We start from the raw sequence: 57,671 nt of genomic DNA, 5'->3' as shown, positions 1-57,671 counted from the left end.
GCAAGATTGTCCCGGAGCGGGTAACCGACGCGGTGTGGGGCTTTTTCGCGGTCTATCTCCTGTCGTTTATCATCATCACCATCGTGGTGATGGCGACCGGCGAGGATTTCGTCACCTCCATTTCCACCGTGGCCTCCTGCCTGAGTAATATCGGCCCAGCGCTCGGCGACGCCGCGGCCAACTATGGCTCGATCAACGAGGTGGCCAAGTGGTTCCTGATCCTGGCCATGCTGATGGGGCGCCTGGAAATATTTACCCTGTTGGTGCTGCTGACGCCGGCGTTCTGGCGTCACTGAGGGTGCGGCCGGCAAGGTGCGGCCGGCCAGGTGCGGCCACCCTATTCGAAGGTGTCGTGCTTGCCGCGGATAATCTGCCAGTAGCGCGGCAGGAAGGTGAGCAGGACGTAGATTTCCAGCAGGCAACCGAGCAGGCTGATCGCGCCGATGGTTGTGTGCAGCGGGCTGCCGGAAAAATAATAGTCGTCGGATACCTCGACCAGGACATTCTGCAGGAACCCGAGCCCGAGCACGATGAAGGCCACGGCGGTGGCCAGTTTGGGTAAAAAGCGCGGGGCCACCTTGAAGGGCCGCCGCAGCCAGCCCATCAGCACCGGGAACACAGTGAGCTGGATACCGTAGCGGATGATCACCAGAACCGCGAAAACGGCCACTACCGGCCCGAAATTCCACATCAGCGGAAGCAGGCACAGTACGAACAGCTTGTCGGCCACCGGGTCCAGCAGTGCACCCATCTGCGAGTGCCAGCGGTAACGCCTGGCGAGCTGGCCGTCGAGCAGGTCGGTGAGGGCCCCGAGGCTGAATGCCAGCAGGGCGGGTACCGCCCAGTTGTCCTGCGCCAGCCAGATGATCACCGGGATCAACAGGATGCGCAGGATCGACAGGCAGTTGGGTATGTAGCGCAATACGGAATGTTGGCTGCTTTCCATTATCGATAATTACAGCGCCCGGGGCGCATTGGATCTCCTGTTTATGTGGCAAGCCCTGCTGGGAATTCTGGTCTTTACCGCCATCCCCGTCGTCCTGAGCGAGAACCGCCGCGCCATCTCGCCGCGACTGGTGCTCGCCTGCCTGGCACTGCAGTTCGCCATAGCCTGGCTGATGCTGCGCATCACCTGGGTGCAGGACCTGCTGCTGGGGCTCAACAGTGCGGTCAAGGTGCTCGAGCAGGCGGCGCTGGCCGGCAGCAGTTACATGTTCGGTTACCTCGGCGGGGCCGAACTGCCGTTCGAGGCGGACGGACCGGGCACACCCTTCATCATAGCCTTCCAGGTGCTGCCCATCGTACTGGTGATGAGCGCCCTCTCCGCAATCCTGTTCTACTGGGGCATTCTACAGCGGGTCATCGGCGGGCTCGGTTTCCTGCTGCAGAAGGTACTGCGGCTGGACGGACTGCAGACCTTTGCTGTCGCCTCCAGTGTTTTCTTCGGGATCGTGGAGGCGCCGCTGCTGGTGCGGCCGTATTTCGAGTCCATGTCGCGCTCCACACTGTTCCTGCTGATCACTGCCGCCATGTCCACCGTCGCGGGCACAGTCATGGTTCTCTACGCCAGCCAGCTGGAGGGGATCATCGCCAACCCCGCCGGGCACATCCTGGTGGCATCGCTGATCAGCATGCCGGCCGCAGTGCTGTTCGCACAGTTGTGGGTTCCCCCCGCCGACCGCCGGCAGCACCACATACCGCCGGTGCACAGCGAGGCGCAGAGCACCCTGGACGCACTGGTGCGCGGCACCGAGGACGGGGTCAAGCTGCTGCTCAACATCATCGGCATGATCATGGTGCTGTTCGCCCTGATCTACCTGGTCAACGCCCTGCTGGGAGCCCTGTTCGGCGAGGGGATCACGCTCGAGTACCTGGCCTCGTTCCTGTTCCATCCCATCGTGTGGCTGATGGGAGTGGACAGCGCCGACCTGGGCCAGGCGGCGGAGCTGATGAGTATCAAGCTGATTTTCAACGAGTTCGTCGCCTACCAGCGTATTGCCGAGCTGGGCCCGGACGCACTGTCGCCCCACAGCTACCTGGTGCTGGTCTATGCCATCTGCGGCTTCGCCAACTTCGCCAGCCTGGGCCTGGTGGTGGGCACGATTTCGACGATCGTACCCGGGCGCACGGCCGAGGTGGCCTACCTGGCCACCCGCGCCCTGTTCGCCGGGCTGCTGGCCACCTGCATGACCGGCACAGTGGTGGGGCTGCTGCACCCGGGCTGAGGCTCCCGGGTCCGAACGGGCGTCAGGCCTTGCGGTAGATACCGCTCTTGCCCTCGGGGGACCGGCGGAAGCGCTTGTATTCCCACTGGTACTGCTCCGGTGCCTCGGCGATACAGGCCTCCACGCCGCGGTTCATGGCCGCCAGCGAGACCTTCTGCTCCTCGCTGTAGATGGCCTGCTCGGCCGGTAACAGCACCAGTTCATAGCCGTCGTCCAGGCGTTTGCCGAAACCGAACACGCAGCGGCAGCCGGTGCGTTGCAGCAGGTTGTGGGCCAGGGTCATGGTCAGCGCGGGCCGGCCGAAGAAGGGGGCGAAGTCACCGCCCAGGTCGGGCTCCTGGTCCGGGAGCACCATCACAATCTCGCCCGCCCTCAGCGCCTTGAGCAGCGCGCGCACGCCGCGCACGTCGGTCGGCATAAGGCTGGCACCGGTCGCCTGGCGCGCATTGCGGATCACCGGGTCCAGCGCGGCGAGCTTGGGCGGCGCGTAGAGGGCTGTCGACGGTCCCAGGGTGGCGAGGTACATGCCGAAGATTTCCCAGTTGCCGATATGTGGCATCAGCACCAGCACGCCGCGCTTTTCATGTACCTCGTCGGTCAGCAGCTGCTGGTTGCGCACCCGCACGATGTGGTCCTCGGTCGTGCTCCAGGGCTGCTGCCACACCGCGGCGACCTCGAACCCGGTCATGGCGGTGTGGACCACGCTGCGGCGCGCCAGTCGCTCGCGCTCCCGCGGGTCCATGGCCGGGTAGCATTGCGCGAGGTTGATGCGGGTCAACCGCAGGCTCTCGCCGCGGGCCAGCACGGCGACCCGGCCGGCCAGCCGGCCCAGGCGCCGCGCCCAGTGCAGGGGCAGGCGTCCCACCAGTTTGAGTGTGAACAGGGCCAACCGGCTCTTGATATCCAAGACAACAACTTCCTCTGCCAACTACACAAATACGGAACCGCGGGCGCCCGCCCCTGTCCCTCCATTATGGCGATTGATGCGGCGCCGGGAGCCGCTCCAGGGTCCCCATGCCTTTAGTGCATCCCCGGCTACCGCTATAATTGCGTCCCTTTTGCCCGCCGCCATCGCCAGGGAAGTTCCCCGGCCGGGCGGGCCGCCGACAACACATATCCGGAGATAGCGGTGTCCAAGCAACACGACCTCAGCACATTCCAGGGACTGATCTTTGCCCTGCAGGATTACTGGGCGCGCCAAGGGTGCGTCATTCTACAGCCTCTGGATATGGAAGTGGGTGCCGGCACCTTCCACCCGGCCACTTTCCTGCGCGCTATCGGTCCGGAAACCTGGAATGCGGCCTATGTGCAGCCCTGCCGCCGCCCCACCGATGGCCGCTACGGCGATAACCCCAACCGCCTGCAGCACTACTACCAGTACCAGGTGGTGATGAAGCCGTCCCCGGACAACATCCAGGATCTCTACCTGGACAGCCTGCGGGCCATGGGCGTAGATCCGGCCATCCACGACATCCGCTTCGTTGAGGATAACTGGGAATCCCCCACCCTGGGCGCCTGGGGGCTCGGCTGGGAAGTGTGGCTGAACGGTATGGAGGTCACCCAGTTCACATACTTCCAGCAGGTGGGTGGCCTCGAGTGCTACCCGGTAACCGGCGAGATCACCTACGGCCTCGAGCGGATCGCCATGTACCTGCAGAACGTCGAGTCCATCTACGACCTGGTCTGGACCCGCAACCCGGACGGCAGCCCGGTCACCTATGGCGACGTGTTCCACCAGAATGAGGTGGAGATGTCCCACTATAACTTCGAGCACGCCGACGTGGAGTTCCTGTTCAACTCCTTCGACCACAGCGAGCGCGAGAGCCAGCGGCTGATCGAACTGGGCCTGCCCCTGCCTGCCTACGAACAGGTCATGAAAGCCTCCCACGCCTTCAACCTGCTGGACGCGCGCCACGCCATCTCGGTGACCGAGCGCCAGCGCTACATCCTGCGGGTGCGCACCCTGGCGCGCGCCGTGGCCCAGGCCTATTTCGACGCGCGGCGCTCGCTCGGCTTCCCGCTGGCGGCGGAAGCCATTCGCAAAGAGATTCTGGCGGAGCAGCCGGAACAGCAGTCCGAACAAGAGGAGAAGCAGTAATGGCGCAGGATTTTCTGGTTGAACTGGGCACCGAAGAGCTGCCGCCGACCGCACTGCACACCCTGATGGAGGCCTTCGCCGAGGGTATCGAGCAGGGCCTGAAGGGCGCCGAGCTGGAGTTCGGTGAGGTTAAGGCCTATGCCGCGCCCCGCCGGCTGGCGGTAGCCGTCTCCGGGCTGGCCGACCGCCAGCAGGACAAGCAGATCGAGAAGCTGGGGCCGGCGGTGAAGGCGGCCTTCGATAAGGACGGCAAGCCGAGCAAGGCGGCCGAGGGCTTCGCTCGCAGTAACGGCGTCACCGTGGACCAGCTATCGCGCAAGGAAACCGACAAGGGTGAGCGCCTGGCGTTTGTCAGCGAGCAGAAAGGGGCGGACACCGTGTCGCTGCTGCCGGGCATCGTGGAGAGATCCCTGGCCCAGTTGCCGATCCCCAAGCGCATGCGCTGGGGCGCCCGCCGCGAGGAGTTCGTGCGCCCGGTGCACTGGCTGCTGATGCTGTTCGGCAATGAGGTGGTAGAAGGTGAGGTGCTCGGGCTGCAGGCCGGCAATACCACCCGCGGACACCGCTTTCATTGCAATCGCGAGCTGGAAGTTCATTCGCCCAAGGACTACGTGCAGAAGCTGCGCGACCCGGGCCACGTGGTGGTGGACTTCGCCGAGCGCCGTGAGATGATCCGCGACCAGGTCACCGCCGAGGCCCACAACGTCAACGGCGAGGCCGTTATCGAGGACGACCTGCTGGATGAGGTCACCGCGCTGGTGGAGTGGCCGGTGGCGCTGACCGGCCGCTTCGAGGAGCGCTTCCTCGACGTGCCGGCAGAGGCCCTGATCTCCTCCATGAAGGAGCACCAGAAATACTTCCACGTGGTGGACGGCGACGGCCAGCTGCTGCCCTTCTTCATCACCGTGGCCAATATCGACAGCCAGGACCCCAGGCAGGTGATCGAGGGCAATGAGCGGGTCATCCGGCCGCGCCTGTCCGATGCCGCCTTCTTCTTCGAGACCGACAAGAAAACCAGCCTCGAGGCCAGGCGCGAAAAGCTCAAGCAGGTGATCTTCCAGCAGAAGCTGGGCACCATCTACGACAAGACCGAGCGCCTGGCCGCGCTGGCGCCGAGGATCGCCGCCGCCATCGGCGCCGACGAGACCGAGGCAGAGCGCGCGGCCAAGCTGTGCAAGTCGGACCTGGTCACCGAGATGGTGTTCGAGTTCGCCGACCTGCAGGGCGTGGCCGGCTACTACTACGCCGAGAATGATGGCGAACCCCTCGACGTGGCCAAGGCCATGTACGAGCAGTACATGCCCAAGTTCGCCGGCGACGAGCTGCCCAAGAGCCAGACCGGCACCGTGCTGGCGCTGGCCGACCGGCTGGATACGCTGGTGGGAATCTTCGGTATCGGCCAGCCGCCCAGCGGTTCGCGCGATCCCTTCGCGCTGCGCCGCGCCAGCCTGGGCGTGATTCGCCTGGTGGTGGAAAAGAAACTGGACCTGGACCTGCGCAAGCTGCTGGAACTGGCGCGCGACAACTACCCGCGCACCGCCCTGGGTGAGTACAACAGCGTGGTGGAGCAGGCCCTCGCCTACATCCTCGAGCGCTTCCGCGCCCGCTATGAAGATCAGGGCGTACCCGCCGAGGTTTTCATGGCGGTGGCCGCGCGCAACCTGTCCCGCCCGCTGGATATCGACAACCGCGTACACGCGGTGCATGCCTTCAGCCAGCTGCCTGAGGCCGCGGCCCTGGCGGCAGCCAACAAGCGGGTCTCGAATATCCTCGCCAAGCTGGACGGCCCGGTGCCCTCCTCCGTGGACGAAAGCCTGCTCAAGGAGGACGCGGAGCAGGCACTTTACGCAGCGGTAAAAGATGCCCAGCAGCAGGTGCAGCCGCTCTACGCCGCGGCCATGTTCACCGACGGCCTGGCCGGGCTTTCAGGCCTGCGGGAGAGCGTCGACAGCTTCTTCGACAACGTCATGGTGATGGCGGAAGACGAGCAGCTGCGCAATAACCGGCTGGCGCTGCTGGCCCAGTTGCGCGCGCTTTTCCTGGAGGTTGCCGATATTTCCCTGCTGGCGCCGGCCAAGTAACGTCAAGCTGGCGTGGCGGAGACCTGCGCGCAGGTTTCCGCTGCCAGCCAATCGGGTTTAAGCCATGACCATTATCGTGCTCGACCGGGACGGGGTTGTTAACCGGGAAGTGGAAGGCGGCTGCCGTAGCGCAGACGACTGGACCCCCCTGCCCGGCAGTATCGAGGCCATGGCCGAACTCTCACAGGCGGGCTACCAGCTGGCCATCGCCACCAACCAGCCCGGACTCGCACGCGGGTGGTTCGACCTGGATGACCTGGAGGCCATGCACGCGAAGATGCGTGCGCTGGTCGAGGACGCCGGTGGCGAAGTGGCGGGCATTTTCTATTGCCCCCACGATGCCGTTGACAACTGCCGCTGCCGCAAGCCCGCCACCGGGTTACTGGACGTGATCGAGGCGGAATTCGATACCAGCCTGCACGACTGTTATTTCGTCGGCGACCGGCTGCGGGACCTGCAGGCGGCAGTGGCCAAGGGCTGCAAGCCGGTGCTGGTGCGTACTGGCCGTGGTGAAGAGACCGTACTGGAACTGATCAGCAATCCGGACGCGAGCCTGTCACAGACCGCAGTGTTTGACGACCTGGGGCAATTCTCAAAGTTTATCTTGCAGTAGAAGACGACCGGCCCGGATAGTTCGCTTACAACTGTTTCCCGCGCGCTGGCTTTGGCGGCTTGTCCGACCAGGTCGTTGTTTCCCCGCACTTCACTTCAAGCGTGACTCTTTCCTGCCGCGCCACCTCCACTTTCCTTAAACTGTTGCAGCACCCTGCCAGCTCAGTCACCAGCCTTTCCTGGTATTACTCCAGGGCGTGAAATGAACCCACACCGCTTTCTACCTTGGCCACAGCTCACTATCTTCTCGTAATTCCTGGCGCCATCAGATGGCGGCTACTACCTTATACCCACACTCTCTACGTTGTGCCGGCACTTGAGGACTCACCATGCGCCACACACTTGTCTTGCTAACCTGCTGTTTATTTTCCCAACACGGTCATTCGGGGGAAATATTCATAGCGGCATTGATTGAAAACGATGTGGAAGTGCTAAGGGGTATTCCTTTTCCCAACAGTGACGGTGACTTTGAAGTTTATGTTCGCTGTAGTGCAGGTCTATCCAGCTTTGCTGCTGAATATGGGTTTCTAAATAATCGGTGCTACGTAGACCAACAGGATTTTCCGGGACTCGCGGAGTCCGTTGAAGAGAGGGCTCGTTCGTTTCATGTTTTACCGGCGAGGCTTAACAATAAGACTCAGACCGTACTGGTGAAATACATGGTAATTTTTAAAAAGAAGGGCACCAGGCGAGAGATATCCCTGCTTCCAAATCACGGGTTCAACTCGTCAATGAAAACACTGGGGTATTTCAGCCCCCAGAAAATTCTTTATCCGAGATCGAGGTTGAGGTGCAGGAAGTGTCCAGATGCTGTCCCAATCCCGGTCTACTCCCATGTTGATGCACAAGGTCATGTCAGGGATATCACTATAGAGTCGCAAGAAATCAGTGAAGTATGTAGATCAAGCCTGGCTGAGAGCTTCATTAATTACAGGCATATACCCGCCATTGATGGTGGTGAGGCCACCCCTTCGACCCTGGTTGATATAGTGGTTCGGGGCCGAGGAGGCTGTATTTTCATATGATGGCGAAATACCAGTATCTCTTCACTTCGCCTCAGGCTCGAGAAGTCTAGGCAAACAGCCAACTATTCCTGAATACAGTCCGCCCTTCGCATATTGAAGACCCAGACGTATTTTCAGCAAGTGATGCTAACGTGCCATTCTGGTGACGAGCCTATGAGAATCATTTTTTATCCGCGTACAGGATTTTACCCTTTTAGCGAAACCCCACTACAGGGCGTACCGATGGTTAGAGCGTTTGCGACAGTGGTACTTGTTTTCTTTGCGAGCTGGGCCTCGGGAAAGCCCGACTATCAGCCTGCAACTATAGAGAATGACCTGGAGCTGTTGGCTCAGGTGCCGTTCCCGGAGATAGAGGAAGATTTCGATATCCTGATTCGCTGCTCTGGCTATGTACGTTCCAACAAGACCCGGTTTTCCGAGCATGTATGCTTTTCCGAAGCGCGCGAATTCACAAAACTATCCCTGCAGATTGATGAGTGGTTTGGAAAGGAGCTGTTAGTGTCACCCGCCAAAGTTGACGGGGAGAGTGTAAAGGTCTTGCTGAAGTACAGCATCCGTTTACTGAAGTCGGGGGGACGAGGAAGGATCACTCTTTTTCAGCATCATGGAGATCCCGAGGAAGGCGGCGGCGATATCTATCTGGGAGCCCAAAAGGTGTTTTCCAAATTCGAAAGGCCAAGGTGCCACACCTGTTCTTACGGCACGCCTATGGTTGCAACTGCAGCCATCGACGAGTCCGGAAATGTTCGTGATGTCCACATTCTGTCTCCGGAGTTAACTGACTCCTGCAAGGCAAGCTTGGCAAAATCCCTGACTAGACAGGAATTTATTCCCGCAGTACGGGACGGGACTGAAGTGCCATCAAGGCTGGTTGCAACGTTCAAGCGCCATGGATCATCTAACGCGCTTCTTGGCAGTCATTGTCACCTGAATTGAATCGATGACCTTGGCTTCCCTGTCTCGGGAATGTCCCTGCTCCTGCGCGCGAGAAACCGATTGCCCCTTGAAGTTTATTTGGGTTTCGCTGGCTTCTTGAAGATGGGACGGAGTGAGGGATCACGCTAGAGAACCTGGTTAGCTGGCCTCGTCCTGTAATACCCCCTGGCATACCAACCCTCTTCCGCCGCCCAGATGGACCCGGAGCCTCTCCCCACCGTGCACCACGGTAACAAGATAGCCCTCAACCACACCGGGCAGGTAACGCCGTCCCGGCTTCGGGCATCCGAGACTGGAATCGGTCCAGGTTTTGGCTTCCAGATCCACCACCGCCAGCCGGTCGGCGCGCACGTTGAGATGGTCAGCGGCAATTTCGATGGCGCGCTGCCTGGCCTCTTCCTTAGCCTGTTCATCTGGCTCCGTGGCAAAGGCCACGCCATTAGAGAATGACAGCGCAGCGAGGATCGCGAGCGTGTGGATCATTTTCATACTGGTACTCCCCTTTTGCCGGGACTTTTTGGACAACCCAAATTTAGGTTCACCACTAGAGAACTGGTAGCGCGGCCGCCTGGTATCAACCCCTGCGCAGTTGCTGGTCCACGCCGGGACTCTGGCCTCGTGGAGGAGACTAGGCTTGCATTGTATGTACGCAAGCCGAAGAATTGCGCCCCCATGACAAACAACGACGGAGCCAGCGAGTCTTGGACACCCAACTATTCCTCAACGCCGGTGCCGACCGGCGCCTCAAGCGCGGGCACCTGTGGATCTACAGCAATGAGGTGGATACGAAGCGACAGCCGCTCAAGGGCATCGAGCCGGGCAGCCAGTGCGAGATCCTCGACAGCCGCGGCAAGTCGCTGGGCTGGGCCTTTATCAATCCGGCCCAGCTGATCTGTGGCCGGCTGGTCTCAAGGCAACAGAAGCTAGATACAGATCTTCTCCGTCTACGGCTGGAACAGGCCCTGGCGCTGCGGGAGCGCTACTTCTCCCAGCCGTCCTATCGGATGGTTTACGGGGATTCCGACCGCCTGCCCGGGCTTGTGGTGGATCGCTTCGGGGATTACCTGGTGGTGCAGGTGAGCAACTGGGGAATGGAACAGTTGCTGGACCAGATCGTGGAGATATTGAAAGAACTCGTGCAGCCGCTGGGTATCCTGCTGCGCAATGACCATCAGGGCCGCGCCATGGAAGACATGCCGCTGGTAAACGAGGAGGTTTACGGAACGGTGCCGGATATGGTGCCCTTCGAGGAAAACGGCGTGGCGCTGCTGGCACCGGTGCACGCGGGGCAGAAAACCGGCTGGTTTTACGATCACCGGGAAAACCGCGCAATGCTGAACCGCTGGGTGGGCGGCAAGCGCGTACTCGATCTCTTTTCCTATGCCGGTGGCTGGGGCGTGCAGGCGCTGGCCCATGGCGCCGCGTCTGCCACCTGCGTGGATGCCTCCGGGCAGGCACTCGACTGGTGCCGGGCCAACGCGGAACACAACAATCTCGGCGACAGGCTCGCCACCGAGCGCGGCAAGGCGGTGGACGTGCTCAAGGCGATGGTGGGCGCCGGGGAGAAATTCGACGTGGTTGTGCTGGACCCACCGGCCTTCATCAAGCGGCGCAAGGACCACAGGGCGGGTTATTCCGCCTACCGCCATATCAACGAACTGGCGATGCGACTGCTGGCGGACAACGGGCTGCTGGTCAGCGCATCCTGTTCGATGCACCTGGCCGGCGAGGAGCTGATGGAGTGTGTGCGCGGGGCCGCCCGGCAGCTGGGGCTGAATGCAGCCGTAATTCACAGTGGTTACCAGGGCGCGGACCACCCGGTGCACCCGGCGATTCCGGAAACCCGCTACCTGAAGGCGCACTTCGCGCACCTTGCCCCGAGCGGCTCATAATCCACGAAACGGAAATGACGTCCAATAAAAAAGGGCCGCGATATTATCGCGGCCCTTTTCGTTTACGGACTTGGTGCGCCGGATCAGAACGCGTACTTCACGCCCAGGATCGCGGTGCGCGGCTTGTTGGCGCGCGCGCCGTCGGGGCTGCGGCTGATGATGACCTGTTCGTCGAGCAGGTTGTCGATCTTCAGGTAGCCGCTCAGCGCCTGGCTGAAGTCGTAGTGTGCCGCCGCATCCAGCACCCACAGTGAGTCGGTGTAATCGTACTGGTCGGAGGCACCGCGGTTGCAGCCGGTGTTCACGCACATCTCATCCTGGAAGGCGGCTGTCAGGTTCACGCGCCACGCGGCACCACTGTCGATACCGGTGGTCAGTGCGAAGACATTCTCCGGCAGGTAAGCCAGGTTGTCGCCTGCCAGGATGGAACCGTCGTCGCTGTCCGCGGTGGTCTCGGCATCGGTGTAGGTGTAGGTCGCGCGCAGCGGCAGGATCCAGCCATTGGCGAGCGCCCAGTCGTTACCCAGGGACGCCTCGAGACCGGTGATCTCTGCCTCGCCCAGGCCGAAGGTGCCGCTGTCGGCGCCATCCGGGCAGGGCACGGCGACGGAACAGTTCTGCACGGTGTTCTCGTAGTCGCTGTAGAACCCGATGAATTCCGCGTTCAGGGACCCGTTATCGAAACGCAGGCCGCCCTCGTAATTGGTGGACAGCTCCGGGCCGACACCTTCCTTTGAGCCTGCACCCGGAGGCGCGAAGCCGCGGTGCACGCCGCCCAGGACGCTCCACTGGCCATCGATGTCATAAACCAGGCCCACACCCGGCAGCCACTCGTCCACCTGGTTGGAGCGGTAGCTACCCTCCTCATTGCGGGCCACGTCGTCGTAGCGCTGCTGCTCGGTGCTGATGTCCTCGTAGCGCAGCACGGTGGTCAGGGTCAGTTTTTCCGCCAGCGCGATATTGTCGTAGATGAACAGGGAGGTGGCATCTGCCTCCTCGACGCGGTTGTTACCGCCGGTGGGCAGTTCTTTTTCCACAAACGCCAGGGCGCCGTCTACCTGGTTGAAGATTTCAACCGGCTGGAAACGGTCCACTTCGTCGAAGTGGCGACGCACGCCGACCTCGAGATCGTGGGCAATCGCGCCGGTGTTCAGCTGCCAGTCCGCGCTCACCTGGATTCCGCGGGAATCGTAGGTGCGGTTGTTGTGCTTGACCTCCAGGCCGGCAAAATCCATCTCACCATCCAGCACGGCCTGGGCGAGGGAGTCGCCCGCGTTGGCGGCGTCCAGCAGGTCGCCGGCATTGTTCGACTTGAACCAGTCACGCTTGAACTTGTTGTAGTAGGCCTGGGTGTGCAGGGAGAAGCTGTCGCTCAGGGCGATGCTGTGATTGAGCTGCACGGTGCTGTGACGGTTCTGCATCTCGTCCAGGGCGGTAAGGCCGTAACGACGGTTCGGGTCCTCGGCGAAATCGGCATCGGTGAGGCCGACATAGCTCATCCCGGAGAGCTCTTCGGAGTACTGCAGCTTCACATCCAGCTGCTGCTGGTAGGTGGCGCTGGCATCTGACTTCAGGCGCCCCTTGACCAGGTAATCTTCCTTCTGGATATCGGCACTGCCGGCGCGATCGATTTCCCGGAAGCCGTCCGCGTACTGCTGGTGGGTCTCTACCAGCCAGCCAGTGGTTTCGGTGCTGCTGCCGTAGTAGGTGTGCAGGCGGTTCTCGCCATTCTGGCCTGCTTCTACCTTCACCACACCGGTGGTGGCTTCGGGAATCGGTGTGCTCAGGAGGTTCACCGCCCCGCCGACGGTGAAAGGACCGTACTTGAGGGTACCCGGGCCTTTCAGCACCTCGATGCCACTCAGGCGACCGGTGGTCGGGAAGTAGTAGGCCTCCGGCGCGGCGTACGGAGCCGGCGCGGCCAGCACACCGTCTTCCATCAGGGAAATCTTGCTGGAACGGCCACTGCCGGAACCGCGGATGCCCAGATTCGGGCGGAGGCCATAACCGTCTTCTTCTCGGAGGTAGACACCCGGCACGCTGCGGACGATGCGATTGATATCGGCAAACTCAAATTTCGCCAGTTCCTCTGCATCAACCAGGTGTGCCGAGCCCGGGAGCTCGCGGATGGTTTCGGCATCGCCGATTACGGCTATGGTCTCGAGCCTGGTTTCAGTCTCCTCAGCCATCACCGGCGCAGCGAAAGAGGCGGTCAGGGCGATCGCCAGTGGCGACAGGACAAAGCGGTTCATGAATCCTCCATGGACGGTGTGATTATTTGATTGACTTTGTAAATGAGAATGATTCCATTTTACTATCAAGTTCTCAGGTGCGCTACATGTTCGCGGGAAAATTTATGCCGAAAAGCGGGAAATTTGTTGATCTATATCAATTTCCCGGTGTTCGTCGCGGCCGCCGCCGCTGATTAAGATTCGCAGCGAGCACTCACTAACGGTGGCGCGATGATTCGTCGACTTATAACTTCGGACGCCGAGCGTCTCCAGCGGCTGTGGATGGATACCTTTAGCCAGGCCCACCCCTCCCTGCCGCTGTGCTACTGGCGGGCAAGGCTACCTGACCTTCATCGGTGCTGGGGTGAAGAAACTGTACTCGTCTATTGCAGTGGGGGAACGGATCGCGCGGATGGGATGATCGCCACATCTAAAGGGGGGGAACTAACCTGCCTGTTTGTCGCCCGGGCCCTCCAGGGCACCGGCGCCGGCAGCGACTTGTTGTCCGGCGTGCTCGGGACGCAGCCGTGGCTATCTGTATGTGTGCTGGAGGAGAACCTGGGGGCGCGGTACTTTTTCCAACGGCACGGTTTCCGCGAGCACGAGCGTCGCTATTGCCCGGTGGCCCGCCAGGACCAACTGTTAATGCACCGGGCTGGGAGGCGGTCCAACCTCCGGACGCGCGCCTAGCTTGCTTGCGACTGGTTATAACTTATTAAGCTATCTTCACTCTTTTTTATTATTTTTACGCGGTATTCCTACGCAGTAGCATGCAGGCTCGAGAATCCGCAGCAGACCGAACGGGCAAGGACCAGACGTGGCAAGCAAACCGATCAGCGCGCTCCCGCAGCGCACCTTTCATCACGGTGCCGACCTGGAGGCCCTGAACCAGAGGTTCAGGGATGCCAAACCCAGTGAGATCATGCGCTTCACCATCGAGCAGGCCGAGAACCCGGTGGTGTTCACCAATTTCCGTCCCCTGGCGGTAGCCTTCCTGCACCTCGTCACCCGGGCGAAGCCGGATATTCCCGTAATCTGGGTGGATCACGGTTACAACACTCCCGAGACCTACCGGCACATCGAGCGGCTGATCAAGGATTTCGACCTCAACCTGCACACCTATTCGCCGAAGATGTCAGCTGCGCACTATAACGCCGTTTATGGAGGTATCCCGCCGCTGGATACGCCGGAACACGACTTCTTCTCGCGCACGGTAAAACTGGAACCCTTCAACCGGGCGATGCAGGACCTCAAACCCGATGTATGGCTGAACGGCATCCGCCACGACCAGAACGCGCACCGCAAGAACCTTGATGTCTTCACCAGGGGCAACCACGGCACCATCCGTGTCGCGCCTATGTTCCACCTGCGGGAAATCGACGTCGAGGAGTACGTGTACGAAAACGAGCTGCCCGACAACGACGTGTATTTCGATCCAACCAAGGGTGAGGAGCACCGGGAGTGCGGGTTGCTGCTGGAGAAATAACTTGCAGCCCCCTGGTCGGCACGGGTTTGTGAGTCCCCACCAACTCCACACCCTCTATCTCTCATTATGTCTAGCCGCGCAGGAGCTCGACCGCCGTGGCCAGTGCGTCGGCTGAGGGCACTTCGATATCCGGCGCTACCCCCCTTCCATCGAGACGCTTGCCGTCGACCGTGTAGTAATCCGCAGTGGGCATGAAGAGTGTCAGCCCCGGGCCCACGGCGAAGGCCTCCCCGTTCAACATCTTGCCGGCGGTGGTTTCCCCTACCAGGGTGGCACGGCCGCTCCGCTGGAGCCCGTAGACGAATGGCTCACAGGTGCTAGCGGTGTCGCCATCGGTGAGTATCAGGATCCGGCCGGTGAAGGGGCTTGGATGCCCTGTGAGCTGCAGGCGGAGCCCCTCCTGGGTGTGGATACCTTCACGAATCAGCCTGAAACTGGCAGCCGTGAATGGCGGGAATTTGGCAAAGTCGTCACCGGTGGGGGCGCGCCCGTGCTGGTCAAACCAGCGGCGGGTGACGAAGGCGCCGCCGTCCATGGTCTCACCGACCAGGTAATTGGCGAGAGGCAGCGCCGCTTCCACGCTGCCGCCACCGTTGCCACGCAGGTCTAGGATCAGCTTTTCCGGCGCCATGCGATCCAGCTGCTCGATCACGCTTTCCATTCCGGCCCGGCGGCCGCTGAACGAGCGTACGCGGAGATAAACGGTCTGCGCTTCCAGCCTCTCCAGCTCGTAAAGATCCGCGCTTTTCCCGTCTCCACTCGATGCTGCGGCGCCGGAAGCGCGTGGGCGTTGCACGGTAACACCGTAATGACTGAACGGCAGTTTCTGTGCGCGCTGCCAGAACCAGCGGGAAAAAGCCGCCCGGCTATCGAACGCCGGCAGGGGCGCCTCGGCCGCTTCTTTTATCCCTACCCAGGCGGGATGGTCGAGCTGGGCCGGGTCGTAAAGGTTTCGCTCGGTGGTGTCGATGATGGTTTCCAGCACCTCCCGGTAGTCAACGTCGTGGGACGCGGGCGCCTGCCCGGGATCGCGCGCGCCGGCCGGGGCCGCGATCACCGCCGCGGTGAGGAAGAGTGCCTGAATGGATCTTAAGGTGTAGCGAGACATGCCTGCCCTCCTGTTTTGTTGGTGAAGCCAGCGTATTGGTCTGGCGTCTCCATGGGCGAACAGTTTGGGGTGAACAGGCGGTTTCAGGTACGGGTGGCGGGATTGCTGGGAGGAACGGCAAGGGGCAGGGACGGGTGGCAAACGCTAGCGCTGCCCCGCTGACCGCCTGCTTCAGGAAATGCGAGAGAGCTGTGGCTGCAGACCGGCGACATAGCGACGGGACACCGGGATGGTGGTGTCGGTGCCGTCGAGCGTGAGCCGATAGCCGGCTGAGTTTCCGGAAGCCCAGATGACACGATCGAGGTTAACCAGGTAGCCCCGGTGGCAGCGTACCATGCTGGTGTGCTGCAGCTGTCGCTCGAGGGCCGTCAGGCTGGAGCGTAACAGGTGTACAGCGACCCCGCCCCGGGCATCGTGGAATATCTCACAGTAATTATCGGCGGAACTTATCCAGAGAATCGCCGACTGGGGCAGCCTGATTCGATCGCCCCGATTTTCCCCGATCAGCTCCAGCTCTCGTGTGCCGGGTTCTGCCGCCGGAGCAGCAGGTTCCGGGTTGCCCGCCGGCCGGGGGCGGTTGCGCTCGGCAGTTACGGTTGAATGGACCAGGTAAGCAGTGGGTAGTGCCCCCACGAGGAAGGCCAGCCGGAAGAAGTAGAGCATTCCGTCCAGCGTCCAGGGATGGGGACTGATCACCAGCACGAAGTAGCAATAACTCAGGGGAGCGGCCAGTAGCAATGTCACCAGTGCCACGAGACTCTCAAACCACCAGCGGCCACGGGCGGACGCCCGCCGCGCGATGAGAAGGTGCCGGCATATGCCTCCAAACATGGCTGCCAACGCGACCGGCAGGGCATAACCCGCGAGCTTCAGTCCTTTGAATGGCAGGGTGTCGCCGGCAGTGCCAAACGGCTGGAAGGCGAGCAGGATAAAGACAGCACCGGCGGCCAGTATCGCCGCTGGCCGCCAGATAGCCCGGCCCCGGGGCGTCGGTGCGACTCTGACAGCCACCTGGGGAGTATGGCCGTGGTCCTTCTGTCGCTTGGATATCTGCTGCATGGAAAGTTTGCCAGTCTCATACAACGCGTAAAACAGTGTCCTGCCGCCCGCCGGATTAGTAAGCATTCACTCACTCGCCGGCGGCGGCCTTGAACACCTCGTCAGCCGGGGGCTGATCAGACGTCCAGGTTCTCCACCGCGAGCGCATTGCTCTCGATAAAGTCCCGGCGCGGCTCTACCTGATCCCCCATCAGGGTAGTGAAGATCTGGTCCGCGGCGATAGCGTCTTCCACTGTTACCTGCAGCATGCGGCGCGTCTCAGGGTTCATGGTGGTTTCCCACAGCTGCTCGGGGTTCATCTCGCCCAGGCCCTTGTAGCGCTGGATGCTGTAACCGCGGCGACTCTCGTTCATGAGCCACTCCAGTGCCTCGGGGAAGCTGCTGACCGGCTGCTGCTTCTCGCCACGCTGGATATAGGCGCCCTCTTCCAGCAGCCCGACCATTTTCTCCCCCAGGGCCCGGATTGCGCGGTATTCCGCCGACTCGAAGAACTCGTGATTGATCAGGTAATCGCTGCCCACGCCGTGGGCGACGATATGGATATGGGGCAGGAACAGGCCGCGCTCGGTGTTCTCCTGCACCGTGACCTCGTGGCGGCGGCCACCGCCGTTCGCCTCGGCCTGTAACTGCTCCTGAAGCTTGTTACACCACTCCTCCATGGCCTGGCGTGACTGCAGGTCTTCGGGTGTAAGGCTTGGCAGGTAAATCATGCTGCGCAGCACCTCATCCGGATATACCCGGGAAAGGCGGTCGATAGTATTGAGTACTGAACGGTACTCGGCCACCAGGTTTTCCAGCGATTGCCCTGACAGCCCCGGCGCCTCCGGGTTTACGTACAGGGTCGCGCTGTCCAGGGCGGCACTGGTAAGGAACTGGGTCAGCGCGGCCTCGTCCTTCAGGTACTGCTCCTGCTTGCCCTTGGCAATTTTGTAGAGCGGCGGCTGGGCGATATAGATATGCCCACGCTCGATAAGCTCCGGCATCTGCCGGAAGAAGAAGGTCAGGAGCAGCGTGCGGATATGGGCACCATCCACATCGGCATCCGTCATGATGATGATGTAGTGGTAGCGCAGCTTGTCCGGGTCGAACTCGCTCTTGCCGATACCACAGCCCAGCGCGGTGATCAGGGTGCCGACTTCGGCGCTCGACAGCATCTTGTCGAAACGCGCCTTCTCGACGTTCAGGATCTTGCCCTTCAGGGGCAGGATCGCCTGGGTGCGCCGGTCCCTGCCCTGCTTGGCAGATCCGCCGGCCGAGTCACCCTCCACCAGGTACAGTTCGGAGAGCGCGGGATCCTTCTGCTGGCAGTCGGCCAGCTTGCCCGGCAAGCCGGCAATATCCAGTGCGCCCTTGCGGCGAGTCATTTCCCGCGCCTTGCGGGCCGCCTCGCGCGCCTTGGCGGCATCGATCATCTTGGTGACGACCGACTTGGCCTCCTGTGGGTTCTCCAGCAGGTAGTCGCTGAAATGCTGCGCCATTTCCTGTTCGACTGCGGGCTTCACCTCGGAGGAAACCAGCTTGTCCTTGGTCTGGGAGGAGAACTTGGGGTCCGGCACCTTGACCGAGATGATGGCCGTGAGGCCTTCGCGGGCGTCGTCACCGGTAGTGTGGATCTTGTCCTTTTTGCCCAGGCCCTCTTTTTCGATGTAATTGTTCAGGCCGCGGGTCAGGGCGGCGCGGAAGCCCGCCAGGTGCGTGCCACCGTCCCGCTGGGGAATGTTGTTGGTGTAACAGAAGATGTTTTCCTGGAAGCTGTCGTTCCACTGCAGGGCCACCTCGACGCCGATGCCATCCTCGCGCTGGCTCTGGAAGTGCAGCACCTTGTTGATGGGGTTCTTGGCATGGTTCAGGAATTCCACAAACGCGCGCAGGCCACCTTCGTATTCGTACACCTCTTCCTTGCCGCTGCGCTCGTCCTTGAGGACGATGCGCACACCGGAGTTCAGGAACGACAGTTCCCGCAGGCGCTTCGCAAGCTGGTCGAAATGAAACTCAATATTGGTGAATGTCTCGGCGGAAGGCTTGAAGTGCACCGCAGTACCCGACGTATCGGAGTCGCCCACCACTTTCAGGGGCTCCTGTGGCACACCGTGGCGGTAGACCTGCTCATGAATCTTGCCGTTGCGGCGTATGGTCAGCTTGAGCTCTTCCGAGAGAGCATTGACCACCGAGACCCCAACACCATGGAGTCCGCCTGACACCTTGTAGGTGTTGTCATCGAATTTTCCGCCGGCGTGCAGCACGGTCATGATGACCTCAGCGGCTGAGACACCCTCCTCCTCGTGCATCTCGGTCGGTATTCCGCGACCATTGTCAGAGATGGATACCGACTCGTCCGGGTGGATGACTACGCGGATTTCGTCACAATGACCGGCGAGGGCTTCGTCAATGGAGTTATCCACCACCTCGAAGACCATGTGGTGGAGACCGGTGCCGTCGTCGGTATCACCGATATACATACCGGGGCGCTTTCGAACTGCATCCAGCCCCTTCAGCACCTTGATACTACTGGAGTCATAGCTATTCTGCTCTGACATTGATTCACTCCATTCAACTATTGCCTGTCGCCCGCAGTGGGGACGGCTGTGATTTTGCCATGTTCCACGTGGAACATCGTTGGGGTATTCCAGGGAGACTCCAGGCCCCTCCAGGGACGAGCCGTTGCCTCCGCATCGATTCCCGTGACCAGCACCTGCCCCGAGCAGCGGCTTACCCAGCGGGCAAACTGCTGCTGGTTTTCCTCGTCCAGCTCCGCTGGCAGGTCATCCACCAGGAACACCGGCTTATCTCCCCGCTGGCGCACCACCTCTGCCATCGCGGTGCGCAGCGCGCAAACCAGCATCTTCTGCTGGCCCCGCGAGAGAATGTTGTGAGCCGGTTCCCCGGCCACGGTAAACCTCAGGTCCGCCCGCTGTGGACCGATGCGCGTGTGCCCCTGCGCCATATCACCCTCCCGGGATAGCCGCAGGGCCTCCCCGAGGTCCAGTTCCTTGCGCCAGCCGCGCCGGTAGGAAAAGTCCACGCGGGATACCGGCGAATCGCCGAGATCCCCTTGTAGGCCCCGCAGGGCCGCGCTGAGGGCGGCAAATGCCTGGGACCTGAAGTGGTCCACCTCCACGCCAGTGGCGGCCATACGCTGCTCCCATACCGCCAGGGACGATGGGTCGATTTTACCACGACGAAGCAATGCATTTCGCTGCTTCAGGGCAATTTGATAGTTTTTCCAGGCCCGGATAAAGGAATGTTCCACGTGGAACACTGTCCAGTCCAGCAGGCGTCTCCGCACCCCCGGACCGCCATCCAGCGCGGAAAAACTTTCACTGTTTATGACCTGAAGCGGAAGCAACGCTGCCAGCTGGGAGCTGGATTCCGCATCCCCATGGTTTACGCGGATGCGCCCGCCGCCTGAGGCCAGGCGCTCGATGCCGAGCGTCGTACCTCCGGCCAGCTGTCCGAACACCGTCAATTGTCCACTTCCCTCTTGTATTACCGAACTGTGATGCCTGGTGCGGAAAGAGCGACCGGAAGAAAGCATATGGACGGCCTCCAGCAGGGAGGTCTTGCCTGACCCGTTCTTACCGCAAAACAGGTTTACCCCTGTCCCCAGAGTCAGATCTGCATGGGCGATATTGCGGAAATTAGAGAGCACCAGGCGCCGGAGAGTCACAGCGCCTCCGCTTTCGGCAACCGGACCGAGAGGTCGGGGGAAGATGAAGCTGCCGAAACCGGGCCGGCTTCGGCAGCAATCAGGGAGGGAAATCTGGCGAGATTCACAAACAGAGGTTACAGCCGCATCGGCATGATCACATAGAGAGCATCACCCTCTTCCGGCTGTTGAAGCAGTGCACTGCTATTGGCGTCAGCCAGCCCGATACGGATCTGGTCGCTGTGGATGGCCGCCGTTACGTCAAGCAGGTAGCTGACGTTGAAGCCGATCTCCAGCGGCTCACCAACATAATCCACTACCACCTGCTCTTCCGCCTCTTCCTGCTCAGGGTTGTTGGCAACGATCTGCAGCAGGCCTTCCGAAACCTGCAGGCGCACACCACGGTACTTCTCATTGGACAGGATGGCAGCACGGGAAAACGCCTGGCGCAGCGCCTGGCGGTCTGCGTAGATCTCGTTGCCGGTAGCCCGCGGCAGCACCCGCTCGTAATCCGGGAACTTCCCATCCACCAGTTTGGAGGTAAACGTGAACTGGCCGCTGATTACCCGGATATGGTTATTCCCGAGCACCACCTCGGCCGGTGCGTCAGTATCCTCCAGCAGGCGGCCCAGTTCGAGCACGCCCTTGCGCGGCACAATTGCCTGCAGGGGGCTATCCACATTGAGACCCGGGGCGTCCCGGTCACACATCGCCAGCCGGTGTCCGTCGGTCGCGACCGCGCGCAACTGCTGCGGCCGGCACTCGAGCAGCAGGCCGTTCAGGTAGTAACGCACGTCCTGTTGCGCCATGGCGAACCCTGTGGCCTCGATCAGCCGACGGATCTCGCGCTGCGAGATCGAGAAGCGGGTCTGCGCACTCGTCTCCTCCTGGTTGGGGAAATCGGTGGCCGGCAGGGTGGACAGCTGGAAACGGCTGCGCCCGCTGCGGAGAATCAGCCGCTCACCGTCCCGCTCAAACTTGAGCTCGGCGCCATCCGGCAGGGAACGGCAGATATCCAGCAGTTTGCGCGCCGGGACAGTCACCTCCCCTTCAAGCTCAACCCCGTCCACCGGCAGCCTGCCGACGATCTCCACTTCCAGGTCGGTACCGGTAAGGGATAACTCCTGGCCTTGCAGTTGCATCAGCACGTTGGCTAGTACCGGCAGGGTCTGGCGTTTCTCCACCACGCCGGCGACCAGCTGCAGCGGTTTCAGGAGGGCGTCCCGGCTCACATTGAATTTCATGGTCTTTCGCCTTGTATTGTCGTTTATTGGTTCAGGTGGTCAGGGAGCGCGTTAACAGTTTCACGTCCTCTCGGATATCCCCGTCGGACTCCTGCAACTCCCGGATTTTACGACAGGCGTGTAACACCGTCGTGTGATCCCGGCCACCAAATGCATCACCGATCTCCGGCAGGCTGTGATTGGTCAGCTCCTTGGCAAGCGACATGGCAACCTGGCGCGGACGCGCCACCGAGCGGCTGCGGCGCTTGGATAACAGGTCAGCTACCTTGATCTTGTAATACTCCGCCACCACCCGCTGGATATTGTCGATACTGACCAGTCGATCCTGAAGCGCCAGCAGGTCCTTCAGCGCCTCGCGGACCAGTACGTCGTCGATCGGGCGGCCCGTGAACTGGGCGTTCGCCACCACGCGTCGCAGGGCGCCCTCAAGTTCGCGCACATTGCTGCGGATACGCTGGGCAATAAAGAAAGCGGAGTCGTGCGGCAGGTCGACACCTACCTGCTCAGCTTTCTTCATCAGGATGGCCACGCGAGTTTCGAGCTCGGGCGGCTCCACTGCAACCGTAAGGCCCCAACCAAAACGGGATTTCAGGCGCTCCTCAAGCCCGTCGATCTCTTTCGGGTAACGATCGCAGGTCAGGATGATCTGCTGCCCCCCCTCCAGCAACGCGTTGAAGGTGTGGAAAAACTCCTCCTGGGAACGCTCCTTGCCGGCAAAGAACTGGATGTCATCGATCAACAGCGCATCCACCGAGCGGTAGTAACGCTTGAAGTCACTGATGGCATTGAGCTGCAGCGCCTTGACCATATCGGCTACGAACCGCTCGGAGTGCAGATACACCACCTTTGCGTTGGGGTTGCGCTCCAGCAGCGCGTTGCCAACCGCATGCATGAGGTGGGTCTTGCCGAGCCCCACACCGCCGTAAATAAAGAGGGGATTATAGGCCCCACCGGGGTTATCGGCGATCTGCTGCGCCGCCGCCAAGCCCAGCTGGTTCGACTTGCCTTCAACAAAAGAGGTAAAGGTGAAATTGCGGTTGAGGGAACTGCCGTGCTTGATCGCCCCCTCCACCTCCACGTTGCGCCCACCCTCGGCGGCCGCACGGCCGGTGGGGCTGGCACCGGCTGCGGGCACCGCGGGCCCGGCCGGTGCCGGGGCCCGCACGTCAGTAAGCGCCAACTCATGACTACTCACCTGGTCGGCTGTTGCCTCCTCCGCCGCAACCGCCTGCGGGGCGACACCCTCCTCGCTGACCGGGGCTGCAACCGCGCGCCGCCCACCATCTGCCGGGGCCTCCGCGCCACGCCTGCCGCGGGAAAACCGCGGCGCCGTGGCCCGGGCAGCCGACTCCAGTACGATGTCGGGTACCTGCCCGCCACTGTAATGTGCCACCAGCTCCCGTATGCGGTTGAGGAACTTCCCGTTGACCCAATCCAGTACGAACCGGTTAGGGGCCTGCAGACGCAACTCACCGGCCGCCGCTGAAGTCACCCGCAGGGGCCGTATCCAGGTGTTGAATTGCTGTGCGGGCAATTCATCCTGCAAACAGGACGCACACTGCTTCCAAACGGACTCAGACAAGGAACCCCCCAAAAAACCACAAATATAGAAATTATCATCGCGGCGAAACCGGCCGGCACTCCACCCGGGAGCGCACCGGCACCGCGCAAAAGAGACGGGGATTATACCTTTCCCCACCACCGGTTATCCACAAGCGAAAGGCTTTTTACTAAAAAAATTCGGCAAAAAAATACCCTAGTTTCAACAATTTGCATAATTTCTAACCAGCATACCGACCAATGCGGGGAAAGTTATCCACACGGAGCTGTTGATATCTTGGGACCAACCGGTGGGCACCTCTCCGAGAGCGGCGCCCAACCTCAGGGCCGGATCCGGAAGCTAGACTTAACCCGTCGGGCATGAACAAAAAAGCGCGTTTCGCGCCCCGCCCGCGTTGATTTAGCTGGTGTCTTTCTATACAATCCGCCGCCTTCGCAGTGCACAGCTCCGCCCGCAGCGGGCCGGGGGCAAGGGCCGCGGCCGGGGGAAGCCCCACGATTTTCCGAATACAAAGTCTCAGGTAGCAAGACCATGAAGCGTACATTCCAACCCAGCAACTTGAAGCGCAAGCGCAACCACGGCTTCCGTGCTCGCATGGCAACCAAGAACGGTCGCAAGGTACTGGCCCGTCGTCGCGCGAAAGGCCGCAAGGTACTGTCTGCATAAGAGGCTCCCGCCCGCGGGAAGCCCCTCTCTATATATGCAAGAGCAACGCAGCGACTTCGGATTTGCCAAGCCGCTGCGCCTGCTCAATGCGGCAGAGTACCGCGCCGTCTTTTCCGGCACCCAGGTGCGCGCCGCACATCCCAGTCTCCTCATCCTCGCCGTCCACAACGACCTCGGGCATCCGCGCCTGGGTCTCGTCATTGCCAAAAAGCACGTCCGCAATGCAGCGGACCGCAACCGGATCAAGCGCATCGCCCGGGAAACCTTCCGCCTGCGCCAGCACTCCCTTCCGGCCATCGATGCCGTCGTGATTGCACGACCGGGTATAGGCGATATGGACAAGGCGATCCTGGCCAAGCTCTTTGACAAGCAGTGGCGCAAACTCGCCCGCCGGGTACAGGAACAAAAGGAAGGGGCGCGGAAGCGATGAGCTGGCTGGCAATCAGGCTGATCCATGTCTACCGCTACCTGCTCAGCCCGTGGGTGGGGAACCAGTGCCGCTTCTACCCCACCTGCTCGCATTATGCGGAAGAGGCATTAAAAGCACATGGATTCCTGAAAGGGGGTTATTTAAGCGGCCGCCGCCTTATAAAATGCCACCCTTGGCACCCCGGCGGCCTGGATCCGGTTCCACCCGCTCCCGACACGAAAGACCAATAGCAAACTTCTAGAAGATACCCCAGGAAACAAGATGGATTGGCCACGTTACGCGCTGCTGGGCGGAATCGCCGCAGTTGTACTCGCCCTGATTTTCCAGTGGAATGCATTCCAGGAACGGCGAGCCCCGGAAATCGACCGCGAAATCGTCACCGCCGGACAGGGCGCCACCGTCCCCGGCACCAGCACCAGCACCGACAATGGCACCGACGTGCCCCAGTTACAGCAGGGGCGCCCAGCCGCTGAGGCCGCGGCGCCCAGCAAGCAACTGGTCAGCGTGACCACCGATGTCTTCGACCTGCTGATCGACCCCCGCGGCGGCGATATCGTCAAGGTGGCCCTGCGCGAGTACGCCCAGGAGCGGGATACCCCTGACCAGCCCCTGCTGCTGCTGAAACAGACCCGCGATGCCACCTACGTCTCCCAGAGTGGCCTGATCGGCCAGAACGGCACCGACAGCGCCAAAGGGCGCCCGCTGTATAGCGTTGCCGATACCCGCTATGCCCTCGCGGAGGGACAGGACACCCTGACCGTGGACCTCACCCTGCGACAGGAAGGGGCCAACATCACCAAGCGTTACACCTTTAACCGCGGCGACTACCTGATCGGCGTTACCTACCTGGTGGACAACACGTCCGCGGCCCCCTGGTCCGCGGCCATGTACGGGCAGATCAAGCGCGACACCCACATGCCGCCCACCGACGCGGGCATCGGCATGTCGCCGTTCCTCGGTGCCGCCCTGCGCACCCCGGAGGAAAACTACTTCAAGCAGGATTTCGAGGAAATCGCCGAGAAGCCCACCACCGTCACGATCGAAGGCGGCTGGGTGGCCATGGTCCAGCACTATTTCCTCAGCGCCTGGGTTCCCCCGCAGGACATGCGCAACACCTTCGAACTGCGCCAGCTGCGCAACGACCTCTTCGCGATGCGATTCGTGGCGCCGCCGGTACAGATCGCCCCGGGCACCCAGGGTGAACTGGACGCATCCTTTTATGCCGGCCCCAAGGACGTCTACCGGCTCGAGGAGATTTCCCCCTACCTGGACCTGACCGTCGACTACGGCTGGCTGTGGTGGATCGCCAAGCCACTGTTCCGGGTACTGCACTTTATCCAGGAGCACATCGTCAGCAACTGGGGCTGGGCGATCATCCTGCTCACCGTCTTTATCAAGGCGCTGCTGTACCCACTGAGCGCGGCCGGCATCAAGTCCATGGCGCGCATGCGCAAGTTCGCGCCGCAGATGAAGAAGCTGCAGGAGCAGTACAAGGACAATCGCCAGAAACTGGCGGAAGAGACAATGAAGCTCTACCGCCGCGAGAAGATCAACCCGATGGGTGGCTGCTTCCCGATCCTGCTGCAAATGCCGGTATTCATCGGCCTCTACTGGATGCTGATGGAGACCGTCGAGCTGCGCCACGCGCCCTGGATCCTGTGGATCAACGACCTTTCAGTCAAGGACCCCTACTTCATCCTGCCAGTCATCATGGGCGCGACTATGTGGCTCATGCAGAAACTGCAGCCACAGCCCACCGACCCGACCCAGGCCCGCATCATGCAGCTGATGCCGCTGATGATGACTTTCTTCTTCCTGTGGTTCCCGGCGGGCCTCGTGCTCTACTGGATTGCCAACAACCTGATTACCATCGCGCAGACCTGGTACCTCAACAAGCAGATCGAGGGCGGCGCCAAGTAGGCCCGCCACCAGGTTTCAAGACACAGGGCCGCACTTCGCGGCCCTGTTTCGTTACAGCGCAGAAAACTCCCAGTCGGATAAACTTCTCCCATGTCATCACAGAACCTCAACCGGGATACCATCGCCGCGGTCGCCACCGCACCGGGCCGCGGCGGCATCGGTGTCATCCGCCTGTCCGGCCCCGATGCCGCCAATATCGCGCGGGCAATCGCCGGCGAGCGCCCCCTGCAACCGCGCCAGGCGCACTACCGCGACTTTCGCCACGACGGGCAGCTGCTGGACCAGGGCATAGCCCTGTTCTTCCCGGGCCCCAACTCCTTTACCGGGGAGGACGTGGTAGAACTGCAGGGGCACGGGGGACCGGTAATCCTCGACCAGTTGCTCCAGGCCTGCATCGAGGAGGGTGCCCGCCAGGCCCGCCCGGGCGAGTTCTCTGAGCGCGCTTTCCTGAACGACAAGATCGACCTGGCCCAGGCCGAGGCCATTGCCGACCTGATCGAGGCCGGGAGCGCCCAGGCTGCCCGCAATGCGATGCGGTCACTACAAGGTGCCTTCTCCGAAAAAATCGAAGATTTAACCGATTCTTTGATGCACCTGCGCATCTATGTCGAAGCGTCGATCGATTTTCCCGAAGAGGAAATCGATTTCCTCGCTGACGGCAAGGTCGCGGCCGATCTGGACCAGCTGCTACAGCAACTCGCAGCGGTGGAGGTCCAGGCACGGCAGGGAAGCATCATGCGGGAGGGCATGCAGGTGGCCATCGCCGGCCGCCCCAATGCTGGCAAGTCGAGCCTGCTGAATGCACTGGCCGGCCGGGAGGCGGCCATCGTCACCGATATCGCCGGTACCACGCGGGACATCCTCCGCGAGCATGTCCACATCGAGGGTATGCCTCTCCAGTTCTCCGACACCGCAGGGCTGCGCGACTCCCCGGACCAGGTGGAGCGGATCGGTATCCAGCGCGCCTGGGAGGAAATACGCCATGCTGATCGGGTCCTGCTGGTAGTGGACGCGGAGCAGGCCCATTCCCTGGACCCGGCTGCAGTCTGGCCGGAATTTACCGAGCGCCTCCCGGACCCGGAGAAGCTGACCCTGGTCCTGAACAAGATCGACCTGACCGATTACAGCGCCGGCCTGCAGGCCCATACCGATGGCGTCCCCGTCATCGCCATAAGCGCGAAAACCGGCGCCGGCCTGGACGCACTGAAACAGCACCTGAAGCAGTGCATGGGCTTTAGCGGGGCCGCCGAGGGCAACTTCAGCGCCCGCCGCCGCCACCTGGAGGCACTGTCCCGCACCCGCGCCTTCATCGAACAGGGCGCCGCCCAGCTGCATGAAAGTGGTGCCGGCGAGCTGCTGGCGGAGGATCTCCGCCAGGCCCAGCAATCCCTGGGGGAAATTACCGGCGCGGTTAGCGCCGACGAGCTGCTCGGCAAGATCTTCGGCAGCTTCTGTATCGGCAAGTAATCCCCCCAAAACCACTGCTTCGGTGCGCCGGGTCCGGCGCACCGAAGCCTTCCCAACTTATTCCCCCCCGCTGCAGCCGTCCCGGCAACCACCACTCCAGAAAGAAGCCCCCCGGAACTCCACTCGTTGAACACAGAAGTTGCGCACAAATGATCACAGGGTTATCCAGAGCCCCCGGTTTCCCCACAGGTCCACTACAACTTCAGTGCCAATTTACCCACAGGAACCCCGCCATGCCCCCACCCTGTGGGTAAAAAAGGGGATAAAACGCCAACTTCCTGCGTGCGAACCCGGGTATAAGTTCGGCTTCCGGGAAATGGCAGCAAAGTTATCCCGTCTGTCCACAGGCGCGTACCGCCATTGCACCCCTGCCGGCACAGGGGTTATGGGCAACCTACCCCTATAGCTAACCTATTGTTTTATATAGCCTTTTCGCTCTTATACAGGAAACTGCCCGCCCTAATAATTACAACAACATCTAAACAACATACCTATATACATATGTATAAGTTTAATAGTGTGTAAGAGGGGGCATGGCGTAGAAAGCATCGAAGCGCCAGCTGGGGATTAACCTCCTGGCGACCACCTTACAATTGCGATGGTCGGTCAGTTGCCCCCGCATTTCTCCATTTGCTGTAAGCGGTGGCTGGCTATAAAATGTGCGCCCTTTTCAGACAGACGCCCCCTGGTGCAGCGGTTATGGAATTCCCCAAAAACTACGATGTCATCGTGATCGGCGGCGGACACGCCGGGACCGAAGCCAGCCTGGCAGCGGCCCGCATGGGTGCCAGCACCCTGCTGTTGACCCATAACATCGACACCCTGGGCCAGATGTCATGCAACCCGGCCATCGGCGGTATCGGCAAGAGCCACCTGGTGAAGGAGGTCGACGCTCTGGGCGGAGCCATGGCGGCGGCCACCGACCGCGCCGGCATCCAGTTCCGGGTACTGAATGCGCGCAAGGGACCGGCTGTGCGCGCTACCCGCGCCCAGGCCGACCGTGCCCTGTATCGCGCAGCCATTCGCGAGACTCTCGAGGCCCAGGCCAACCTGCAGATCTTCCAGCAGGCCGCCGATGACCTCATCGTGGAGGGGGATCGCGTCGTCGGCGTGGTAACCAATGCCGGCCTACGCTTCCGCGCCCGCAACGTCGTCATTACTGCCGGTACCTTTCTCGGGGGGCGCATTCATATCGGCCTCGACAGCCTGTCCGGCGGTCGCGCCGGAGATCCGCCCTCGATCGCGCTGGCAGAGCGCTTGCGGGAGTTGCCGTTCAGGGTTGAACGACTGAAGACCGGCACCCCGCCGCGCATCGATGCGCGCTCAGTGGACTTTTCCGTGATGGAGGAGCAGTGGGGGGACACACCGACCCCGGTCATGTCATACCTCGGGGAGCGGGCCCAGCACCCACGCCAGGTCTGTTGCTGGATAACCCACACCAATACCCGCACCCATGACGTCATCCGCGGCGGCCTGGACCGCTCGCCAATGTTTTCCGGTGTTATCGAGGGCGTGGGGCCGCGCTATTGCCCCTCCATCGAGGACAAGGTGCACCGCTTTGCCGACAAGGACAGCCACCAGATTTTCGTTGAACCGGAGGGGCTGACCACCAACGAGCTCTACCCGAACGGGATCTCGACCAGCCTGCCCTTCGATGTACAGGTGGACCTGGTGCAATCCATCCCCGGTTTCGAGCGGGCCCATATCACCCGTCCCGGCTACGCAATAGAGTATGACTTCTTCGACCCGCGCGACCTGAAGCCGTCGCTCGAGACCAGGTTTATCGAAGGTCTGTTTTTCGCCGGCCAGATCAACGGGACCACCGGCTACGAGGAGGCGGCTGCCCAGGGCTTGCTGGCGGGAACCAACGCCGCGCTGCGTGCGCAGGAGCGCGAGGCCTGGTGCCCGCGCCGCGACGAAGCTTACCTGGGTGTGCTGGTCGATGACCTGATCACCAGCGGTACCAAAGAGCCGTATCGCATGTTCACCAGCCGCGCCGAATACCGCCTGCTGCTGCGTGAGGACAATGCCGACCTGCGCCTGACCGAAAAAGGGCGTGAGCTGGGACTGGTCCCGGACGCGCGCTGGGAGGCCTTCTGCGAGAAGCGCGAGGGCATCGCGCGCGAGGAGCAGCGCCTGCGTGAGACGTGGGTCCACCCGGGCACGCCGCAGGCCGCCCGGGTCGAGACCCGCCTGCCGCAACCGCTCGGGCGGGAGTACAACCTCATGGACCTGCTGCGCCGCCCGGAGCTGGGCTATCGCGATGTTGCGGACCTCAAGGGGCAGGCTGTGGAAGATGAGCGCGTTGCCGAGCAGGTGGAGATTGCCGCCAAGTACGCGGGCTATATCGATCGCCAGCGCGATGAAATCGAGCGCCTGCAGGCCTATGAGGACACGCCCATTCCGGCGGATTTCGATTACAGCGAGGTCTCGGGCCTGTCGAGCGAGGTAAAGCAGAAGCTGGGCGACACCCGCCCCGATACCCTGGCCCGGGCCTCGCGCATACCGGGAGTGACTCCCGCGGCGGTGTCGCTGTTGCTGATCCAGCTGAAGAAGCGCGGTCTGCTGACGCGCAAGAAGGCCGGCTAGCACGGGAGTTTTGCGGCAGCGCCCGGCGGCGCCTGCTGCGGTAAGTTACAGCTGCCCCAGGGGGCAAATCGGGGGATCCGACAATTTCTCTGCAGATGGAAGAATTCCGCCCGCGCCTGTGCCAGGCCGCGGCCGCGATGGGCGTGGAACTGTCGCGCGAACAGCAGGACAAGCTGCTGCACTACCTGGCGCTGTTCGCCCGCTGGAATGCCGCCTACAACCTGTCGGCGATACGCGACCCGGCCCAGATGCTGGAGCGCCACATCATCGACAGCCTCAGCGTGGTAAAGCTCTGCGGGGCCGCCGACGAGCCATTGATCGATGTGGGTAGCGGTGGCGGCCTGCCGGGTATCCCGCTGGCGATCATTTACCCGGACCGGCCCATCACCCTGCTCGACAGCAACGGCAAGAAGACCCGTTTCCTGTTCCAGGTGGCGAGCCAGCTGCCGCTGCCCAACGTCACGGTGGTGAATGAGCGGGTGGAGGCCTACCAGCCACCGCAGAAATTTGCCGGCGTGGTTTCACGGGCGTTCGCCTCTGTGGCTGACATGGTAACCTGGTGTGAGCACTTGCTAACCGAGGGTGGCAGGTTTTACGCTATGAAGGGCAAGTGGCCCGAAGATGAGTTGAGCGCACTTGCAAAAGGGATTAAGGTCGAGCAGGTGCATCCCCTGTCGGTACCGGGTTGCGATGCGGATCGCCACCTCATCGTTCTCTGCCGCGAGTGAAAGGCGGCAGCCTGGCGTAAATCCCGCGCTGAAACTACCAGTTTTCAGAACCAGATTCCGAGACCTGCGCGCGCCCGCCTGGCGGGTGGCGCCTGCTGATGCCGGCCAATGCCGTGCGACCCGGGCGACTTCAGGGAGGGCGTCCCCGGGGAGAACAAAGGACAAGAACCTTGAGCAAGATATTTGCCGTAGCCAACCAGAAAGGCGGTGTGGGCAAGACCACCACCTGCGTCAACCTGGCCGCCTCCCTGATCGCGAGCCGTCGCCGCGTACTGCTGATCGACCTGGACCCGCAGGGCAACGCCACCATGGGCAGCGGTGTGGACAAGAGCCAGCTGGCAATCTCGTCTTACGATGTGCTGGCCGGCGAAGCGGCGGCGCGGGATGCGATCGTCACCACCGAGAGCGGTTTTGACCTGCTGCCGGCCAACGGCGACCTGTCCGCGGCGGAGGTGGAGCTCCTCGACATGGAGGGCCGCGAGTCGCGGTTGCGCAAGGCCCTGCGCCCGATCGCCGGTGACTACGACTATGTCGTGGTCGACTGCCCGCCCTCCCTCAACATGCTCACGGTCAATGCCCTCTGTGCGGCCAATGGCGTACTGATTCCCATGCAGTGCGAGTATTACGCCCTTGAGGGGCTGTCGGCGCTGATCGACACCATCACCCAGATCCAGCGGGCGGCGAACCCCGAGCTGCGCATCGAGGGCATCCTGCGCACCATGTACGACCCGCGCAACAGCCTTACCAGTGACGTTTCCGAGCAGTTGTCCGAGTACTTCGGCGAGCGTCTCTACCGGACCTGCATTCCCCGTAACGTGCGGCTGGCCGAGGCACCCAGCTACGGCAAGCCGGCGCTGGAGTACGACAAGCACTCCAAGGGTGCCATTGCCTACCTGGCGCTGGCCGGCGAGATGACCCGCCGCCACGCCGCCAACCAGAATTCGTCCCGCCCGGTGGCGGAAGCCGTTTAATTTGAGGTAAGACACTATGGCCACCAGGCGCAAGGGGTTGGGCAGGAACCTGTCCCACCTGATCAGTGGCGAGGCCAGCCAGGCCATCGCCATGGCAACCGGCAGCGGTAACGCGGAGGCCGTCGATGGCGAGCTGCGCGAACTGCCGATCGAATTCCTGCAGCGCGGCCGCTACCAGCCGCGTCGCGACTTCCCCCAGGAGTCCCTGCAGGAGCTGGCGGATTCGATCCGCGCCCAGGGCATCATGCAGCCGATCGTGGTTCGGCCGGTAGGCGAACAGGCCTACGAGATCATTGCCGGTGAGCGTCGCTGGCGCGCTGCACAGCTGGCGGAACTGGACCGGGTCCCGGCGCTGGTGCGTGACGTGCCCGACGAGGCCGCCATCGCCATGGCGCTGATCGAGAATATCCAGCGCGAGGACCTGAATCCGGTCGAGGAGGCCATGGCCCTCAAGCGCCTGCAGGATGAGTTCGAACTCACCCAGCAGCAGGTGGCCGAGGCTGTGGGCAAATCCCGCACGGCGGTGACCAACCTGTTGCGCCTGCTCAGCCTGACCGAGGATGTGCGCACATTCCTCGAGCGTGGCGACCTGGAATTCGGCCATGCCAAGGCCCTGCTGGGCCTCGGTGGCGACGCCCAGCGTGCCGCCGCCAGGCAGGTTGTGGACAAGGGGCTCACCGTGCGCCAGACCGAGGCCCTCGTCCGCCGCCTGCAGCAGCAGGCCCAGAACCCCGCCCCGGCCAAACCGAAAGAAGACCCGAACATTCGCCGCCTGAGTGAGCGGCTGTCGGAGAAAGTCGGCGTCCCGGTGAGCATCGACCACAACGAGAAGGGGGTGGGCAAGCTGGTACTCAAGTACAACAGTCTCGATGAGCTGGATGGCATCCTCGCCCACCTCGGGTACCGCGAGGACTGAGCCTGCGGAAATGCGCGCCTCACAAGTGGGCGTCGAGGCATGTTGGTGAATGCTCACCACCCGCCGATTCTGCTACGAAAAAACACCGAAAACAGGTTAAGTTGGGCTGATTTTGCAGTTGAACCGACAACGCGGTTACTCCTATAATTCGCTCGCCCAAAAATTGGGCGGAAAGCGCTAATTTGGTCGGCAAAGTCCCGCCTATGTACAAACCCCCGGTGTTGTTGATTGCCGCGGTGCAGCTGCTGCTGGTATCGCTGGCGGGTGCGGTATTGCATTTTGGCGGCCGGCCGGTGACCGCGCTGTCGGTGTGGATCGGCGGTGCATTGTGCGCGCTGCCCAACGCTTATTTCGGCTATCGCGCGTTCCGTCATCGGGGCGCCCGGGCAGCCCACCGGGTGGTAGAGTCCTTTTACCGGGCGGAGACGGGCAAGTTTATCCTGACCCTGGCGGGGTTTGCGGCAGTGTTTGCCGTGGTCAGGCCGCTCGATGCGGCCGCGCTGTTTATCAGCTACGGCTCCTGCGTTGTGCTGCAGTGGCTGTTGGTGGCGCGCCTGGTCCGCTGACCGGCGCAAACGACAAATTCAATTGATTGAGTGCTGAGGAACTATGGCAGGCGAAGGTCAAACCGCGACGCAGTATATCCAACACCACCTGCAGAACATGGCATACGGGAAGCTGCCGGCCGGCTACACCCGTGCCGACGGCACCGTTCTGAGTGAGAGCACCTGGACCCTGGCCCACTCTTCCCAGGAAGCCGCCGACATGGGCTTCTGGGCCCTTCACCTCGACAGCCTGGGTTGGGCGATCGGCCTGGGCATGCTGTTCTGTTTCCTTTTTTACCGCGCCGCCAAGAAGGCCACCGCCGATGTGCCCGGAGGTTTCCAGAGCCTCGTTGAAGTGACCATCGATTTCGTCGACAAGCTGGTGAAGGATACCTTCCAGCACCGCAACTCCATGGTTGCGCCAATGGCCCTGACCATCTTCGTCTGGGTCTTCCTGATGAACCTCATGGACCTGATCCCGGTCGATTGGCTGCCCATGGCGGCCGCCCAGGCATCCGGTAATGAGCACCTGTTCTTCAAGGTGGTGCCGACCACCGACCTGAATGTCACACTGGGCATGGCCCTGGCGGTGTTTGCGCTGATGATCTTCTTCAGCATCAAGGAGAAGGGCGCGCTTGGTTTCATCAAGGAACTCACCCTGCACCCCTTTCACTCCGGCAAGTGGTACGTGGATATCTTCCTGATTCCCTTCAACCTGCTGCTTGAGCTGGTCTCGCTGATTGCCAAGCCGGTGTCCCTCGGCCTGCGTCTGTTCGGTAACCTGTACGCAGGGGAAATGATTTTTATCCTGATCGCCATCGTGTTCGGCGTGGGCGTGCTCGGCTTTATCGGCGCCGGCTTCATGCAGCTGGGATGGGCAATCTTCCACATCCTGGTGATCACGCTGCAGGCGTTCGTGTTCATGGTCCTGACCACGGTCTACATGTCCATGGCTCATGATCGCGAGGAAGAACACGCAAACGATCACTGATCGGAATGGGGCCAAGCCCCGAACAGAGAACTTTTTTCCACAACTCTTAAACTCTCAACCTTTGATTTGGAGAATACAATGGAAGCACTTGGTCTGGTTTACATCGCGAGCTCACTGCTGATCGGTCTGGGCGCACTGGGTACTGCAATCGGTTTCGGCACCCTGGGCGGTAAGCTGCTGGAAGGTTCTGCTCGCCAGCCGGAACAGGCTCCGGCTCTGCAGGGCAAAATGTTCCTGATGGCCGGCCTGCTCGACGCCGTGCCGATGATCGGTGTTGGTATCGCCATGTACCTGATCTTCGCGGTTGCTCCTGGTCTGGCTGGTTAATTCCATCGTTCCAATTGCCCTTAACCCCTTTTAAAGAGCAAGAGGTGTCGGTGTGAATATCAACCTGACTCTAATAGGCCAGTCGATTACATTCCTGGTCTTCGTGTGGTTCTGCTGGAAGTACGTGTGGCCGCCCCTTCTCGGCGTCATGCAGGAGCGCGAGCAGAAGATTGCCCAGGGCCTGGAAGAGGCCGAGCGTGCCGGTAAGGACCTCGAGCTTGCCCAGCGCAAAGCCGCTGATCAGCTCAAGCAAGCCAAGGAGCAGGCTGCGGAAATCATCGATGGCGCCAACAAGCGTGCCAACCAGATCCTCGACGAGGCCAAGCAGGCCGCTGTCGAAGAAGGTGATCGCCTGAAGGCCGCAGCCAAAGCCGAGATCGAGCAAGAGGTTAACCGAGCCAAGGAGCAGCTGCGCAGCCGCGTCGCCGCCCTGTCGGTGCTCGGTGCCGAAAAGATCCTCTCGGTAAATATCGATGCCAAGGCGCACGACGACCTGATCGACAAACTGGCAGCCGAGCTGTAAGCGAGGAACCCCATGGCGGAACTCAGCACACTGGCCCGGCCCTACGCCAAAGCGGCGTTCGCCTACGCGCAGGAAGCCTCCGATCTCGGTGGCTGGAGTACTGCGCTGGCGACGGCAGCCGCGGTCAGCCAAAGCGAAAAAGTCGGTGAGATGCTGGAGAACCCGCAGCTCACCGCCGACGAACGCGCAGAAAAATTCCTGTCCATCTGTTCAGATGACCTCAGCGAATCCGGCAAGAACTTCCTGAAGCTGCTGGCGGAAAATCACCGCCTGCCGCTCCTGCCGGAGATTTATGAGCTGTTTGAAGAGCTCAAGGCACAGGCTGAAGCCACCCTTGAGGTGGAAGTCGCCTCAGCGCGCCCGCTCAGCGAAGCGCAGGCGCAGCAGCTGACCCAGGCACTCAGCAAGAAGTTCGGCCGCGAAGTGCAGTTGCACAGCGCCGTCGACGAGAGTCTCCTGGGCGGCGCGATCGTGCGCGCCGGCGATACAGTCATCGATGGCACTGTGCGCGGCCGACTGGCCAAGCTCGCCGAGGCGATGAACTCCTAAACAACTTTCCCGGACGTCATTTCCGGCATTTGGGAACTTGAGGAACAGAGCATGCAGCAACTGAATCCCTCTGAGATCAGTGAAATTATCAAGAGCCGCATCGAGAGTCTCGATGTGGCCACCCAGGCCCGGACCGAGGGCACCATTGTTTCCGTGTCTGACGGTATCGTCCGCATCCACGGCCTCGCCGACGTGATGTTCGGTGAGATGATCGAGTTCGACGGCGGCGTCTACGGTATGGCGCTGAACCTCGAGCGCGACTCCGTGGGCGCCGTTATCCTGGGCGACTACAAGTCCCTGGCCGAAGGCCAGAAGTGCCGTTGCACCGGCCGCATCCTGGAAGCCCCGGTTGGCCCGGAGCTGCTTGGACGCGTGGTGGACGCACTGGGCAACCCGATTGATGGCAAGGGCCCGCTCAACACCGACCTGACCGACGCGGTGGAAAAAGTGGCTCCCGGCGTTATCGCCCGCCAGTCCGTTGACCAGCCCGTGCAGACCGGCCTGAAGGCAGTGGACACCATGATCCCGATCGGCCGCGGCCAGCGGGAGCTGATCATCGGTGACCGCCAGATCGGTAAGTCCGCGGTGGCTATCGACACCATCATCAACCAGAAAGGCACCGGCATTAAGTGTATCTACGTTGCCGTGGGCCAGAAGCAGTCGTCCATCGCCAACGTGGTGCGCAAGCTGGAAGAGCACGGTGCCATGGACCACACCATCGTGGTTGCCGCCGGTGCTGCCGACCCTGCTTCCATGCAGTTCCTGGCGCCGTACGTGGGCTGCACCATGGGCGAGTACTTCCGCGACCGCGGTGAAGACGCCCTGATCATTTACGACGACCTCACCAAGCAGGCCTGGGCTTACCGCCAGATCTCCCTGCTGCTGAAGCGTCCCCCGGGCCGTGAAGCCTATCCCGGTGACGTTTTCTACCTGCACTCCCGCCTGCTGGAGCGCGCCGCGCGTGTTAACGCCGACTACGTGGAAAAGTTCACCAATGGTGAAGTGAAAGGCAAGACCGGCTCCCTGACCGCCCTGCCGATCATCGAGACCCAGGCCGGTGACGTTTCCGCGTTCGTACCGACCAACGTGATCTCCATTACCGACGGCCAGATCTTCCTGGAGACCGACCTGTTCAACGCCGGTATCCGCCCGGCCATCAACCCGGGTATCTCCGTATCCCGTGTGGGTGGTTCCGCGCAGACCAAGATCATCAAAAAGCTGTCTGGTGGTATCCGTACCGCCCTCGCCCAGTACCGCGAGCTGGCGGCCTTCTCCCAGTTCGCCTCCGACCTGGATGAAGCCACCAAGGCACAGCTGGACCACGGTGAGCGCGTTACCGAGCTGATGAAGCAGAAGCAGTACTCCCCGCTCTCCATCGCCGAGATGGCGGTTTCTGTTTACGCTGCCGACAAGGGTTACCTGAAGGACGTGGAAGTCAACAAGGTGCTGGATTTCGAATCTGCCCTGCACGCTTACATGAACAGCGAACACGCAGAGCTGATGGAAAAGGTGAACAGCACTGGCGACTACAACGATGAGATCGATGCAGCCTTCAAGGCAGCCATCGAGAAATTCGTCGCTACCGGTAGCTGGTAATCATGCTCCGGTCCCGCCCTGAAACGGGAGCGGGACCGGGGGTAGGCAAAAGGGTAAATCACTATGGCAGGCGGAAAAGAAGTACGCACAAAAATTGCCAGCATCAAGAGCACGCAGAAAATTACCTCCGCGATGGAAATGGTCGCGGCGAGTAAGATGCGGAAGGCTCAGGATCGCATGGCTCTGGGGCGTCCCTACGCCCAGCGCATACGCGCGGTGATCGGCCACGTCGCCAACGCATCGGCCGAATACCAGCACATCTACCTGCAGGAGCGCGAGGCCAAGCGGGTTGGATTCATCCTGGTATCCACCGACCGCGGGCTCTGTGGCGGCCTGAACATCAACATGTTCAAGGCAGCCATCCGCGACATGCAGGCGTGGTCAGAGCGTGGCGTCGATGTGGAGATCTGCGCGGTCGGTAACAAGGCAGCCAGCTTCTTCAGCAGCATCGGCGGCAAGGTGGTCGCGGCCCTGCGTGACGTGGGCGACAACCCGCAGGCGAACAAGCTGATCGGCTCGGTGAAGGTCATGATGGATCGCTTCTCGTCCGGCGAAATCGACCGCCTGTTCCTGGTGTCCAACGAGTTCGTCAACACCATGTCGCAGAAGCCGCGCGTGCAGCAGCTGCTGCCGTTGCCCAAAGAGGACAACGACCAGCTCAAGCACAACTGGGACTACCTGTATGAGCCCGAGCCGGTGGAACTGCTGGACGGACTGCTGGCGCGTTACATCGAATCGCAGGTGTACCAGGCCGTGGTCGAGAACAAGGCCTGTGAACAGGCAGCGCGCATGATTGCCATGAAGAGCGCCACCGACAATGCCGGCGAGCTGATCGACGCGCTGCAGCTTGTGTACAACAAGGCGCGCCAGGCGGCCATTACCCAGGAGCTGTCCGAGATTGTGGGCGGCGCCGCAGCGGTTTAAGCGGCAGAACGAATTTTGATTTGAGGATCCGGAAATGAGTAACGGACAGATTGTGCAAGTAATCGGGGCGGTTATCGACGTGGAATTCCCGCGCGATTCCGTACCGAAGGTATACGACGCACTCGTGGTAGAGGACAAGAACCTCACCATGGAAGTGCAGCAGCAGCTGGGCGACGGCGTGGTACGTGCTATCGCCATGGGTTCATCCGAGGGTATCTCCCGCGGCCTGGCGGTGAAGAACACCGGCGCGCCGGTTTCCGTACCGGTCGGTACCGAGACCCTGGGACGTATCATGGACGTGCTGGGTAACCCGATCGACGAGTGCGGCCCGATTGGTGGTGAGGGTGCTGACGTGGAACGTGCTTCCATTCACCGCGCTGCCCCCACTTACGAAGAGCAGTCCAGCTCCACCGAACTGCTGGAAACCGGCATCAAGGTGATCGACCTGGTATGCCCGTTCGCCAAGGGTGGTAAGGTCGGCCTGTTCGGCGGTGCCGGCGTGGGCAAGACCGTGAACATGATGGAGCTCATCAACAATATCGCCACCGAGCACAGCGGCCTGTCCGTATTCGCCGGTGTGGGTGAGCGTACCCGTGAAGGTAACGACTTCTACTACGAGATGCAGGAAGCGGGCGTTGTAAACGTCGAGAACTTCTCTGAGTCAAAGGTAGCGATGGTTTACGGCCAGATGAATGAGCCGCCCGGAAACCGTCTGCGTGTGGCCCTGACCGGCCTGACCATGGCGGAGAAATTCCGCGACGAGGGTCGCGACGTTCTGCTGTTCGTCGACAACATCTACCGTTACACCCTGGCCGGTACCGAAGTATCCGCCCTGCTCGGCCGTATGCCGTCAGCGGTAGGTTACCAGCCGACCCTGGCCGAGGAGATGGGTGTCCTGCAGGAGCGTATTACCTCCACCAAGACCGGCTCCATTACTTCCATCCAGGCGGTATACGTACCGGCGGACGACCTTACCGACCCGTCCCCGGCTACAACCTTCGCCCACCTGGACTCCACCGTAGTACTGAGCCGTGACATCGCCGCCAAGGGTATCTACCCGGCTGTGGATCCGCTGGACTCCACCTCCCGCCAGCTGGACCCGCTGGTTATCGGCCAGGAGCACTACGAAGTGGCCCGCGGCGTGCAGTCCGTACTGCAGCGCTACAAGGAGCTGAAGGACATCATCGCCATCCTGGGTATGGACGAACTGTCCGAGGAAGACAAGCAGATCGTGGCCCGTGCCCGTAAGATCGAGCGCTTCCTGTCCCAGCCCTTCCACGTGGCGGAAGTATTTACCGGCGCGCCGGGCAAATACGTGTCCCTGAAAGAGACCATCCGTGGCTTCCAGGGCATCCTTAACGGCGACTACGATGACCTGCCGGAACAGGCCTTCTACATGGTCGGCACCATCGACGAAGCCGTCGAGAAAGCCAACAAGGCCAAGTAAGCGCGGAACTCACCGCCGCCCGCCCTTTCGGGCGCGGCGGCGGGAATTCGCAAGGCAAACAGCAGAGAATGAGGTAGCCTTATGGCTATGACTGTACATTGCGATATCGTGAGCGCTGAGGAATCCCTGTTCTCCGGGCTGGTGGAGCTGGTTGTTGTCACCGGTGTCGAGGGTGAACTGGGCATTTCCTACGGCCATGCCCAGCTGCTCACAGCGCTGAAGCCGGGTCCTGTGCGCATCATCAAGCAGGGTGGTGAGGAAGAGGTGTTGTTCGTCCGCGGCGGTTACGCCGAGGTGCAGCCCAATATGGTCACCATCCTGGCCGATGTCGCCGAGCGCGAGATTGACGAGGAAGCCGCGCAGAAGGCCCGCGAAGAAGCGGCCCACGCCCTGCACCAGGCGCCCTCCGAGATCGACTACGCCCGCATCTCCGCGCAGCTGGCCGAGGCCGAAGCGCGCCTGCGTACCCTGCAGGCTATCCGCAAGGCGGCCGGTAAGTAAGACGCTCTTACCGATCACCCAGTGGAAAAAAAGCAGCTCCGGCTGCTTTTTTTGTGTCTTGGGCTGTCTCCACGCGCGTTTCCATCTGGCTGAAATGCGGTGAGGGGCATCCCCAGCCTGGTTCACTCCTCACCGGTTTTGTCCGCCCTGGCAAGACAGCATCGGAGCATTACATGACCTCTTCTACGCAACCCCGTGTCGGGATTGCCCTCGGCAGCGGCGCCGCCAAAGGCTTTGCCCATATCGGCGTGCTGAGCGCACTGGACGAAATGGGAATTCGCCCCCAGGTGATCGCCGGCTCTTCCATGGGCGCGTTTGTCGGCTCAGCCTATGCCGCGGGTTGCCTCGACAAATTGGAGAAATGGGTGAAGATGCTGGATAACTGGCGGGTGTTCTCCCTGCTGGATATCAACTGGACATTCAGTGGCGGCCTGATTGGTGGCAAGAAACCGTTCCAGGCCTTTTTCGAGGACTTTGCCTACCAGAATATCGAGGATCTGCCAGTGCCATTTACTGCGGTGGCAACTGACCTAGACAGCGGCCAGGAGATCTGGCTGCAGGAGGGCAACCTGAGTGATGCGGTGAGTGCGTCCTGCTCCATTCCCGGGCTGCTGTCCCCGAAACAGGTCGCGGGGCGCTGGCTGGTCGATGGGGCCGTGGTCAACCCGGTGCCGATCGACGTCTGCCGCGCGATGGGGGCAACCTGTGTGATCGCGGTCGATGTTACGGAGGATGGCGCATCGTTGCGGGAGCAGCGCCAGGGTGATGTGGAAACGCTGGCGAGCGACGGGGACGGTAGCGACAGCCCGGAAGAGGATATATCCCGGCAGGAGGCCCGTATGGATGTTTCCACGGGAAAGTCTCTCGAGAAACTGCTGACCCAGGGGCGCGAACAACTGTCCCAGATCGGTGACCGATTCACCCGGACCACACCCTATGCCCCGGGCATGCTAGAGACCATGTCGACATCAATGGAAATTCTCGAGCGCCGCCACAAGCGCTCGCGGCTCATGGGTTCCCCCCCCGACATTATGATCATGCCCAAGGTCGGCGTGATAGGCAGTATGGAGTTTTCCCGGGCCGCCGAGGCAGTGGCAGCAGGCAAGGCGGAAGTCGAGCGCGTGAGGACCTGGATCGAGGATGTGGTGCCGCGTGCCTGACCGGAACTCTTCCAGGTAATTCAATCGTGTGGCGGGCACAGCCGTGGCTTCGCCACAGCGCGCGGCCTATCCGCTGGAGCTCACGAAGCACGGCAGCCTGGGTTTTTCCTGCGGCCGCCGCGCATCACTGCTGCTCCATAAACTTCCTTGCCCTGGCAATCTCTTCCCGGCTGCCATATTCACCAGCCTGGTCGAGTAGCTCCTGGTAGAACTTCGACGCTGCACGGTTATCACCGATTTCCGCGGCAGCCCTGGCCGCGCCATACAGGCTATTGAATCTGCCGGCATTTACCTCGAGTGCTGCCCGGTACGCCTCGACAGCCTCACGCGGCTTGTTGGAAGCCAGCAGCATATCACCCAGCAGTTCCCTTGCGGGAAGCACCGGCCCGGGTGTAACCGGGTGCTTGTCCATGGAGTCTTCCATGTCAGCCGCCTCGCGCATCAATGCCCGTGCTTGCTGTTGATCGCCTGCAGATAACTCTGCCCATGCCTGTACCGCCAGTTGCTGGACTTTGACCTGCCGCGCCCAGTACTGCTCGCCGGCTGCCGCAGTCTGTTCCTGCAACTCACCCAGTCTCCCGGCCGACCGCACGGCGGCAGCGCTATCGCCACTGCGGGCAGCGCCGATGCCGCGGGCAAACTCCACGACGGCCTCGGTCCAGGGGTATTTGTCCCAGGGAAAGCTTCCGGGCACGCGAGGATCAAGGGCTGCGGCTCCCCGCCAGTCCCGGTTTTCCAGCGGATAGCGCGCACGGGACGCCGCGATACCGTAAGCGGAGGCAAACTCATCCTGGGCCTCGGCCGCCGCCTGCAGTTCTGCGATTGTTGCCTTCGCCTCCTTTTTACGTCCCTGCTGCAGGTAGGCGTACAGGAGGTAATCGAGCGCATGGTAATAGTGGAGCGAGGTCTTTCCCTCCGCTGGCTGACGCCTGGCGGCCGCTGCGGAGCGCTTGTTCCAGTCGATGGTGTCCGGCCAGATGCCCTGGCGGACAAAAATGTGCGAAGGCATGTGCAGTGCATGTGGTACTTCGGGGGCGATTTTGTCGTATTCACGGGCAACTTCCAGTGCCCGCCCGGCCAGCGCCGGATTGTCGTAGGCGTGTATCAGGTAGTGGTACATGGCCGGGTGCCGGGGCGCTTTCCCCCGCAAGCGCTCGAGTATCTTGCCGGCCGCCTTCTGGTGCGTGTAATCCTTGTCCTCCTTGGGCGCAGTGGCCACCAGTGAGAGCGCATACAGCGCACCGGCATCGACATCATCCGGGAAGCGCTCGTAGAGCTGTTGTTGCGCTGCGCTCCAGGCCTCGAGGTTTTTGCGGTGCCGGGTCTTGTCCCAATCCTGATAGAAAGCGCTTGCGGCCTCAATGTACGCCTTCTCACGTGCCGTCTCTGGAGAGATTTCCCGCGCCTTGCGCAGTGCCTCCTGGCCGCGCGCGAGTGCCTCTGCTGGTGGTGGTGCCCAGAGTGGGTGCAAAGCGGTCATCGCGATACCCCAGTAGGCCATGGCGCAATCCGGGTCCCGCCGGGCAATATCGGCAAAGAGCTCGTGTGACTGCACGTACATCATATGGTGCAACAGGGCCACCGCGCGGTTGAAGTCCGCCTGCACTGACCGTGAGCACGAGGTCGAAAAGCTGACTGAGCCGATGTCCTGTTGTTCGGCCACGGCTGCCGGTGGGCTGGTCGCCACTGACAGAGCCAGCGCGAGGGTAAGCGAGAGGGATAAAAAGCTGGTCCCACTGATGATTGGTGTCTTCATTTGGGGAGGCCCCTGTTGATCTGCTAACGCACAAGTCTAGCTACTTAACTGTGGGCCCTGGTGTTGGCGCAAAATTAGATCCGGCAGTGCAAACCTGTAGTCAATAACGCAAGGATCAGCTGGAATCGCGAGGGCTCTGGAGTAAAGTAGGGAACAGAAAGAATTGAATAACTCAGGATGGATCCGATGACGGCAGATATAACTTTTTACACCAACCCCCAGTCCCGTGGCCGTATTGCCCGCTGGATGCTGGAGGAGACAGGGCAACCCTATAGAGTGGAGCTCATCGAGTATGGCGCTGCCATGAAGTCCGCTGAGTTTCTTGCCATCAACCCGATGGGCAAGGTCCCGGTTATCCGTCACGGTGAGCATATTGTCACTGAGACCGCTGCTATCTGTGCCTACCTGGCGGACGCATTCCCGCAAGCGGGGCTGGCCCCAACAGGTGACGAGCGCGCCAACTATTACCGTTGGTTATTTTTCACCGCTGGGCCGCTGGAGGCTGCGCTCACCAACAAGAGTATCTTTGGCAGCGATCCGGCGCCCGACAAGCAGGGCATGGCGGGCTATGGCAACTACGCTACCGCGATTGATGTCCTCTCCCATGCAGTAAAGGCCAATCCCTATATCGCCGGAGCGCGCTTCACGGCAGCGGATGTCTACGTGGGGTCCCAGGTGGGCTGGGGCCTGCAGTTCGGAACCATCGACAAACGGCCGGAATTCGTGGAGTACTTCGCCCGCATCAGTGAACGTGCAGCCTTCCTCCGGGCCAGTGAACTGGATAATGCGCTGGCGGCAGAACCTGCCGGCTCCTGACCCTACCTTCAGCAGCGCGCCCCGAGCGGCGCGCCGTTTTTCCTCGTGAGCGGGAAAGCTCGATGTCGCAGCTGCGTCCTGCACTGCCGGCCAATTACCCCCTGCGCTGTTACTGGCTACAGCTAAACTAAGATTGGCTCGCCATGCCCATCACCGCCATTTGCGTGGGGTGATGAGAAAGCTCTGTCAAGGGAGAACCATGCCCACATCCAGCGATACGGACCGCCAGAAGAATGAGGGCGAGATACTGCGGGAGCAGATGCGCGACAGCCTGTATGAGTACAAGCGCAACAACTTCACCCTGCTGCTCTCGTCTGTGGCCGCCGGTCTTGAAATAGGGTTCAGTTTCCTGTTGATGGCTGCATTGTTTACCCAGTATTACGACAATGTGAGCAGTTACACGCTCCACCTGATCATCGCGCTGAGCTACCCGATCGGCTTTATCCTGGTGGTCATCGGCAGGACCGACCTCTTCACCGAGCACACGACCCTCGCCATACTCCCGGTGCTGGATGGGCGCCGGAAGCTGCGGGGATTGATGCGGGTATGGGGCCTGATTTATATCGGCAATATGGTCGGCGCCCTGCTGTTCGCTTCTCTGTTTGTGCAGTTCAGCGAAGTCACCGTCAATGTGGACAAGACCGCGATTGCTTATTACAGCGAAAAACTCATTGCGGACGGAAACCTGGGCCTGTTTCTTGGCGCGGTCTATGCGGGCTGGCTGATGGGACTGCTGGCCTGGGTGGTTTCGTCGGCTTCCGATACCATCAGCCGGATAGCTGTGATCACGCTCATCACTTTTGTCATCGGTTTCGGCGGCCTCGCGCACTGCATCGCGGGCGCGGTTGCAATGTATGCCGCCTGGATCAGTGACGCAGCAGACGTGAGCACTACACAGTTACTGAACTTCCTCGCCCTGGCCACACTGGGCAATACGATCGGCGGCTCCGTGTTTGTAGGCCTGATCAAGTACAGCTATATCTCGAAAAAGGGTTGAGTACGGTTTGCGCGGCGAAGCCGCCGGACGATCGCTTCGCCCCCACTACCCTGCAATCGCTTGTCTGTGCCCTGTCCTCGGTCTTCAGACCAGCGATAGGGCCACGCCCGGCGCCACTCCCATTGCAACCGCTCGGGCAGGTGCTGGCCGCCCAATGGCTGCCAGGGTTCTCGTAACGGGTGAAGTTCACCGAAGTGCGCGGCGTGAAGAACATCCACCCGCCTGAACAGATGACGGGGCCCGCCTGTTGCGGGGAATGCAGGCGCAGGGCCGCGAACTTGTCCGCGCCCGCCGATCGCAGCACAATATGCGCCTTTTTTAAGTTCCAGCGGGTGTTGTGCGCCCGGAAAAGCAACAGGCCGAAGTTATGACCATCGATATCGTTATCCTCGCCGCCGGTAAGGGCACCCGTATGCGCTCCGACCTGCCGAAGGTCCTGCACCCGATCGGGGGGACACCGATGCTCGGGCGGGTGATCGAGACTGCGCAGCAGCTCGGGGACGTGGAAATCACCGTAGTGGTCGGCCATGGCGCAGAGCTGGTGCGCGCCCGTTTCGCTGACAGCGGAGTGAGGTTCGTCGAGCAGACCGAGCAATTGGGTACCGGCCACGCGGTTGCCCAGGCGATCCCGAATTTCCGCCCCGGGGCCACCGTGCTGGTGCTCTACGGCGATGTGCCGCTGGTGAAAACCGGTACCCTGCAGTCGCTGCTGTCCTCCTCCGACAAGGGGCCGGCACTGCTGTCGGTGGAGATGGCGAACCCGGCCGGCTATGGCCGCATCGTGCGCGACGACGCCGGACGGGTGCTGGAAATCGTCGAGGAAAAGGATGCGGACGCCGATACCCTGGCAATCCGCGAGGTGAATACCGGCATACTCGCCGCCCCTGCCGAACTGCTGGCGCGCTGGCTGCCGGAGCTTTCCAGTGACAACGCCCAGGGCGAGTACTACCTCACCGATGTGATTGCGCGCTCCGTCAGCGAGGATATCGCGGTCACCGGCGTGCGCGCGAGCGACCCGCTGGAGGTGGCGGGCGTGAACAGCCGCGCGCAGCAGGCGCAGATGGAGCGGGCGCTGCAGCACGGCCGCGCGCTGGCGCTGATGAATGCCGGCGTCACCCTGCTGGACCCGGCGCGCTTCGACCTGCGCGGGCGCCTGGACTGCGGCACCGATGTCTCTATCGATATCAACTGTGTGTTTGAGGGTGAGGTGGTGCTGGGCGACGGTGTGCAGGTCGGCCCCAATTGCATCCTGAAGAACTGCCGGCTGGCGGCCGGCACCCGCGTCGAGGCCAACTCGATCATCGAGGACGCGCAGGTGGGTGAAGCGTGCACCATCGGCCCCTTCGCCCGCCTGCGCCCGGGTACCGAGCTGGCAGACGGTGCCAAGGTGGGCAACTTTGTGGAGACCAAGAAAGCGCGCATCGGCCGCGGCAGCAAGGTGAACCACCTGTCCTACGTGGGCGATGCCCAGGTCGGCGAGCAGGTAAATATCGGCGCCGGCACCATCACCTGCAACTACGATGGCGTCAACAAATCGCTGACGGAGATAGGCGATGGCGCCTTTATCGGTTCCAATTCTTCCCTGGTGGCACCGGTGAAAGTCGGCGCGGGCGCCACTGTCGGTGCCGGCTCCACCATTACCCGGGAGGTGCCGGACGAGGAGCTGGCGGTGGCTCGCGGCAAGCAGCGCAACGTCAGCGGCTGGCAGCGGCCCGTGAAAAAATCCTGACCCCGGCGCCCCGAAGCCAGCCGGGCGCGCAAAAAATCCGGCGGCTATCCCCTCACCCGGGGCCGGCGCCGCCTCGCCCATCCGTTACACTTGCGCATCGGGAAGAAAGGGAATTGCCCGATGCACAAACCCCGCATGCACCTGGTGGCCTCGTTCGATATTGCGCACCTCCAGTATCTTGATGAACAGGGCCGCGCCACCCAGGCCCTGCCGGACTTCGCCACGCCCGATGCCCTGCAGGCAATGTACCGGCAGATGGCGCTGGCACGCCTGGTGGATGACCATGCCGTCAAACTGCAGCGTACCGGACAGCTGGGCACTTATCCGTCGAGCCTTGGGCAGGAAGCGATCGGTGTGGGTACCGGTGGTGCGCTGCGGCGACAGGATATCTATTGCCCGTATTACCGGGAAACCGGCGCACTGCTGGAGCGCGGGGTGGAGGTTGCCGAGATCCTCGCCATCTGGGGGGGATACGAGCGCGGCCAGGACTTTCGCCATGCACCGGGCGACTTCCCCCTGTGCATACCTATCGCCACCCAGTTGCTGCACGCTGCGGGGGTGGCATTCGCCCTCGCCTACCAGCAGCGCCACATGGGTGCGGAACCCCGGGTTGTCGTCACCAGCGCCGGTGACGGGGCCAGTTCCAGGGGCGACTTCTACGAGGCAATGAACCTGGCCGGCGCCTGGAAACTGCCGGTGGTGTTCGTGATCAACAACAATCAATGGGCCATCTCCGTGTCGCGCCGCGCCCAGACCGCCGCCTGCACCATCGCCCAGAAGGCTGTCGCGGCCGGCATAAACAGCCTCCAGGTCGATGGCAACGATGTGATCGCGGTGCGTGCCGCGGTGAGCGACGCGGTGGAGCGTGCCCGCGCGGGTGGCGGTCCCATGCTGATCGAGGCCGTAAGCTACCGCCTCTGTGACCACACCACCGCCGACGATGCGTCCCGCTATTGTCCCCCCGACGAACTCGAGGCGGCCCGTGCCCGCGAGCCGCTGCTGCGCCTGGCCCGCTACCTCGGCCACGCCGGGCTGTGGGACAGCGCCCGCGAGGAGGAACTGCAGCGGGAGCTGGCCGAGATCATGGAGCGCGAGCTGCTGGCATACCGCGATTGGGAGCCCGAGGTACCCACGGCGATGCTCGAGCATCTCTATGCCACGCTGCCGGAGCCGCTGCTGGAACAGTACGACGAACTGGCGGCGATGCCGCCGCCCACGGGAGCCAGTTGATGCCCGCTATTACCCTGGTGGAGGCTGTCACCCAGGCGCTGGCGTATGAACTGCGCGAGGATCCGCGGGTGGTGGTGTTTGGCCAGGATGTGGGGGTCAACGGCGGCGTATTTCGCGCCACCGACGGGTTACAGGCGGAGTTCGGTGGCGCGCGGGTGCTGGACACCCCGCTGGCCGAAAACATGATCGCGGGCATCGCCGTGGGGATGGCGGCCCAGGGCCTGCGGCCGGTTGCCGAGTTCCAGTTCATGGGCTTCATCTATCCCGGGCTGGACCAGATGCTCAGCCATGCCGCACGCCTGCGCAACCGCACCCGCGGCCGCCTTTCCTGTCCCCTTGTCTACCGTGCGCCCTACGGTGGGGGCATCCACGCACCGGAGCATCACTCGGAGAGCACCGAGGCCATCTTCGCCCATATCCCGGGGTTGCGGGTGGTGGTGCCGTCCTCGCCCGGCCGTGCCTACGGTCTGCTGCTGGCCGCCATTCGCGACCCCGACCCGGTGATATTCCTCGAACCCAAGCGGATCTATCGAGCGTTGCGCCAGGAGGTGCCGGATAACGGCGAGGCGCTGCCCCTGGATCGGTGCTTCCGCCTGCGCGAGGGGACGGACATCACCCTGGTGGCCTGGGGGGCGGCGCTGAAAGAGACTCTCGCCGCCGCCGAGCAGTTGTCCGCCGAGGGCGTCGAGGCGGAAGTCATCGACCCGGCCACCCTCAAGCCCCTGGATATCCACACCATCATCGATTCGCTGGAGAAGACCCGCCGCTGCGTGGTCATTCACGAGGCCGCGCGATTCTGCGGCCTCGGCGCCGAAATTGCGGCGCAGATCAACGAGTACGCCTTCGACCTGCTCGATGCGCCGGTGCACCGGGTGACCGGCTTTGACACGGTGATGCCCTATTACCGGCTGGAGGACTGCTACCTCCCGGATATGGAACGCATCCTGGCGGGAGTCCGCCGCACCCTGGAGTACCCGGCATGAGGATGTTCAAGCTGCCGGACCTGGGTGAGGGGCTGCCGGACGCAGTGATTCGTGAATGGCACGTTAGCGAAGGCGACAGCATCGCCACGCACCAGAGCCTGGTTACCGTCGAGACCGCCAAGGCCCTGGTGGAGGTCCCGGCGCCTTTTGGCGGGGTGGTGGAGAAGCTCTACGCGTCCCCGGGCGACACCGTGGAGGTGGGACAGCCACTGGTCGGGTTCGCCGCCCGCACCGGTGAAGAAGCCCCTGAAAGTCCGTCCGGGCAGGGGCGCGGGGCCGTCGCCGGTGGGGAAAAGACTGCCGGGGAGAAAGTTGCCGGAGAGAAAGTTGCCGGGGATGCGGGCACCGTGGTGGGGCGCATCCAGGCCGGCGCCGGGGTGTTGGCGACGGAGCAGTTGCCCGGAGCGCGGGCGGAGCGATGGGAAACCCCCGCGGTGCGGGCCCTGGCCCGCCGCCTCGGGGTAGACCTGGCGGGCCGGCGGCCGCAGGGGGCACGCTTTACCGAGGCGGAGGTGCGCCGGCTGGCGGCCGCGCCAGCCAGCCCCCGGGTGGCGGAAGCCGTTGCGTCAAAGACGGCGACTGCTGCGGATTCTCCCGCACGCCGCGCCATGGCACAGGCCATGGCACAGGCGCGCGACCGGGTGGCGCCCATGACCCTCTGTGATGAAGTGGATGTCTCCGCGTGGTGGGGCGCGGACAACCCGACCCTGCGGCTGCTCCGCGCCATCGGCCATGCCGCCGCAGTGGAGCCAAACCTGAATGCGCTCTACCGGGACGAGCGGCTGGAGCCGGCGGAACGGGTCAGTGTAGGCCTGGCGGTGGACTCGCCCCGCGGGCTGTTCGTGCCGGTGCTCAAAGACGTGGGCGCGCTGTCCGACGATGAACTACTGGCGCGGGTGGAGCAGTACAAGCTCCAGGCCCGCGAGACGGGAATCGCCCGCGACGACCTCCAGGGCGCGACCATCCTGTTGTCCAATTTCGGCGGCCTCGGCGGCCGCTTTGCCACACCGGTAGTACTGCCCCCCACCGTGGCGATCGTCGGTGCCGGGCGCGTGTACCAGGGGGTGGTTCCCGTGGGTGACCGGCCCGCTGTACGGCCGCTGTTGCCTGTCTCCATCAGTGCCGACCATCGCGCGGTCACCGGCGGCGAGCTGGCGCGGTTTCTCGGGGCATTGGTCGCAGCCCTTTCCTCCTGAGCCCCAGACCAAAGCCCGTCCCGAAATTTCCTGTGGGCAAACCTATTTCGTTTTGCTATCGTTAAGTTTCAAATCGAAACTTAAGCGACCATGTCAAAACGCAACACCCAGCAGCGGCGCCACCAGATACTGGCGCTCCTCAACGAGATCGGCCAGGTAAGCGTCGAGCAGCTCGCGCGCAAGTTCGAAACCTCGGAGGTTACGATCCGCAAGGACCTGACCGCGATGGAAAACAACGGCCTGCTGCTGCGTCGGCACGGCGGCGCCATCCCGGTACCGCGGGAGCTGGTGGTGGAGGAGGCGCCCTCCGAAGTAAAGCGCGCCATCGGTCGTGCGGCCGCCGGCCTGATCCCTGACCACCACCGTATCGTTATCGATTACGGGCGTACCACCGCGGCGATGATCCCCGAGCTGAACCACAAGCGCGGCCTGGTGGTAATGACCAATTCCCTGCACGTGGCCAACGCGCTGCGCGAGCTGGAAAACGAACCCACGCTGCTGATGAGCGGCGGCACCTGGGATCCGCATTTCGAGGCCTTCCAGGGCCGGGTGGCGGAACAGGCCCTGCGCGGTTACGACTTCGACCAGGCGTTTATCGGCGCCGACGGTATCGACCTGCAGCGGGGCACCTGCACTTTCAACGAGCAGATCGGCCTGTCGCGGGTGATGGCGGAGGTAGCTCGGGAAGTGGTGGTGCTGGCCGAGTCCAGCAAGGTCGGCCGGCGCATCCCCAACCTGGAGTTGCCCTGGGACCAGGTGCACACCCTGGTCAGTGATGAGGGCCTGGAAGATGAGGCGCGCACGGCTTTGGAGAAGCTCGGTGTGCGGGTGGTCTGCGCGGAAGTGAGTACTCACGGCAAGTAAAGAAAACCGGGTGTGCCCCCGCGGGATACACCCCAATGAAGATTAAGAAAGAGGTCAATATGTGTGGCATTGTCGGCGCGCTGGCGCAGCGCAACGTGAATGAAATCCTGCTGGAGGGACTGCGGCGCCTGGAGTATCGCGGCTACGACTCCGCCGGGGTCTGCCTGGTCGACGGCGAACAGCAGCTGCAGCTGCGCAAGAGCCAGGGCAAGGTGGCCGACCTGGAGGCGCGCCTGCATGACAATCCGGCCGCGGGCCGCCTCGGTATTGCCCACACCCGCTGGGCCACCCATGGGGTGCCATCCGACCACAACTCCCACCCGCACGTTTCCGGCCAGATCGCGCTGGTGCACAACGGCATCATCGAGAACTACCGCGACCTGCGGGCGCGCCTGCTTGGGCTGGGCTACGAGTTTGCCTCGGATACCGATACCGAGACGGTGGTGCACCTGATTCACTCGCTCACCAATGAGGGCATGACCCTGCTGGAAGCGGTGACCGCTGCCACCGCTGAGCTGGAAGGGGCCTACGCAATCGGGGTGATCAGCGCCGACGAACCGCAGACCCTGGTCTGTGCCCGTTCCGGCAGCCCGCTGGTGATCGGCGTCGGCATCGAGGAAAACTTTATCGCCTCCGATCCCATGGCGCTGCGCCAGGTCACCGATCGCTTTGTCTTCCTGGAAGAAGGCGACGTGGCCCAGGTTTCGCTGGAGGGCATTGCGGTCTTCGACCAGCATGGAGAGGAGGTCAGCCGCCCGGTGCACAAGCTGGACGGGGGGCACGATGCAGCGGACAAGGGCCGCTATCGCCATTTCATGCAGAAAGAAATCTTCGAGCAGCCGGAGGTCGTCAAGGCCACCCTCGCCGGCCGCATCGGTGCCCACACGGTGCTGCCAGAGGCGCTGGGGGCGCGCGCCAACGAAATCCTGCCCGAAGTGAAACAGGTGCAGATCGTCGCCTGCGGGACCAGTTATCACGCCGGCCTGGTGGCCCGCTACTGGCTGGAGGACTGGGCCGGCATCCCCTGCGCGGTGGAGGTGGCCAGCGAGATCCGCTATCGCAAGACCGCGGTGCGCCCGGGCACCCTGTTCGTGACCATCTCCCAGTCCGGCGAGACTGCCGACACCCTGGCGGCACTGCGCCAGGCGAAGGAACTGGGCTACCTCGCTTCCATGACCATCTGCAATGTGCCCAACAGTTCGCTGGTGCGTGAATCGGAACTGTCGCTGATGACCGAGGCCGGGCCGGAGATCGGCGTGGCCTCGACCAAGGCATTCACCACCCAGCTGGTGGCCCTGCAGCTGTTCTGCATCGCCCTGGCCAAGGCCAACGGCATGCCGGCGGACAAAGAGGCAGAGCTGGTGGGTGCCCTGCACCAGCTTCCCGAGCTGATGGAAGATTTCACCGGCCTGGACCAGCTGGTAAAAGCCACCAGCGAGGCCTTCGCGGAGAAACACCACACCCTGTTCCTGGGCCGCGGTGTCGAGTACCCGATCGCACTCGAGGGGGCGCTCAAGCTAAAGGAGATTTCCTACATCCACGCCGAGGCCTACCCGGCGGGCGAGCTGAAACACGGTCCGCTGGCGCTGGTGGATGCCGACATGCCGGTAGTGGTGGTGGCCCCCAACAACGAACTGCTGGAGAAGCTGAAGTCCAACCTGCAGGAGGTGCGCGCGCGCGGTGGCGAGCTGTTCGTATTTGCCAGCCCCAGGGCGGGATTCGCCAGCGAGCCAGGTGTGACGGTGGTTGAGGTGCCCGACGCGCCGGACAGCCTCGCGCCCATCCTCTACACAGTGCCGCTGCAGTTGCTGTCCTACCACGTGGCGCTACTCAAAGGCACCGATGTGGACCAGCCGCGCAACCTGGCGAAATCCGTTACGGTGGAGTGAGCCGGGCCGGGGTTCACCTAACACAGGCTCAACTAACAATGGCCGCCTTCGGGCGGCCATTGTCGTTTTGCCACCCGGGGACCCTGCCGCAGAGTCTTGGAACTGTTTTCTATACTCGCTTGAGACTTATTGCTCCGCTTGCCTCCCGTCCCCTGACTCCGGCCGGGTATCGGGGGACGGCGTGAAAACCTTCCTGCACGGGAGTAAAGGCGCCCGCGATGCACTACATCGCCATGTCCCTGATACTGCTGACGGCTGTCGCCCTGGGCGGTGTCATCGGCCGCCTGTTGCCATCGCGCGTCCCCCTGCCCCTGGTGCATATCGCCGTGGGCGCCCTGCTTGGCGCCGGGCTGGGAGTCAGGATCCCACTCGACCCGGAGATTTTTTTCCTGCTGTTTATCCCGCCGCTGCTGTTCCTGGATGGCTGGCGGATCCCGAAGGGGGCCTTCTTCCGCGACCTGCGTCCCATCCTCACCCTCGCCGTGGGGCTGGTGCTCTTCACCGTGGTCGGAATGGGGCTCTTCCTGCAGTGGCTCATACCGTCGATGCCCGCGGCAATGGCCTTTGCGGTTGCGGCCATACTGGCACCCACGGACCCGGTCGCCCTGGCGGCCGTGCGTGGCAGCGCGCCATTACCGCCGCGCCTCAGGCATCTTCTCCAGGGAGAGGCACTGCTCAATGACGCGGCGGCGCTCGACATCTTCCGCTTTGCCGTCGCGGCGGTGGCCACCGCCAGCTTTTCACTGTCGGAGACCGCGCTGGGCTTTGCCTGGATGGTAGTGGCTGGCGTGGGGACCGGGGCCGCGGTGGCCTTCGCCTGCAGCGGCACCTTGCGTGGCCTCGTGCACCTCCGTGCGGAGGATCCCGGCATACAGATCCTCGTGAGCCTGCTGGTACCGTTTGCCGCATACATGGGTGCGGAACATCTCGGCGGCTCAGGCGTTCTCGCAGCCGCGACCGCCGGAATTACCACGCAATACGTGAGTCTTCACGGCCCCGAACTTGCCACCACGCGCATGGAGCGCGATGCGGTATGGAATACTGTGCAGGATGTATTGAACGGCGTCATCTTTGTGCTGCTCGGCGGACAACTGGTGCAAATTGTTGGCCAGGACCTGGATGGCGCGCGGCACAGTGCAATAGCCGGCAACTGGACGCTCCTGCTCTACGTAATGGCAATTACTGCGGTGCTGGTATTGCTGCGTTTCGTATGGGTCTGGGCGTCGCTCTACCTCTCCCGTATGAGCCGCGAGATAACCAGCCTGAGAGAGCGCCTGCTGTTGGTGACGGTTACCGCGCTGGCCGGCGTCCGCGGCGCGGTTACCCTGGCGGGCGTCCTGTCGCTGCCGATCCTGCTGCCGGACGGAACTGCCTTCCCGGAGCGGCACCTGGCGATAGTGATCGCGATGGGAGTCATACTGGCCTCCCTTTTGCTGGGCAGTTTCACGCTGCCGGGCCTGGTCCGCCAGCTGCGAGCAGCTCCCCGGCTGGGAGAGATCGGCGACGAGCGGGCGGCCCGCCAGGCTGCCGCACGGGCCGCGATCGAGAAGCTGGAGGCATTGCGCAAGGGAATCAGGCCCGGCGCAAGCGACTCCGATCTGGCCGAGGAGGCGCTCGGCTACCTGCTCGGATTCTACCGGCGCCGTCTCGCTGCCACCGAAGACGAGGGGGAGCGCAGCCGGCCGCTGGTACGGGCCCAAACCGAATACCACCTGGCCGCACTTGCCGCCGAGCGCGACAGGCTCTTTCGCCTGCGCATAGAACGGCAGATCGACGACGAATTGCACCGGCGACTGGTATTGGAGGTAGACCTGGTGGAAGCAAGCCTCTGTGTCAGGGATTCCTGAAGTCCTGCGCTGGTATTTCCGCCGGGGGGTCACATCCCGGGCTTGCTACCCGGACCGTCACTGTCCCAGTGGTGGTCCAGGTGCAGATCGCGGTCGCGGCGGTCTTCCCGCAGGGCTTGCAACAGTTGCTCGCGGTAGATCCGGGTCTGTGCAATCTGTTGCGACTCGTCGCGCCAGTAAGGGAACAGCGCCTCCAGCATGCGCTGGTCATGCTGCTTGAACTTGCGTGCCGCCCGCCGTGCCTGTAGCGGCGTCAGCCCCAGCAGCTCCAGCGCCTTCTCGCCAATGGCCAGGGCGGAATCCACCGTCTCGCGGAAAATGTATTTGACCCCGGCTTCCATCAGCGCGTAATGGTGCATACGGTTGCGCGCCCGCGCCAGTATGGTCAGGTGGGGGAAATGCTTTTGCAGCTGGGAGACGATTTCCAGCGATGCTGCCTGGTCACTCAGGGTGAGGATGACGAGCTTCGCGTTCCTGGCGCCGGCGGCACGCAGCAGATCCTCCCGCGAGGCGTCGCCATAGTAGGCCTTGATGCCGTAGCGGCGCACCATCTCCAGTTGGGCGGCGTTGCGCTCCAGCAGCGTGGTATCGAAGCCGCAGGCGTTGAGCAGTCGTCCCGCAATCTGCCCGAAGCGACCATAACCGACGATGATCACCGGGGAGCCCTCATCCCGGGGGGGCTCGCTCTCCACCTCGTGGCTCCGGTCGGCCCCGTGGCGGTAGCGCGGCTGGATAAACCGCTCGTACACCAGCAACAGGACGGGCGTGAGCGCCATGGACAGTGCGATCACGGCGATCAGCAGGTTACCGGTGACATTGTCCAGCACCCGGTTCTGCGCCGCGAACGATACCAGCACAAAACCGAACTCGCCCGCCTGCGCCAGCGACAGGGCGAACAGCCAGTCCTCACCGCGGGATATTCCCGTGACCCGCGCCAGCACAAACAGCACCGCGAACTTGACCGTCACCAGCAGCACCACGAGTGCCAGCAGCAGCAGCGGGTATTCCGCCACCAGGTTGAAGTTCAGGTTGGCGCCCACCGCAATAAAAAACAGTCCCAGCAGCAGTCCCTTGAAGGGCTCGATATCCGCTTCCAGTTCATGGCGGAACTCGCTCTCCGCCAGGATCACTCCCGCGAGGAAGGTGCCCAGCGCCGGTGAGAGATCGAGCCAGCTCATGACCGCGGCTGATGCCATCACGATCAGCAGCGAGGTGACGGTAAACATCTCGCGCAGCTGGCTGCCCGCCACCAGGCGCAGCAAGGGGCCCAGCAGGTAGCGCCCCGCCAGGCCGAAAGCCACCATGGTGCCGATGACGGCCGCACCGTAACGCCAGCCGCCGAGCCCGTCGCCGCTCGCCTCCGGCGGGCTGCCGGCCAGCAGTGGGAGCAGCGCGAGGATGGGGATCACCGCCAGGTCCTGTAACAGCAGCACGGCAAAGGCGCTGCGGCCGCCCTCTGTGCGCAGGAGCTTCTTTTCGCTCAGTGACTGCAGCACGATGGCCGTGGAGGAAAGCCCCAGGATCAGGCCGATCGCCACGGCCGCGCGCCAGCTCACCCCGTACAGCAGCAGGGCAACCAGGCCCACCGCCGCCGCGGTCAGCAGCAGCTGGGCGGTGCCGGTACCAAAGATTGCCCCGCGCATCTGCCAGAGTTTCCGCGGTTGCAGCTCCAGGCCGATCAGGAACAGCATCAGCGCCACGCCGAACTCGGCGATATGCAGTTCCTCGCTGGTGTCCCCGACGAGTCCCAGGGCGTGGGGGCCGATGGCCACCCCCGCCAGCAGGTAACCGAGCACCGAACCCAGTCCCAGCCTCGTGGCCAGCGGCACCGCGATAACCGCTGCCGCGAGGTAGATGACCGCCTGTATGAGGAATCCGCCGTGTTCCATATAAGGGCTGCTTTGCTTCCTGGTTGGGGTGCCGGCTCAGGTTTCCGCTGGCACCGTGGTCTCGGGCTCGCGGATACCGCGGCTGCGCCGGATCAGCGGCGCGATGGTGGAGCCCTGCACCACGATCGAGAAGACTACCACGCCGTAGGTCATGATCACCCACAGGTGGCGCAGGTCCTCCCCCTGTACCAGCAGGTGGCCGGCGGGGATGGACATCGCCAGCGCCAGGGCCAGGCCCCCGCGCAGGCCGCCCCAGATCAGGATGCGCTCGCTGTAGGGGTGATAGCGCCGGAAGCGCTTGAGTATGGTGAAAGGCACGGTTACGGCGGCGACCCTGGCCACCAGCACCATAACAATTGCCGCGCCCATCAGCATGAATTCGAACGACCCCAGGTCGATAGTGATCAGGAACAGGCCCACCAGCAGGAACAGGATACCGTTGAGGAATTCTTCGGTGATATTCCAGAAGTTGTCCAGCTCGTGCTGGCTCACCCGGGAGAAGCCGCGTTCGCGGGTGAAGTTGCCGATGATGATGCCACTTACCACCATTGTCAGTGCGCCGGATACGCCCACAATATTGGCAAACGCGAAACCGGCGGTGGGGATGCACAGGGTCAGCAACAGTTCCAGGCTGTGGTCGTCGGTGGCACAGATCAGCCAGTGGAACAGGCCGCCGATAAAGAGGCCCATCGCGATACCGCCGAAAGCCTCGACGACGAACAGCTCCGAAACGGCGGCCACGGTGGGTTCGCCTCCTTCGAAAGCCACCGCAAAGATGACCGTGAACAGCACGATACCGAAGCCGTCGTTGAACAGGGATTCCCCTTCCACCTGGATGGAGACCTGCTCGGGCGCATGCAGGCTCTTGATAATGGCCAGCACGGCAATGGGGTCGGTGGGGGAAATCAACGCCCCGAATAGCAGGCAGTAGACGAAGGCCACCTGCATGCCCAGCAGGGGCAGCACCCAGTAAAGCAGGCCTGCCACGACCAGGGTTGAGATCAGGGTGCCGACGATCGCC

At 62.6% G+C, this 57,671-nt stretch carries 51 protein-coding genes (2 of these 51 running past the window's edge); 38 read left to right on the top strand and 13 right to left on the bottom strand.

Features of this window, described 5'->3' with window-relative positions:
• Positions 1 to 296, top strand: the 3' end of a protein-coding gene (locus tag BLT26_RS11595) for a TrkH family potassium uptake protein (protein WP_091514089.1). 1,156 nt of this gene lie to the left of the window's left edge; 296 of the gene's 1,452 nt are visible here — the last part of the coding sequence; its start codon lies off the left edge, out of view; it ends in the stop codon at positions 294 to 296.
• Between the two features lie 41 nt (positions 297 to 337).
• Here BLT26_RS11595 and BLT26_RS11590 read toward each other — a convergent pair whose 3' ends face one another.
• Positions 338 to 946, bottom strand: coding sequence for a CDP-alcohol phosphatidyltransferase family protein (locus BLT26_RS11590; protein ID WP_091514085.1), 609 nt, complete (start codon positions 944 to 946; stop codon positions 338 to 340).
• 43 nt (positions 947 to 989) lie between these two features.
• Between BLT26_RS11590 and BLT26_RS11585 the strand changes: the two genes are divergently transcribed.
• Positions 990 to 2,225 (top strand): NupC/NupG family nucleoside CNT transporter, encoded by a 1,236-nt coding sequence (locus BLT26_RS11585; protein WP_091514081.1) that lies wholly within the window; start codon positions 990 to 992, stop codon positions 2,223 to 2,225.
• A 22-nt stretch (positions 2,226 to 2,247) separates the two neighbouring features.
• Here the strand turns inward: BLT26_RS11585 and BLT26_RS11580 are convergent, their stop codons facing one another.
• Complete coding sequence (locus BLT26_RS11580) at positions 2,248 to 3,132, bottom strand: lysophospholipid acyltransferase family protein (protein WP_091514077.1); 885 nt, start codon at positions 3,130 to 3,132, stop codon at positions 2,248 to 2,250.
• 222 nt (positions 3,133 to 3,354) lie between these two features.
• On the opposite strand from BLT26_RS11580, the gene glyQ reads away from it, so the two are divergent.
• The 5 genes from glyQ (at position 3,355) to BLT26_RS11560 (ending at position 8,977) form a co-directional block, all read left to right on the top strand.
• Positions 3,355 to 4,323, top strand: a complete 969-nt coding sequence (gene glyQ, locus BLT26_RS11575; protein ID WP_091514073.1) for a glycine--tRNA ligase subunit alpha — start codon at positions 3,355 to 3,357, stop codon at positions 4,321 to 4,323.
• A complete protein-coding gene (gene glyS, locus BLT26_RS11570; protein ID WP_091514069.1) occupies positions 4,323 to 6,404 on the top strand; it encodes a glycine--tRNA ligase subunit beta in 2,082 nt (693 codons plus the stop codon). Before glyQ ends, glyS begins: the two co-directional genes overlap by 1 nt.
• 64 nt (positions 6,405 to 6,468) lie before the next feature.
• Positions 6,469 to 7,017: a D-glycero-beta-D-manno-heptose 1,7-bisphosphate 7-phosphatase gene (gene gmhB / locus BLT26_RS11565; protein WP_091514067.1), complete on the top strand. Its 549-nt coding sequence runs from the start codon at positions 6,469 to 6,471 to the stop codon at positions 7,015 to 7,017.
• A gap of 328 nt (positions 7,018 to 7,345) precedes the next feature.
• On the top strand, positions 7,346 to 8,041 hold the full coding sequence (locus BLT26_RS16325) for a hypothetical protein (protein ID WP_139169520.1): 696 nt from the start codon (positions 7,346 to 7,348) through the stop codon (positions 8,039 to 8,041).
• A gap of 153 nt (positions 8,042 to 8,194) precedes the next feature.
• Positions 8,195 to 8,977, top strand: coding sequence for a hypothetical protein (locus BLT26_RS11560; RefSeq protein ID WP_139169518.1), 783 nt, complete (start codon positions 8,195 to 8,197; stop codon positions 8,975 to 8,977).
• Between the two features lie 138 nt (positions 8,978 to 9,115).
• Here BLT26_RS11560 and BLT26_RS11555 read toward each other — a convergent pair whose 3' ends face one another.
• Entirely contained in the window at positions 9,116 to 9,466 is a 351-nt protein-coding gene (locus BLT26_RS11555) for a hypothetical protein (RefSeq protein ID WP_091514060.1), read from the bottom strand.
• Positions 9,467 to 9,678: 212 nt separating this feature from the next.
• Between BLT26_RS11555 and BLT26_RS11550 the strand changes: the two genes are divergently transcribed.
• Entirely contained in the window at positions 9,679 to 10,869 is a 1,191-nt protein-coding gene (locus BLT26_RS11550) for a class I SAM-dependent rRNA methyltransferase (RefSeq protein ID WP_091514057.1), read from the top strand.
• An 83-nt stretch (positions 10,870 to 10,952) separates the two neighbouring features.
• Here BLT26_RS11550 and BLT26_RS11545 read toward each other — a convergent pair whose 3' ends face one another.
• Positions 10,953 to 13,121 (bottom strand): TonB-dependent receptor family protein, encoded by a 2,169-nt coding sequence (locus BLT26_RS11545; protein ID WP_091514053.1) that lies wholly within the window; start codon positions 13,119 to 13,121, stop codon positions 10,953 to 10,955.
• Positions 13,122 to 13,331: 210 nt separating this feature from the next.
• On the opposite strand from BLT26_RS11545, the gene BLT26_RS16755 reads away from it, so the two are divergent.
• On the top strand, positions 13,332 to 13,790 hold the full coding sequence (locus BLT26_RS16755; RefSeq protein WP_091514050.1) for a GNAT family N-acetyltransferase: 459 nt from the start codon (positions 13,332 to 13,334) through the stop codon (positions 13,788 to 13,790).
• Between the two features lie 127 nt (positions 13,791 to 13,917).
• A complete protein-coding gene (locus BLT26_RS11535; RefSeq protein WP_175453099.1) occupies positions 13,918 to 14,586 on the top strand; it encodes a phosphoadenosine phosphosulfate reductase domain-containing protein in 669 nt (222 codons plus the stop codon).
• Between the two features lie 70 nt (positions 14,587 to 14,656).
• Here the strand turns inward: BLT26_RS11535 and BLT26_RS11530 are convergent, their stop codons facing one another.
• The 6 genes from BLT26_RS11530 to dnaA form a co-directional block, all read right to left on the bottom strand.
• Positions 14,657 to 15,694 (bottom strand): S41 family peptidase, encoded by a 1,038-nt coding sequence (locus tag BLT26_RS11530; protein WP_091514046.1) that lies wholly within the window; start codon positions 15,692 to 15,694, stop codon positions 14,657 to 14,659.
• Between the two features lie 171 nt (positions 15,695 to 15,865).
• Positions 15,866 to 16,753 (bottom strand): LytTR family DNA-binding domain-containing protein, encoded by an 888-nt coding sequence (locus BLT26_RS11525; RefSeq protein WP_175453098.1) that lies wholly within the window; start codon positions 16,751 to 16,753, stop codon positions 15,866 to 15,868.
• Between the two features lie 116 nt (positions 16,754 to 16,869).
• Positions 16,870 to 19,290 (bottom strand): DNA topoisomerase (ATP-hydrolyzing) subunit B, encoded by a 2,421-nt coding sequence (gene gyrB, locus BLT26_RS11520; RefSeq protein WP_091514040.1) that lies wholly within the window; start codon positions 19,288 to 19,290, stop codon positions 16,870 to 16,872.
• 17 nt (positions 19,291 to 19,307) lie between these two features.
• Entirely contained in the window at positions 19,308 to 20,402 is a 1,095-nt protein-coding gene (recF, locus tag BLT26_RS11515; RefSeq protein WP_245720694.1) for a DNA replication/repair protein RecF, read from the bottom strand.
• 134 nt (positions 20,403 to 20,536) lie between these two features.
• On the bottom strand, positions 20,537 to 21,643 hold the full coding sequence (dnaN, locus tag BLT26_RS11510) for a DNA polymerase III subunit beta (protein WP_091514033.1): 1,107 nt from the start codon (positions 21,641 to 21,643) through the stop codon (positions 20,537 to 20,539).
• 31 nt (positions 21,644 to 21,674) lie between these two features.
• Positions 21,675 to 23,177 (bottom strand): chromosomal replication initiator protein DnaA, encoded by a 1,503-nt coding sequence (gene dnaA / locus BLT26_RS11505; protein ID WP_425435283.1) that lies wholly within the window; start codon positions 23,175 to 23,177, stop codon positions 21,675 to 21,677.
• A 558-nt stretch (positions 23,178 to 23,735) separates the two neighbouring features.
• On the opposite strand from dnaA, the gene rpmH reads away from it, so the two are divergent.
• From rpmH to rssA, 19 genes are all read left to right on the top strand, one after another.
• A complete protein-coding gene (gene rpmH, locus BLT26_RS11500; RefSeq protein ID WP_091514029.1) occupies positions 23,736 to 23,870 on the top strand; it encodes a 50S ribosomal protein L34 in 135 nt (44 codons plus the stop codon).
• A 34-nt stretch (positions 23,871 to 23,904) separates the two neighbouring features.
• Positions 23,905 to 24,300 carry a ribonuclease P protein component gene (gene rnpA / locus BLT26_RS11495; protein ID WP_091514025.1) on the top strand — a complete coding sequence of 132 codons (396 nt, stop codon included), beginning with the start codon at positions 23,905 to 23,907 and terminating at the stop codon, positions 24,298 to 24,300.
• Positions 24,297 to 24,530: a membrane protein insertion efficiency factor YidD gene (yidD, locus tag BLT26_RS11490; RefSeq protein ID WP_091514022.1), complete on the top strand. Its 234-nt coding sequence runs from the start codon at positions 24,297 to 24,299 to the stop codon at positions 24,528 to 24,530. Before rnpA ends, yidD begins: the two co-directional genes overlap by 4 nt.
• 31 nt (positions 24,531 to 24,561) lie before the next feature.
• Entirely contained in the window at positions 24,562 to 26,220 is a 1,659-nt protein-coding gene (gene yidC, locus BLT26_RS11485; RefSeq protein WP_091514019.1) for a membrane protein insertase YidC, read from the top strand.
• A gap of 90 nt (positions 26,221 to 26,310) precedes the next feature.
• Positions 26,311 to 27,687: a tRNA uridine-5-carboxymethylaminomethyl(34) synthesis GTPase MnmE gene (gene mnmE / locus BLT26_RS11480; protein ID WP_091514015.1), complete on the top strand. Its 1,377-nt coding sequence runs from the start codon at positions 26,311 to 26,313 to the stop codon at positions 27,685 to 27,687.
• A gap of 699 nt (positions 27,688 to 28,386) precedes the next feature.
• Positions 28,387 to 30,276, top strand: a complete 1,890-nt coding sequence (gene mnmG, locus BLT26_RS11475; RefSeq protein WP_091514012.1) for a tRNA uridine-5-carboxymethylaminomethyl(34) synthesis enzyme MnmG — start codon at positions 28,387 to 28,389, stop codon at positions 30,274 to 30,276.
• A gap of 95 nt (positions 30,277 to 30,371) precedes the next feature.
• Complete coding sequence (gene rsmG, locus BLT26_RS11470) at positions 30,372 to 31,004, top strand: 16S rRNA (guanine(527)-N(7))-methyltransferase RsmG (protein ID WP_091514009.1); 633 nt, start codon at positions 30,372 to 30,374, stop codon at positions 31,002 to 31,004.
• A gap of 170 nt (positions 31,005 to 31,174) precedes the next feature.
• The gene (locus tag BLT26_RS11465; protein WP_091514007.1) at positions 31,175 to 31,975 is read left to right on the top strand and encodes a ParA family protein; all 801 of its coding nucleotides are present in this window, start codon (positions 31,175 to 31,177) and stop codon (positions 31,973 to 31,975) included.
• Positions 31,976 to 31,991: 16 nt separating this feature from the next.
• On the top strand, positions 31,992 to 32,891 hold the full coding sequence (locus tag BLT26_RS11460) for a ParB/RepB/Spo0J family partition protein (protein WP_091514004.1): 900 nt from the start codon (positions 31,992 to 31,994) through the stop codon (positions 32,889 to 32,891).
• A gap of 203 nt (positions 32,892 to 33,094) precedes the next feature.
• Entirely contained in the window at positions 33,095 to 33,457 is a 363-nt protein-coding gene (locus BLT26_RS11455; RefSeq protein ID WP_091514001.1) for an ATP synthase subunit I, read from the top strand.
• Between the two features lie 43 nt (positions 33,458 to 33,500).
• A complete protein-coding gene (atpB, locus tag BLT26_RS11450; RefSeq protein ID WP_091513997.1) occupies positions 33,501 to 34,427 on the top strand; it encodes a F0F1 ATP synthase subunit A in 927 nt (308 codons plus the stop codon).
• Positions 34,428 to 34,505: 78 nt separating this feature from the next.
• Positions 34,506 to 34,754 carry a F0F1 ATP synthase subunit C gene (gene atpE / locus BLT26_RS11445; RefSeq protein WP_091513993.1) on the top strand — a complete coding sequence of 83 codons (249 nt, stop codon included), beginning with the start codon at positions 34,506 to 34,508 and terminating at the stop codon, positions 34,752 to 34,754.
• 52 nt (positions 34,755 to 34,806) lie between these two features.
• Entirely contained in the window at positions 34,807 to 35,277 is a 471-nt protein-coding gene (locus tag BLT26_RS11440) for a F0F1 ATP synthase subunit B (protein WP_091513990.1), read from the top strand.
• 12 nt (positions 35,278 to 35,289) lie between these two features.
• Positions 35,290 to 35,826, top strand: coding sequence for a F0F1 ATP synthase subunit delta (locus BLT26_RS11435; RefSeq protein WP_091513986.1), 537 nt, complete (start codon positions 35,290 to 35,292; stop codon positions 35,824 to 35,826).
• A gap of 51 nt (positions 35,827 to 35,877) precedes the next feature.
• Positions 35,878 to 37,422, top strand: a complete 1,545-nt coding sequence (atpA, locus tag BLT26_RS11430) for a F0F1 ATP synthase subunit alpha (protein ID WP_091513982.1) — start codon at positions 35,878 to 35,880, stop codon at positions 37,420 to 37,422.
• 63 nt (positions 37,423 to 37,485) lie between these two features.
• Positions 37,486 to 38,346 (top strand): F0F1 ATP synthase subunit gamma, encoded by an 861-nt coding sequence (atpG, locus tag BLT26_RS11425; RefSeq protein ID WP_091513979.1) that lies wholly within the window; start codon positions 37,486 to 37,488, stop codon positions 38,344 to 38,346.
• A 34-nt stretch (positions 38,347 to 38,380) separates the two neighbouring features.
• A complete protein-coding gene (gene atpD / locus BLT26_RS11420) occupies positions 38,381 to 39,793 on the top strand; it encodes a F0F1 ATP synthase subunit beta (protein WP_091513975.1) in 1,413 nt (470 codons plus the stop codon).
• Between the two features lie 81 nt (positions 39,794 to 39,874).
• Positions 39,875 to 40,294: a F0F1 ATP synthase subunit epsilon gene (locus BLT26_RS11415; protein ID WP_091513971.1), complete on the top strand. Its 420-nt coding sequence runs from the start codon at positions 39,875 to 39,877 to the stop codon at positions 40,292 to 40,294.
• Positions 40,295 to 40,467: 173 nt separating this feature from the next.
• Complete coding sequence (gene rssA / locus BLT26_RS11410; RefSeq protein ID WP_091513967.1) at positions 40,468 to 41,454, top strand: patatin-like phospholipase RssA; 987 nt, start codon at positions 40,468 to 40,470, stop codon at positions 41,452 to 41,454.
• Positions 41,455 to 41,578: 124 nt separating this feature from the next.
• On the opposite strand, the gene BLT26_RS11405 is transcribed toward rssA, so the two are convergent.
• A complete protein-coding gene (locus BLT26_RS11405; protein WP_217631429.1) occupies positions 41,579 to 43,210 on the bottom strand; it encodes a tetratricopeptide repeat protein in 1,632 nt (543 codons plus the stop codon).
• Positions 43,211 to 43,396: 186 nt separating this feature from the next.
• Here BLT26_RS11405 and BLT26_RS11400 point away from each other — a divergent pair, with 186 nt between their 5' ends.
• The 9 genes from BLT26_RS11400 to BLT26_RS11360 all read left to right on the top strand — a co-directional run bounded on the left by BLT26_RS11400 (position 43,397) and on the right by BLT26_RS11360 (position 54,761).
• Entirely contained in the window at positions 43,397 to 44,026 is a 630-nt protein-coding gene (locus BLT26_RS11400; RefSeq protein ID WP_091514372.1) for a glutathione S-transferase family protein, read from the top strand.
• Positions 44,027 to 44,225: 199 nt separating this feature from the next.
• Entirely contained in the window at positions 44,226 to 45,023 is a 798-nt protein-coding gene (locus BLT26_RS11395; RefSeq protein ID WP_175453097.1) for a formate/nitrite transporter family protein, read from the top strand.
• Positions 45,024 to 45,390: 367 nt separating this feature from the next.
• Entirely contained in the window at positions 45,391 to 46,752 is a 1,362-nt protein-coding gene (gene glmU / locus BLT26_RS11390) for a bifunctional UDP-N-acetylglucosamine diphosphorylase/glucosamine-1-phosphate N-acetyltransferase GlmU (protein WP_091513960.1), read from the top strand.
• Positions 46,753 to 46,872: 120 nt separating this feature from the next.
• Positions 46,873 to 47,982, top strand: a complete 1,110-nt coding sequence (gene pdhA / locus BLT26_RS11385; protein WP_091513955.1) for a pyruvate dehydrogenase (acetyl-transferring) E1 component subunit alpha — start codon at positions 46,873 to 46,875, stop codon at positions 47,980 to 47,982.
• Positions 47,982 to 48,965 (top strand): alpha-ketoacid dehydrogenase subunit beta, encoded by a 984-nt coding sequence (locus BLT26_RS11380; RefSeq protein ID WP_091513951.1) that lies wholly within the window; start codon positions 47,982 to 47,984, stop codon positions 48,963 to 48,965. The genes pdhA and BLT26_RS11380 overlap by 1 nt, the downstream gene beginning before the upstream one ends.
• Entirely contained in the window at positions 48,962 to 50,161 is a 1,200-nt protein-coding gene (locus BLT26_RS11375; protein WP_091513947.1) for a dihydrolipoamide acetyltransferase family protein, read from the top strand. The genes BLT26_RS11380 and BLT26_RS11375 overlap by 4 nt, the downstream gene beginning before the upstream one ends.
• Positions 50,162 to 50,251: 90 nt before the next feature.
• On the top strand, positions 50,252 to 51,025 hold the full coding sequence (locus tag BLT26_RS11370) for a DeoR/GlpR family DNA-binding transcription regulator (RefSeq protein WP_091513944.1): 774 nt from the start codon (positions 50,252 to 50,254) through the stop codon (positions 51,023 to 51,025).
• 59 nt (positions 51,026 to 51,084) lie between these two features.
• Entirely contained in the window at positions 51,085 to 52,914 is a 1,830-nt protein-coding gene (gene glmS / locus BLT26_RS11365; protein ID WP_091514369.1) for a glutamine--fructose-6-phosphate transaminase (isomerizing), read from the top strand.
• Between the two features lie 218 nt (positions 52,915 to 53,132).
• The gene (locus tag BLT26_RS11360; protein WP_091513940.1) at positions 53,133 to 54,761 is read left to right on the top strand and encodes a Na+/H+ antiporter; all 1,629 of its coding nucleotides are present in this window, start codon (positions 53,133 to 53,135) and stop codon (positions 54,759 to 54,761) included.
• Positions 54,762 to 54,790: 29 nt separating this feature from the next.
• Here the strand turns inward: BLT26_RS11360 and BLT26_RS11355 are convergent, their stop codons facing one another.
• Positions 54,791 to 56,650, bottom strand: coding sequence for a monovalent cation:proton antiporter-2 (CPA2) family protein (locus BLT26_RS11355; RefSeq protein ID WP_091513937.1), 1,860 nt, complete (start codon positions 56,648 to 56,650; stop codon positions 54,791 to 54,793).
• 36 nt (positions 56,651 to 56,686) lie between these two features.
• Positions 56,687 to 57,671, bottom strand: the 3' portion of a protein-coding gene (locus BLT26_RS11350) for a cation:proton antiporter (protein WP_091513933.1). It continues 308 nt past the right edge of the window; the window shows 985 of its 1,293 coding nt (coding positions 309-1,293); its start codon lies beyond the right edge, outside the window; its stop codon occupies positions 56,687 to 56,689.

Origin of the sequence: Microbulbifer yueqingensis (assembly GCF_900100355.1) — a bacterium.
In the GTDB taxonomy this organism is placed as follows: domain Bacteria; phylum Pseudomonadota; class Gammaproteobacteria; order Pseudomonadales; family Cellvibrionaceae; genus Microbulbifer; species Microbulbifer yueqingensis.
The sequence above is the reverse complement of the archived record's forward strand: the minus strand, read 5'-3'. Positions and strand labels throughout refer to the sequence as shown.

What these genes read in the sequence shown, in the direction of transcription:
- BLT26_RS11590 (WP_091514085.1), bottom strand. Translation starts at nt 946, where the DNA reads ATGGAAAGCAGCCAACATTCCGTATTGCGCTACATACCCAACTGCCTG.
- BLT26_RS11585 (WP_091514081.1), top strand. Translation starts at nt 990, where the DNA reads ATGTGGCAAGCCCTGCTGGGAATTCTGGTCTTTACCGCCATCCCCGTC.
- glyS (WP_091514069.1), top strand. Translation starts at nt 4,323, where the DNA reads ATGGCGCAGGATTTTCTGGTTGAACTGGGCACCGAAGAGCTGCCGCCG.
- gmhB (WP_091514067.1), top strand. Translation starts at nt 6,469, where the DNA reads ATGACCATTATCGTGCTCGACCGGGACGGGGTTGTTAACCGGGAAGTG.
- BLT26_RS16325 (WP_139169520.1), top strand. Translation starts at nt 7,346, where the DNA reads ATGCGCCACACACTTGTCTTGCTAACCTGCTGTTTATTTTCCCAACAC.
- BLT26_RS11560 (WP_139169518.1), top strand. Translation starts at nt 8,195, where the DNA reads ATGAGAATCATTTTTTATCCGCGTACAGGATTTTACCCTTTTAGCGAA.
- BLT26_RS11555 (WP_091514060.1), bottom strand. Translation starts at nt 9,466, where the DNA reads ATGAAAATGATCCACACGCTCGCGATCCTCGCTGCGCTGTCATTCTCT.
- BLT26_RS11545 (WP_091514053.1), bottom strand. Translation starts at nt 13,121, where the DNA reads ATGAACCGCTTTGTCCTGTCGCCACTGGCGATCGCCCTGACCGCCTCT.
- BLT26_RS16755 (WP_091514050.1), top strand. Translation starts at nt 13,332, where the DNA reads ATGATTCGTCGACTTATAACTTCGGACGCCGAGCGTCTCCAGCGGCTG.
- BLT26_RS11530 (WP_091514046.1), bottom strand. Translation starts at nt 15,694, where the DNA reads ATGTCTCGCTACACCTTAAGATCCATTCAGGCACTCTTCCTCACCGCG.
- BLT26_RS11525 (WP_175453098.1), bottom strand. Translation starts at nt 16,753, where the DNA reads ATGCAGCAGATATCCAAGCGACAGAAGGACCACGGCCATACTCCCCAG.
- gyrB (WP_091514040.1), bottom strand. Translation starts at nt 19,290, where the DNA reads ATGTCAGAGCAGAATAGCTATGACTCCAGTAGTATCAAGGTGCTGAAG.
- dnaN (WP_091514033.1), bottom strand. Translation starts at nt 21,643, where the DNA reads ATGAAATTCAATGTGAGCCGGGACGCCCTCCTGAAACCGCTGCAGCTG.
- rpmH (WP_091514029.1), top strand. Translation starts at nt 23,736, where the DNA reads ATGAAGCGTACATTCCAACCCAGCAACTTGAAGCGCAAGCGCAACCAC.
- rnpA (WP_091514025.1), top strand. Translation starts at nt 23,905, where the DNA reads ATGCAAGAGCAACGCAGCGACTTCGGATTTGCCAAGCCGCTGCGCCTG.
- yidD (WP_091514022.1), top strand. Translation starts at nt 24,297, where the DNA reads ATGAGCTGGCTGGCAATCAGGCTGATCCATGTCTACCGCTACCTGCTC.
- yidC (WP_091514019.1), top strand. Translation starts at nt 24,562, where the DNA reads ATGGATTGGCCACGTTACGCGCTGCTGGGCGGAATCGCCGCAGTTGTA.
- mnmE (WP_091514015.1), top strand. Translation starts at nt 26,311, where the DNA reads ATGTCATCACAGAACCTCAACCGGGATACCATCGCCGCGGTCGCCACC.
- mnmG (WP_091514012.1), top strand. Translation starts at nt 28,387, where the DNA reads ATGGAATTCCCCAAAAACTACGATGTCATCGTGATCGGCGGCGGACAC.
- rsmG (WP_091514009.1), top strand. Translation starts at nt 30,372, where the DNA reads ATGGAAGAATTCCGCCCGCGCCTGTGCCAGGCCGCGGCCGCGATGGGC.
- BLT26_RS11460 (WP_091514004.1), top strand. Translation starts at nt 31,992, where the DNA reads ATGGCCACCAGGCGCAAGGGGTTGGGCAGGAACCTGTCCCACCTGATC.
- BLT26_RS11455 (WP_091514001.1), top strand. Translation starts at nt 33,095, where the DNA reads ATGTACAAACCCCCGGTGTTGTTGATTGCCGCGGTGCAGCTGCTGCTG.
- atpB (WP_091513997.1), top strand. Translation starts at nt 33,501, where the DNA reads ATGGCAGGCGAAGGTCAAACCGCGACGCAGTATATCCAACACCACCTG.
- atpE (WP_091513993.1), top strand. Translation starts at nt 34,506, where the DNA reads ATGGAAGCACTTGGTCTGGTTTACATCGCGAGCTCACTGCTGATCGGT.
- BLT26_RS11435 (WP_091513986.1), top strand. Translation starts at nt 35,290, where the DNA reads ATGGCGGAACTCAGCACACTGGCCCGGCCCTACGCCAAAGCGGCGTTC.
- atpA (WP_091513982.1), top strand. Translation starts at nt 35,878, where the DNA reads ATGCAGCAACTGAATCCCTCTGAGATCAGTGAAATTATCAAGAGCCGC.
- atpG (WP_091513979.1), top strand. Translation starts at nt 37,486, where the DNA reads ATGGCAGGCGGAAAAGAAGTACGCACAAAAATTGCCAGCATCAAGAGC.
- atpD (WP_091513975.1), top strand. Translation starts at nt 38,381, where the DNA reads ATGAGTAACGGACAGATTGTGCAAGTAATCGGGGCGGTTATCGACGTG.
- BLT26_RS11415 (WP_091513971.1), top strand. Translation starts at nt 39,875, where the DNA reads ATGGCTATGACTGTACATTGCGATATCGTGAGCGCTGAGGAATCCCTG.
- rssA (WP_091513967.1), top strand. Translation starts at nt 40,468, where the DNA reads ATGACCTCTTCTACGCAACCCCGTGTCGGGATTGCCCTCGGCAGCGGC.
- BLT26_RS11405 (WP_217631429.1), bottom strand. Translation starts at nt 43,210, where the DNA reads ATGAAGACACCAATCATCAGTGGGACCAGCTTTTTATCCCTCTCGCTT.
- BLT26_RS11400 (WP_091514372.1), top strand. Translation starts at nt 43,397, where the DNA reads ATGACGGCAGATATAACTTTTTACACCAACCCCCAGTCCCGTGGCCGT.
- BLT26_RS11395 (WP_175453097.1), top strand. Translation starts at nt 44,226, where the DNA reads ATGCCCACATCCAGCGATACGGACCGCCAGAAGAATGAGGGCGAGATA.
- glmU (WP_091513960.1), top strand. Translation starts at nt 45,391, where the DNA reads ATGACCATCGATATCGTTATCCTCGCCGCCGGTAAGGGCACCCGTATG.
- pdhA (WP_091513955.1), top strand. Translation starts at nt 46,873, where the DNA reads ATGCACAAACCCCGCATGCACCTGGTGGCCTCGTTCGATATTGCGCAC.
- BLT26_RS11380 (WP_091513951.1), top strand. Translation starts at nt 47,982, where the DNA reads ATGCCCGCTATTACCCTGGTGGAGGCTGTCACCCAGGCGCTGGCGTAT.
- BLT26_RS11375 (WP_091513947.1), top strand. Translation starts at nt 48,962, where the DNA reads ATGAGGATGTTCAAGCTGCCGGACCTGGGTGAGGGGCTGCCGGACGCA.
- BLT26_RS11370 (WP_091513944.1), top strand. Translation starts at nt 50,252, where the DNA reads ATGTCAAAACGCAACACCCAGCAGCGGCGCCACCAGATACTGGCGCTC.
- glmS (WP_091514369.1), top strand. Translation starts at nt 51,085, where the DNA reads ATGTGTGGCATTGTCGGCGCGCTGGCGCAGCGCAACGTGAATGAAATC.
- BLT26_RS11360 (WP_091513940.1), top strand. Translation starts at nt 53,133, where the DNA reads ATGCACTACATCGCCATGTCCCTGATACTGCTGACGGCTGTCGCCCTG.
- BLT26_RS11355 (WP_091513937.1), bottom strand. Translation starts at nt 56,650, where the DNA reads ATGGAACACGGCGGATTCCTCATACAGGCGGTCATCTACCTCGCGGCA.